We start from the raw sequence: 55,893 nt of genomic DNA on the forward strand, positions 1-55,893 counted from the left end.
AAGGGCGGAACCACCGCCATCGTGGGCCCCTCCGGTTCGGGCAAGACCACCCTCCTGCGCCTGATCGCCGGGTTCGAACACCCGGACACCGGGACCATTTCGCTCAACGGCACCACCGTGGCCGGTGACGGTGCCTGGCTTCCGGCGCACAAGCGGCAGATCGGGTACGTGGCCCAGGACGGCGCCCTGTTCCCGCACCTTACCGTGGGCCAGAACGTTGCCTTCGGCCTCAACGCAGCCAGGCTCGAGGGCGGCCGCCGCGCCGTCACCGCCCGCGTGGCGGAGCTGCTGGAAATGGTGTCGCTGGATGCTTCCATGGCCAAGCGCCGGCCGCACCAGCTCTCCGGCGGCCAGCAGCAGCGGGTTGCCCTGGCCCGGGCGCTGGCCCGTGAACCGGAGCTGATGCTCCTTGACGAGCCGTTCTCCGCCCTGGACGCGGGGCTGCGCGTGGCCACCCGCCGCGCCGTGGCCAAGGTCCTGGCCGAGGCCGGCGTCACCACCATCCTGGTCACCCACGACCAGGCCGAGGCACTCTCCTTCGCGGACCAGGTGGCCGTGATGCGCGGCGGCAAACTGGCCCAGATCGGCAATCCCTTTGTGGTGTACACCCGCCCCGCGGACCGGGCCACCGCCGAGTTCCTGGGCGACGCTGTCATCCTGGACGCGTGGCTGGAAGGAACGCTGGCCACCTGCTCGCTCGGCGCGATCCCCGTGCGGCGGCCCCCGGCCCAAGGACGCGTGCAGCTGATGCTGCGGCCCGAGCAGATCCGCATCGCCGAGGACGGCCCCATCCGCGGCGTGGTGGTGGACACGGACTACTTCGGCCCCGAAACCACCGTGCGGCTGAAGCTGAACGTGCCAAAGGAAGTGGCGGAGCACGCCGACCACCGCTACCCGGGCGGCGGCGAAGTGATCACCATCCGGCACTGGAACGCCTCGATCGCCCGTCCGGGCATGGAGCTGTGCCTGCGGGTGGTGGGCGAAGCCGTCGCGTTCCCCATGGACGAGTAGTCCTCCCCAGCCACACGTGTCACAGAAAAAACACCGGGCGGAAACACTGCGGCAACCTGTCCACGGCAAGCTGGGCTTACGGGGATACAACAGCAGGAGGCAGCCCATCATGGAGGCACAAGGACTTGGCACCGCCCAGCTCCGCATCGGGGACCAGATCGAGGCGTGGCACCGGGGCAGGCTTTTCCACAAAGGCCGGGTGACCGACGTCGTCCCGGCCCTGGAACTCTTCTGGATCCTGGACGCCCGGACCGGCACGCGCAAGCTGCTGGACCCGGAGGCCCTGGAGATCCGCCACGTGGACCCTCCGGTCACGCTGGAGGTTTCAGCCAAACCCCAGCCTCCGGCCAAGCCCCTCGCCACCGCCTAGCGCGGGAGCGTCAGGTGCGCTCCTGGTAGACGTCCGGGACGCCGTCGTGGTCAGAGTCCACCTGCTCCAACTCTTCAGCGATCCGGTACTGGCGGTTGCGGGTGCGCAGGACAGCCGTTGCCAGCAGCGCGGCGATCAGTGAGGCGGCCAGGATACCCACCTTGGCATGGTCGTCGTGGAGGCTGCCGTGGCCGAAGCTGAGCTCTGCCACCAGCAGGGAGACGGTGAATCCGATCCCGGCCAGCAGCGCAACGCCGAACACGTCGATCCACTTGAAGGAGCTGTCCAGGGAGGCCCTGGTGGCTTTGGTCAGGATCCAGGTGGTGCCCATGATGCCGATCGGCTTGCCCAGGACCAGGCCCAGGATGATGCCCAGCGCCACGGGATCGGACAGTGCTGACCCCAGGCCCTCCCAGCCGCCCACGGTCACGCCGGCGGAAAAGAACGCGAAGATGGGAACGGCCACGCCGGCGGAGATGGGCCGGAACCGGTGCTCGAAAATCTCGGCAAGCCCGGGGCCGGCTTCGGGGCCGCCGGAGGCCTGCGACCGGATCACGGGAACGGCGAAACCCAGGAGTACGCCGGCAACGGTGGCGTGGATGCCCGACGCGTGCACCAGGGCCCAGGTCACGCCACCCAGCGGCAGCAGGATCAGCCAGGCAGCGGCTGCGTGGCGGCCGAAGAACCGGCGGTACTTCTGGGCCAGGAAGGCGTAGATGGCCAGCGGGATGAGCGCCAGGAGCAGCGGGGTGGCCTGGATATCGCTGGAGTAGAAGAACGCGATGATGGTGATGGCGATGAGGTCATCCACCACGGCCAGCGTCAGCAGGAAGATCCGCAGGGCGCTGGGCAGGTGCGAGCCGATGATGGCCAGGACGGCAACGGCAAAAGCAATGTCCGTTGCCGTGGGAATGGCCCAGCCGCGGAGCGTTTCCGGACTGGAAAGATTGACGACGGCGTAGATCGCCGCCGGGACGGCCACGCCTCCCACGGCGGCCGCCACCGGAACTATCGACTTGCTGATTTGGCGCAGGTCACCGGCCACGAATTCGCGCTTGAGCTCCAACCCCACCAGGAAGAAGAAGATGGCCAAGAGGCCGTCCGCCGCCCACGCCCCGAAGCTGAGTTCCAGGTGCCACGGTGCGTAGCCCACCTTCAGGTCCCGGAGGGCAAAGTAGCTGTCCGACGCCGGGGAGTTGGCCCAGATGAGCGCGATAACGGCAGCAGCCACCAGGAGGGCGCCGCCCACCGTCTCCTTGCGGAGGATCTCACCGATCCGCAGTGCTTCGGCGTAACTGCCGCGGGAAAAGACGGTGGAGCCAAAGAACGTGTTCCGGCGTGGGGTGGGCGGGGTCGTGTTCATGCGGGCGTCCTTAAATCCGGGTTCGACAAATCCATGCCGACCAGACTTCCCGGCGCACCTTTCGTCCATTCTACGGGGCGTGGCAGCTGGCCCCTAAATAGCGACTCCGGCAGAAATATCAGGTTTTTGTGGGGCAGTTCACAGAAAGACCCATCCTCGAACACCTGTGGCACCGAACCATTAATGTCCCTCATCCGGGGCAAACCGTCACACGCATGAGGAGAATGCTTTCCGATGAACAAGACACTTCGATTCCTCGCAGTTCCCACCCTGGCCCTGGGTGCCCTTGCCCTCTCCGGTGGCCCCGCCTCCGCAGCTGACCACACCTACCAGTCCACCTTGTCCCAGATCAACGGCAGCTCGGCCTCAGGCACCATCACCGTGGATGTCACCGGCAACCAGGCCCACGCCGTCCTTAAGGTCTCCGGGCTGGCACCGACCTTCAACAACGCCCCTTACCCGCACGTGCAGCACATCCACGGCGGCGCCCAGGGTACGTGCCCTGCACCGTCGGCCGACAAGGACGGCGACGGGGTCGTCTCCACCACCGAAGGCGCGCCGAGCTACGGCGGGATCGTGACCACCCTCTCCACCAGCGGCGACACCAGCCCCGCCGCGGGCCTTGACCTAAAGCTCGCCGGCCAGGGAGCCAGCTATACCGTTGACCGCACGTTCGACCTCAACGCCGAGACCAAGGCCGCGCTGGAAGCCGGCACCGCGGTGGTGGTTGTCCACGGGCTGGATCCCGCCACCCTCAGCCCCGCCGGGCAGGCCGCCAAGTCCGACCTCGTTCCGAGCCTCCCACTCGCCGCCACCTCTCCCGCCCTGTGCGGCACCCTGAAGGCCGGCCAGATGAAGATGCCGGCGGGCGGCGCCGATACGGGTGTAGCCCAGCAGGCGGGCGGCGTTGATGCCGGCACCCTCGCCCTGGGCGGCGGCCTGGTCCTGGCAGCAGCTGCCGGCGGGGCCTACGTGGTCCGCCGCCGCGGTTCCGGTTCAGCAGCCTAAGTCCGGCCGGCTGGACCACGCTGTGTTCTTCCTGAATTCCGGCAGCCGTGGGAGCCTCAGGGCTCCGGCGGCTGCCGGGCTTCTCTTCCTGCTCACCTTGGCAGGCTGCGGCACCGTGCCCGGAACGTCCGACGCCGGCCCTGCCCCTTCGACGCCCACCCCTCCCTCCAGCGTCACGGCTCCGTCCGTGTCCGGCGCTTCGCCGCCGTCGTCTGCACCCGGCGGCCCGCCGGCAGAGGCCGCACCTGCCGCCGTCGGACATTCCCTGCCGCGGTCCGAACCCGTGGTCCTGGACATTCCGTCGATTGGCCTCCGCACCGATTTGCTCAGCCTGGGCCTGCGCACAAACGGGTCTCTGGAGGTACCGGAGGACACTGGCAATGGTGCCCCCGCCGGCTGGTACAACGGCTCGCCAACTCCGGGAGAGCGCGGCCCGTCGGTGATTCTCGGTCACGTCAATGCCCTGGGCGGCCACAAGGGTGTCTTCGCCGACCTCCGCAAACTCGCGCCGGGATCCGACGTCAATGTCGCGCGGGCCGATGGCAGCACGGCCACCTTCACAGTGGAACGCGGCGCCCTCTACAGCAAGGACAGTTTCCCCACGGTAGAGGTTTATGGAAATACGGCAGGCCCGGAACTGAGGCTCATCACGTGCGACGGCTATGACCCCGCCACCGGCCTCTTCGATGACAACTACGTTATTTTCGCCAAGCTCAAAGCCTGAACGGACAGCTCACAACCGGCCGCCACAACATGACGGCAAGGATGGATAAGTCATGAAGAACCGCGTTCCCCTGCTGGTGCCACTGGCGCTGTCCCTGCTGCTCTCGGGTTGTGCCGCAGCGGCGGGATCAACAGGGCCGTCGGCGCCGGCTGAGTCTCCTGCCCCAGCGGGACCGGCCGCGGGCGGGCATGCTTACCACCACGGCAGCGCTACTGCCTCCCCTCCAGCAAGCACCGCAGGTCCCAGCGAAGCCGCCAAGATGGTGTGTGGCGACCAGCCGATGGACAGGCTCACCACCATCCTGTCGCTTAGCCAGAATCCGCATACCGTCAGCAGCTGGGCCAACAGCACCTTCACGTGCACCTATCACCTGCCTGAGGGCGCCCTGATAATTTCGGTGCAGGAAGCTCCTGACCAGGCGAAGGCACAGACATATTTTGATGCCATGCAGGCACTGGCCACTGATGCCACCCTCATTGAGGGGCTGGCCAACCTGGGTTTCCCCGCTTATGAGACCGCAGGATCCGCGGTCTTCCAAAAGGACAATTTTGTGCTGCAGGTGGACGCGTCCGCGCTTCCGGCCGCAGTGGGCCCACATGCCATTAGCCCCAACGAGTTGGCCTATCAGCTGTCCACCACCATCCTGGCGTGTTGGGTGGAGCACCACTAACCGGCCCGGCGGCCTCCGGCATGGGCCGTCCGGCTGTGCAGCTGGATGGCCCGCACGGCACGGTCCAGGTAGGTACGCGCCTCCGGGGAATTGGCAAGCTTCACCAGTTCCGCCGCCACCACCACCAGTTTGACGTTCCGGTGGCTGCTGGTGCTCACCAGCATCTGGAACGCGTCATCGGAGCCAAGCTTCAGCTGGCCCATAAGGATCCCTCGGGCCTGGTCAATCACTGTGCGGGTTGCCGTGGCGCCCGCCACCGCCTCCTTCGCTGTTTCTTCGGTTTCGCGCTGCAGCGTCCGGCTGAGGTCCACCGTCACGCCTTCGAGCGCCACCACCGTCCCGTCCGGGCCGAGGAAAGCCTCGCCGGAGGTCAGCACGCGACGGGTCCTGCCGTGCGCGTCGACCAGCCGGTGGTACATGCAGAAGAACCCGCCGGTGGTGGACACCTGCGTCACAATTTCCTCGCACCGCCCCCGGTCATCGGGATGCTTATGGGCGAAGAGCAGTTCCATCGTGGGCACGACCTCGCCACGGCGGTAACCGTGCAGCCGGTACATCCCGTCCGACCATTGGAAGGTTGGGCCTGCCGGTCCGATGTCCACCCTGAAGGTGCCGGCGTCACTTTCGCTGTCCCCGAGGGCACTCGAATACGTGTACAGGTCGCTGAGCTCCGTCACAGGTCCACCTCCCGCGGATACGCCAACCCCCAGCGGGCCTGCTCTGTCCTCGCTCCTTCCAGTATGGTCGCCCGCGACAACAGAAGGTAGTGCGGGAGGTCCTATGGAAGTCCCGGTGAAAATACACTATGGCGCTTGACTCGCATACCCCAGGGGGGTATATTGGCGGTGTTGTCAGTGAAGTGGTATGTCCCGGCCGGTGCCTGCACCGGCTTTTCACAGCCGTTCAACCCCAGCGCCCCTTGATTCCCTCAACGGATTGGAACTGACATGAACACCGGGAACCGTCCCCAGCTCCCCCTCGCATCCTCCGGCTGCAGCTGCTGCGCCCCCGCCGGCGCTGCGCAGCCGTCCAGCACCCTGCCCGCATCTGCCGCGAATGACTCCCCTGCCGGCGTCGTCAATGCCCCCGCCGATTCGTCCGCCCAACGGAACTACGCGGTGGCTGGCATGACCTGCGGGCACTGCGTCCGGTCCGTCGAAACCGCAGTGTCTGCCCTTCCGGGCGTGACCTCGGCCTCGGTGGACCTGGTGCCCGGCGGCAGCTCGCGGCTGGCCGTCACCGGCTCGGCGCATGCCGCCGACATCCGCCAGGCCGTAACTGACGCCGGTTACACCCTGGCCTGAGACAGGCCGCGCTTTGGGCGCGGCCCCTACATTTTCCGCAGCCCCGGTATTGACGGGCAGCGACTGCCTCCGAAGGAGGAGTAATGCACGACCATCACGACATGCATAATGAGGGCGTTCCGGACTACCACCAGCCGCCCAGCGGCACGCTTACCGAGCCGCCGGCCCACGGTGCCGCATATCCACAACACGCCGGACACGCAGAGCACGGCATCCAGGGCGACGACGACCACACCGTCCACACCCACGGCCAGCACGCCGGGCACAGCACTGCCATGTTCAAGAACAGGTTCTGGCTGACCCTGGCCTTGGCCGTTCCGGTGGTCTACTTCAGCCCCATGATGGGCCACCTCCTGGGCTACATGCCGCCGGAGTTCACCGGTTCCGCCTGGATTCCGCCGGTCCTGGGCACCGTCATCTTCTTCTACGGCGGCCAGCCGTTCCTCAAGGGCGGCCTGCAGGAGCTGAAAGACCGCACGCCGGGAATGATGCTGCTGATCGCCATGGCCATCACCGTGGCGTTCGCCGCGTCCTGGGTCACCAGCCTGGGGATCGGCGGCTTCGACCTGGACTTCTGGTGGGAGCTGGCGCTGCTGGTGGCCATCATGCTGCTGGGCCACTGGATTGAGATGCGTGCGCTCGGGTCCGCGCAGGGCGCGCTCGATGCCCTGGCCGCGCTGCTGCCGGACGAGGCTGAACGCATCACGGACAACGGCACCGAAACCGTTCCCGTGTCTGAACTCAGCCCCGGGGACCTGGTCCTGGTCCGCCCCGGCGCCCGCATGCCGGCCGACGGCAGCGTGGTGGAGGGGCAGGCCGAATTCGACGAGTCCATGATCACCGGCGAATCCAAGACCGTGGCCCGCGGCGCAGGGGACACGGTGGTGGCAGGAACGGTGGCCACGGACAGCAGCGTCCGCGTCCGGGTCACCGCCGTTGGGGACCAGACCGCACTGGCCGGGATCCAGCGCCTGGTGGAGGAAGCACAGGCCTCGTCCTCACGCGCCCAGGCCCTGGCAGACCGCGCCGCCGCGTTCCTCTTCTACTTTGCCGCCGGCGCCGGCGTCCTGACCTTCATCGCCTGGACGCTGCTGGGAAGCGTCCCTGACGCCGTCACCCGCACCGTCACCGTGCTGGTGATCGCCTGCCCCCACGCCCTTGGGCTGGCCATCCCACTGGTGATCGCCATTTCCACGGAACAGGCCGCCCGTGCCGGGGTGCTGATCAAGAACCGGATGGCCCTGGAGCGCATGCGCACCATCGACGTGGTCCTGTTCGACAAGACCGGCACGCTGACCACCGGCGAACCGGAACTAAAGGACGTTGCCGTAGCTGACGGAGCGGACGCCGACGCCGTACTCGCACTCGCCGCCGCGGTGGAGTCCGACAGCGAGCACCCTGTCGCCAGGGCCATCGTGCGGGCCGCCAGGGCACGGAACCTGGCACTGCCTGAAGCCACCGGCTTCGCCTCGCTGACGGGCCGCGGCGTGCGGGCCAGCGTGGACGGCCGTACGGTGCACGTGGGCGGGCCGGCGCTCCTGCGCGAACTCGGCGTCGTCGAACCTGACTCTTTGGCCGCCAGTACGCGCACATGGATGGACCGCGGCGCCGCCGTGCTGCACGTGGTCGACGGCGGCACTGTCCTGGGTGCCGTGAGCATGGAGGATGCGGTGCGGCCGGAGTCACGGCAGGCCGTCTCGGCCCTGCAGCGGCGCGGCATCAAGGTGGCCATGGTCACCGGGGACGCGCACCAGGTGGCGCAGGCCGTGGCCGCGGACCTGGACATCGATGAGGTGTTCGCCGAGGTCCTGCCCGCCGACAAGGACAAGAAGGTGGCGGAGCTGCAGTCCCGCGGGCTGAAGGTGGCCATGGTGGGCGACGGCGTCAACGACTCCCCTGCCCTGGCAAGGGCCGAGGTGGGCATCGCCATCGGCGCCGGAACCGACGTCGCGGTGGAATCCGCCGGTGTGGTGCTGGCCGGAAACGATCCGCGTGCCGTCCTGTCCATGCTGGACCTGTCCCGCGCCAGCTACCGGAAGATGTGGCAGAACCTGGTGTGGGCCACCGGCTACAACGTCCTGTCCGTGCCACTGGCCGCCGGCGTGCTGGCCTTCGCCGGGGTGGTCCTCTCCCCCGCGGCCGGTGCGGTGCTGATGTCCGCCTCCACCGTGGTGGTGGCCCTGAACGCCCAGCTCCTCCGCCGCCTGAAACTGAACCCGTCCGAGGCACGTTGAGCACTGCAGACCGATTGGAAGGAGGGACCGCCATGACCACCCGAGCCGTGGCGTCCCTCTTCCGCCGAGCCTGGCTGTTCGCCGCCGCCCTTGCCGTCATCGCAGGGCTGCTGGGCATGCACGTGCTGACTTCCGGGCACGCCTCGCACGGTGCCGTATCGCAGGGCGAAATGGCCCCGGGCCCGATGCCGCATTCGGCAGCTGCCGGGCATACCGTCGTCGCGCATTCTGCCGGTCCTGATCATGCCGGCCACACGCCGGCCGCCTCCGCCGCGGACATGCAGGAGCTTGCCTCTTCGGCCTGCGGTGGTTCCTGCCCGGGGGCACAGGAATCGGGGGCGCCCTGCGTCCCATCGGCGCCCAGCGGCCCTGTCACCCTTTCCCCGCCACAGGCAACCCTGGCCGTCCTGCCGCTGCTGCCGTCAGCCAGCAGGCCCGGCGCGGCTTACGACTACCTGCCGCCCAGCCCCACGCCCTGCGACCTGTCCATCAGCCGGACGTAAAGCGGACTGCGCCTCCCATCACGGCCCAGTTCCACTACATCCCTGAAGGACAACCATGAACACCACTTTCAAGACCCTTTCCATTGCTGCTGCCCTGGCAGCTTCTCTCGGCCTCGCCGGGTGCGCCGCCAACGCCGGCTCCGGCAGCAGCATGCCCATGGACCACGGCAGCTCCGGCGCCATGTCCAGCAGCATGCCCAGCGCCGGCAACCTGCCCAGCGCAGGTGACGACCATAACCAGGCGGACATCATGTTTGCCCAGATGATGATCCCCCACCACTCGCAGGCGGTGGAGATGAGCGACATCGTCCTGGCCAAGTCCGATGTGCCGGCGGAGGTGACCGCGCTGGCCACCAGGATCAAGGGGGCACAGGCACCGGAGATCAAGCAGATGACCGGCTGGCTGTCGGGCTGGGGCGCGCCCACCGCCATGAGTGACCACTCCGGTCACGGCATGACCGGGATGGTGGACGATGCCGGCATCGACAAGCTCAAGTCAGCCAGCGGGACCGAGGCCGCGAAGCTGTTCCTGGAGCAGATGATCGGCCACCACGAGGGCGCCATCAACATGGCACAGCAGGAGATCAGTGCCGGCAAGTCCCCGGAAGCGGTGAAGCTGGGCCATGACATCGTGGACGCCCAGCAGGCGGAGATCACCCAGATGAAGCAGCTGCTGGCTGCGCTGTAGCCGCACGTCCGCGGACCAGCGAATATGGACGGCGCGGCGGCGGTCCCCGGGAGACCGCCGCCGCGCCGTTGCGTGTTAAGTTGAAAGGCACGGGCCCGAGCGGGTCCGGCACCAGCTGGGAAAAGAGAACATCTCCTTGGACACTTCCGCGCCAGTACGAATCCTGACTGTCTGTACCGGGAACATCTGCCGGTCGCCCGTGGCCGAGAGGCTGCTGCAGGCGGGGCTGGACCAGGTGGTACCGGGTGGTTTCCAGGTGGCCAGTGCAGGAACCCGGGCGCTGGTGGGCGAGCCCATGCAGCCCATTTCGGCGGACATCGTGCGGACCTTTGGCGGGGACCCGGAAGGGTTCGCGGCGCGGCAGCTCACGCCGAAGATCCTGCGTGGCGTGGACCTGGTGCTCACCATGACCTCAGGGCACCGCGGAGAGGTCCTCCAGCTGGACGCTTCCCTGCTTAAGCGGACGTTCACCATCCGCGAGTTTGCCCGCATGGTCGACGTCCTCGACCAGCGGGCGGCTGCCGGGGACAGCCAGCGGGCGGCTGCTGCAGGCAGCCAGCCCGCCGCCGTCGTATCCTCCGCCGACGCGTCTTCCCGGGACGCCGCGTCCGGCACGCAAGGGTCCGACGCCGATGGTGGGCTCGCTGCCAACGCCGCCTTGTGGCGGGGGTTGCCGGCGCGGGCCGCCGGGGTGCGTCACCTCTCGCTCCCGGCGGACGCGTCGGATAACGACATCGTGGACCCGTACCGCCGTGCGCCGGAGGTCTACCGGGAGATGGAAGACCAGCTGGCCCCCGCGATCATCTCCATCCTGCGCCACGCCCGCCTCAACTTCCCGGCCGGCGGGCAATAATCCCTGCAGCGGAAGGGCCTTACCGCAACTCCATGGCGACCAGGGGAGGCCTTTCCCAGGTGACAGTTTGGATACTCCTGTAGCCAATTGGGGCCTGGGGGACGGACACTGATCCCACCAGTCACAATGAGGTGGAGGCGTCATGAGCATCCCAGGCGGTTCTGATCCATCCGGGCCCGGCGGCGCCGGAAACCCCAACCCCCGGCAGCCGGGCCCAGCCGGTACCCACCGTCCTGCCTGGATCGTTGCCCTTGGCCGTCGCCGCTGGATCGCAGCCCTGCTGGCGCTGGTGCTGGTGGTGGCCGCGGGCATCGCGGTCTTCAGCCTGAACCGGGCTTACCAGGAAGCGCAGCCTGCAGCCACCCAGACCCAGTCGCCCAGCGCGACCCCCACGCCGACGCCGACTCCCACGGCGTCCGAAACTCCCCCGCCGGCGCCTGCTCCACCGCCGCCACCTGCGCCGATCCCGGACCTGCCCGCGGCCCCAATGAACATCCTGGTCATCGGCAGCGACACCCGCGATGTCCCGGCCCGCGAGGCCGCAGCCCATACGGCAGCCACCGGTGAACCCCAGGACCAGCGGGCGGACACGCTCATGGTGGTCCACGTTCCTGCCGACCGGCGGAGCCTCTACCTCATCTCCATCAACCGCGACAACTGGGTGGACATCCCCGGGTTCGGCAGCGCCAAGATCAACGCCGCGCTGCAGTACGGCGGCATTGACATGCAGACGGCCACGGTCCAGCAGCTGCTGGGAATCACCATCGACCACACGCTGATGCTCGATTTTGGCGGGTTCAAGATCCTGGTGGACGGTCTGGGCGGGATCGACGTCAATGTCCCGATCGCCTTCCAGTCCACCATCGACACCCAGCATGTCTTCAGCGCCGGCGTGAACCACCTCGATGGCCAGGCTGCGCTGGAGTTCTCCCGCGAGCGCCATGCCTTCACAGACGGCGACTTCCAGCGTGTCCGTGACCAGCAGATCATGCTCCGCGCCATCCTGGGCCGCCTCACCGCGGGCGGTGCCCTCAATGACGTGAATGCGGTGCGGTCGCTGGTCGATTTTGCCTCCTGCTGCCTCACGGTGGACAGGGGCTTCGATCCCATTCAGGCCGCAATGCTGGCCTACAGCCTGCGGAACCTCGATGTGAACGCCATCGGCACCATGACGCTTCCGACGACGGGCTCCGGCTTCGTGGCCGGGCAGTCCGTGCTGTTCCCGGACTACGGGGGCATCGCGGCGGTGGGCGCGGCCCTGCGGGAGGGCCGGATCGCGGACTTCGCGAAGCCGTAGCCGGGCGGGGCGCCCATATAAGATTTCGCGGCGCAAATTGCTTTCCGCGGCCCACATGTCAGGGGCCGCAGGGAACGTGCGGGGCGCGGGTATATTTGCGCGTCGTACACCCCGGGTTCACCCGGCCGCCGGAATTTGTGTGCCGGCCCGGGAAAGCCTGAGGACATGACTGAGTCCTCCCAGGCAGGGGTTTCCCGCCGCACCATCGTCAAGAGTTCCGTCCTCGCCGCCGCGCTGGCATCCGTGCCTGCCGCCAACGCTTCGGCAGCGACCCAATCTCCCGCGGCGTCGCGCTGGTCCGCAACCGGCTCACCCTGCCCAGCGGCATCGCCACCGGCGACGTCACCTCCGATTCCGCCGTCCTCTGGTCCCGCGCCTCGGGCGCCGGGCGGATGACGGCGGTCCTCCGGGCAGTGGACGACGGCCAGGTCCTGCGCGGGCGCGGCGCCTTCGAGCGGGTCCTCCGTGGGCCCCGGGCCACCCAGGCCTCGGACTTCACCGCCAAGATCCACGCCGGGAACCTGCCCTCCAACACCCGCTTCGCGCTGGAAATCGGCTTCGAGGACGACGGCGGCGTGGCGAGACGGTCAGCGGCAGCTTCCGCACGGCGCCGGACGCCGGGACGGTCAACGGCAGGGGCCGCACCGGCGGGACCAGCAACGGAGGCGAGGTCCCGGCGTCGTCAGCGCAAAGCTTTGTGTGGACCGGTGACACCGCCGGTCAGGGGTGGGGCATCAACGAGGAGATTGGCGGCATGCGCGGCTACCGTGCCATGCACCAGACCCGCCCGGACTTCTTCATCCACTCCGGCGACACCATCTACGCCGACGGCCCTATCGCCGAAACCGTGGTGGAAAAGGACGGGCAGGTGTGGCGGAACCTGGTCACGGAAGAGGTGTCCAAGGTTGCCGAGACGCTCACCGAGTTCCGCGGCCGGCACCGCTACAACTCCCGGGACGCCAACATGCGGGCCCTGTTCGCGGACGTGCCGGTGATCGCGCAGTGGGATGACCACGAGACGCACAACAACTGGTACCCCGGCCAGATCCTGGATGACTCCCGCTACACGGTGCGGGACGTTAACACCCTCGCCGCCCGCGGCCGGCAGGCCTGGCAGGAGAACATGCCCATCGCGGACAGCTCGGCCATTTGGCGTCCGGGAACATTCGACGACGCACGTACCAGTAGCCCGCATCTACCGGAAGATCTCCCGCGGCCCGCAGCTGGACATCTTCTGCCTGGACATGCGCACCTACAAGTCCCCCAACACCGACGGCAAAGAACCCTACGCCACCGCCATCCTGGGCCAGGAGCAGGTGGACTGGCTGGTCAGCGAGGTCAGCAAGTCCAAGGCCACCTGGAAGGTGATCGCCAACGACCTCCCGCTGGGCGTCGTGGTGCCGGACGGCCCGGTGAACGAGGAGAGCCTGTCCAACCGCGACGCCGGCGCCCCCTTGGGCCGTGAACTGGAGCTCGCCGGGGTGCTGAGTGCCTTCAAGCGCAACGGCGTGAAGAACACGGTGTGGCTCACTGCTGACGTGCACTACTGCGCCGCCCACCACTACTCCCCCGAACGGGCTGCCTTCACGGACTTCGACCCGTTCTGGGAGTTCGTGGCCGGTCCCATCGCGGCGGGATCGTTCGGCCCCAATGCGATGGACGGCACGTTCGGCCCCGAGGTGGTGTTCTCCAAGACCGGGCGCTTCGCCGGCGAGTCCCCCCGCGACGGCGGGAACCAGTTCTTCGGGCACGTCCAGCTGGGTGAGGACAACAGCTTCACGGTGAGCCTCCGCAACGCCAACGGCGGCACGGTGTTCACCAAGGTCCTGACGCCCGAGCACTGACTTCGGTTCCATCCCCTGCTGTTGCGATGGCGGCGGCGGCCCGCGCACCCACGGTGCCCTGCCGCCGTCGTCCGTTATTTTCTGCCGCCCCCTGGGTACGCCGTTGGTAGTGTTCCTGCATTCGGCACGGCATGTGGCGGTGTTATTTGCTCGGCGAGGACGGGGTGGTTTTGTGAACGGCGGATCTTCGAACGACGACGGCCTGACGGAGGCGGTCCAGGAGGCCGGGGCGGTGGAGCTGCTGCTGATCCGGCATGGCGAGAGCGAAGGCAACGTTGCGGCCACCGAGGCGCGTGAGGCCGGCGTGGAGGTCATCCAGGTTCCCGCCCGGGACGCGGACGTGGACCTCTCCGGAACGGGCAGGGACCAGGCCAAGGCGCTGGGCACCGCGCTGGCGCGGATTGCCGGGGAGTTCCGCCCGGACGCAGTGGTTTCCTCCCCCTATGCGCGCGCCCGGCAGACGGCTGAGATTGCGGTGGAAACCGCCGGCTGGCCGCTGGAGGTGCGCATTGATGAGCGGCTCCGCGACCGCGAGCTCGGCATCCTGGACCGGCTCACCCGCCTGGGCGTCGAGAACCGCTACCCCGAGGAATCCGAGCGCCGGGAATGGCTGGGCAAGCTGTACTACCGGCCGCCGGGAGGGGAATCCTGGGCCGACGTGGCGCTGCGGCTGCGGTCGGTGCTGGCGGAACTTAACAACCTGGGCACCGGCCACCGCGTGATGCTGGTGTGCCACGACGCCGTGATCATGCTGTTCCGGTACGTGCTCGAAGGACTCAGCGAAAAGGAACTCCTGGACCTCGCGGCCACAGAAGCCATCCTCAACGCCTCGATCACCCGGTTCGTCCGGCCCTCCGGGGTGGGGCCGTGGACGCTGGAAAGCTTCAACGTGGCCGACCACCTGGCGGAGCAGGGCGTTGCTGTCACCGAGCACGCGGGAGACACCAGTGTCCGGCCGCGGTGACCCCTCCGGCGCCACCTTGGTAGCGCCGTCACTCCTGCGCGAATGGCCGCTGCCGGCGCCGGGCGCGGACAAGTATTCACGCGGGTCGGTGCTGGTGGTGGGCGGGGCCCGGGCCACTCCCGGCGCTGCACTGCTGGCCGGGGTTTCGGCCCTGCGCGCGGGGGCCGGGAAGCTCACACTGGCGGTGGCGGAATCGGTGGCCGTGCAGCTGGGGGTTGCTTTGCCGGAGTGCGGCGCCATTGGCCTGCCGGAAACCCCGGGGGGATCCGTCAAACCGGAGCTGGCGCCAATAGCCTCCTACCTGGACCGGGCGGACGCCCTGCTGGTGGGGCCCGGACTGGATGATCCGGACCTGGCCGGCGAACTGCTCGAGGCGCTGCTGGAACACGAGGCAAGCCGTGACGGCAGCTCCGATCCTGACGGCACTGAAGGACCCGCCATCGTCCTCGATGCCTACGCACTGGCCGCCCTGGTGCACCTCGAGGACCAGCTGGACCCCTGGCGCGGCCGGCTGATCCTCACCCCGAACCCCACGGAAGCGGGGATCCTGCTGGGACGGGATGTGGAGGACCTCGAAAAAGACCTCCCGGAGATCTCCGCGAAGTTCGGCGCCGTGGTCAGCTGCCAGGGGCTCATCACCCAGCCGCCCGGGCTGGAGCCGGACGAGCCCGAACTGTGGAAAATCACCACGGGGTACGGCGGCCTGGGCACCTCCGGCAGCGGCGACGTCCTGGCCGGAGCGATTGCCGGGCTCCGGGCCCGCGGAACCACCGGCGCCCAGGCGGCCTGCTGGGGCACCCACCTGCACGCGGCGGCGGCTGACCGGCTGGCGAGCAGGCTGGGGCCGCTGGGATTCCTGGCCCGCGAACTCGCCGAGGAACTGCCCGCCCTGATGCTGGAACTCAGTGTCTGACGCAAGGCCCCGGCGGCGGGACCCGGACGCGTGGATGGCCCCCGGCCGAAGCCGGGGGCCACCGTGGCGGGAGGTTAAGGCCTACGCTGCCGATGCGCTGTCTGGCGCTGTGGCGTGCACAGAATGGCGATTCGCCCCGAAAAGGCAGCCAACAGATGTGCCCGTCTCCCGGTCCTGTGTGAAACTAAGCGGCGATTTCCTGCTTTGCCCCCTTCGTTTCGATCTCGATCTTGCGCGGCTTGGCCTTTTCGGCGACCGGAATGCGCAGCGTCAGGACTCCTGCGTCGTAGCTGGCCTTGACATGTTCGGTGTCCAGGGTGTCGCCAAGGATCAGCTGGCGGCTGAAGACGCCGCGCGGCCGTTCAGAGGCGACCAGTTCGGTGTCCTTGCCCGCCGGGTCCGGGCGTTCGGCCCGCACCGTCAGGACATTCCGTTCAACGTCCAGGTCCACCGAGTCCACCGAAACGCCGGGCAAATCGAAGGCCACGACGAATTCCTGGTCCTCACGCCATGCATCCATCGGCATCGCCGCCGGGCGTGCAGCCGTGCCGAGGACCTGCTGGGCCAGCCTGTCCAGCTCGCGGAACGGATCGGTTCGCATCAACATGGCTCTCCCTCCTCGTAAGAGATGGTCCAACACAGTTTCCGTATCAGCCGATCTGTAGTGGCTGATATAGATTTTGTAGCACTGCAGCAGCAAGTCTGCAAGGGCTTGCGGCAGCGGATTCCGGTGGATTTCCTGCCCCTGCCCGGGCACGGAAAAAGGGCCTTCCACCTGCGCACGCGCAGCCGGCAGAAGGCCCCTTTTAAAGTTCGCGGTCAGTCCCTGGTGGGGTCCGGACGGAGCGGAGCAGGGCCTGGATCCGGGACGGGCAACGGGCCCGGGGGCGCCGGCGCAGGGAACGGATTCGGGGACGGCGGGCCGGGCGGCCGTGGCTGGGTGGGGTCCGGGGACGTGGGCTCCGGGCCGGGGTCCGGCGGAAACGGCTCAGGTTCGTGCACTGGCGGGATGGTCATGAACTTCCCCTCTCACACTGGGCGGATGTGCCTTGGACTGACCAGACTACGCTTGCCGTCCGCCCGCAACCACCCTCTCCCTCCCCCGGGTTGCTCCATCAGGTTTGGTCCCTAAACACCGGTTTTAGGAGCCATAAGTGATGGAGCATTCCGACGGCGGGAGGTTACCAAGGTGGGCCGCGTTCAGCCGGGTGCGGCACCGACCAGCCGAAGCCAGGCACGCAGCTGGACCGGGTCCGTCTCGCCGCAGCGGAATCCCACGTACCCGTCGGGGCGGACCGCAACCACACCCTGCCCGGGGTGGCTGGTGAGCCGGTGGACGTGGAGCAGCGGGCCCTGCCCCTCCGCCGGCAGGAGGGTGCGGAGGGCAGCCGAAGCGACCGGTTCGGCGTCGCGCTCCAGTAAAAGGTGGATACCCGGCACGGAGGTCAGTTCGTGAAGGCGGACCAGCTTACCGTCGACCGAAACCGACGCATCCGGCAACCGTGCTCCCGGCCTCGGCCACGCTTTGGCCGGAGGCGTGCCGTCACGGGAAATGACGCTGTTCCGGTAGTGCACGAACGGCTGAGCCAGCAGCCTGATGCCCTTGGACGTGAGCCACCGCTGCCGGAGCAACATCGGCAGGGCCGGAGCAAGGAGGGGAAGGACGTTCCGGGCAAGGCGGGCGGCGGGATGCGGTGAGGCTTCTCCAAAAAAGATGACATGCGTCAGTGCCAGCACCCGCCGGGCGGCAAGCCGCCGCTCCTGCCCATAGGTTTCCAGCAGTTCCGGGAGCGGCCTGCCTGCCGTCGAGGCGAAACCGAGCTTCCAGCCCAGATTAAGGGCGTCGAGGATGCCGTTGTTCATGCCCTGGCCGCCTGCCGGGGAATGGGCGTGCGCGGCATCACCGGCCAGGAAAATGGGATCATTGCCGAACGTACTGGCAATCCTGTGCTGCAGCGGTATCTGCGCCGACCAGCGCACCTCGCGGACTGCGGCGCCGAGCCCCGACTCCCGGACCAGGCGCGCCACCTCCTCCGCCGGGACGGGCGGACCCAGCTGGCCGAAGCGCGCATCGGGTGAGGGCACTGCCGGGCGGGTGGCCAGCATCCGCCAGGTGGCCCCCTCACCCAGGGCGAAGAGGAAGACCAGCCCCGCCTGCCCCACGGCGACGTGCAGCAGCCCGGAGTCCAGGGAACCATCCAGTTCCAGGTCGGCCATCACCGCTTCCACCCCATACGGGCCGCCGCGCCACTGAGCGCCGAGGAGGCCCCTGACCGTACTCGACTGCCCGTCACAGCCCGCGAGAAACCGGCTGCGATGCACTCCGCGGCCGCCGTGAACGTCCTGCAGATCGGCGTGTACGGGTCCTTCCGAAAGCGCCGGCACTCCGCCGCTTTCCGCTGTGAGGCCGTGGAAGAGTCCGCGGAATTCGACGCCCCAGTCCACAGGCACGCCCCTGGCGTGGAGGGCCTGCCAGAGAACGTCCTCGACGTCGGCCTGGCGGACCAGGGTCAGGTGCGGGAAGGCGGTGTCCGGGAGGTCGGCGTGGCCGAGCCGTGCCTCGACTGTACGGCGGCCCAGGTGGATGCGTGCTTCGGGGGTGGTGTCCGCGCGGTTCAGCAGTTCCTCGGTCACCCCGAGCGGGCGCAGGCCCTCAAGGGCCCGGGCATGCAGCATCATGGCCCGGGACGGGCGGACCCGGTGTTCACGCCGGTCCACCACCCGGACGGTGGCGCCGTGCGCATGGGCCTGAAGGGCCGTGGCGAGCCCCGCGGGCCCCGCGCCCACCACTAGGACGTCGGTGTCCGCCGTCGGACTTTTCCCGCCCGCCATGCCCGCGCCCTCATCATTCCTGCCCGTCATGCCTCGGCAAGGAGCCGCCACCAGGCGTGGTCGGACGACGATGCCGCCAGCATCCGGGCGGGGTCAGCGAGCACCTCGTCCCGGCGCAGCCCGGGAAGGACCTTGTAGCTGATGGAGCCGGGAACACTGACCAGTTCCAGGATCCGCCAGAGGGCCGCAGCATACTTGCGGGCCTGCTCGGCGCCGTCCCACTCGTACAACCCGCGGTAGGCGCCGAACGTGTCGTGGGCGCACCAGAGCTTGGAGACAAAGCCCGGGAACCCCACGAACAACGGTGTATTCAGCAGGCTTTCCACCTCGAACAGGCGGTGCGCCCGCCCCCGCACCCACCTGAGCGTGAACGCCACCACCAGCACGCAGGGCTCGCTTGGCTGGCGGTCGACGGCGGTCTCCCGGTAGACGCGCGATGTGCTTCCGTCCGCGAAGCGCAGCACCCGGCCCACATGGTCTTTGGGAAGATGCACCCGCCGCCGGGCGAGCATAATGCATGACGTTCCCACACCGCGGGTAACGGCAAGCCATGCGGTGGGCCGGGGAGCAGGTCCGGTTTCGGGGGTCATCGTGTTCTCCTCTCCCTGCGCACCTCAGCGCCCTTCCAGCCTGCCCGGCACTGCTGAGGGGTCCCAGAGTCTTTCGCCCTCCTTTCCGCTCGCCGCCTCTCCCCCGTCAGCGAACGTCCTGCCGACTTGCCGGAGGGGTCTATATATTGAATCCATGACCTCCACTTCCCTGCAGGATTCCACCGGTACTGCGATCCCGGCGCCCCCGGTTGCCAAGAAGATCCCCACCGAGCGCACCCACCACGGGGAGACGTTCGTGGACAACTACGAGTGGCTGCGGGACAAGGAGTCGCCGGAGGTGGTGGAGCACCTCCGGGCCGAAAACACCTACCAGGAAGCCGTCACGGCGCACCAGGAACCGCTCCGCGAGGCGATCTTCCAGGAGATCAAGGGCCGCACCCAGGAAACCGACCTTTCCGTCCCGCACCGCAAGGACGGCTGGTGGTACTTCAGCCGCTCCGCGGAGGGCAAGGAATACGGCATCCACTGCCGGGTGAAGGCACAGGACACCGGGGACAAGGTGGCCGACTGGACTCCGCCGGCAGTGGAGGCGGGGGTAGGGATTCCCGGCGAAGAGATCCTCCTCGATGGGAACGTGGAGGCCGAGGGCAAGCCGTTCTTCTCGGTGGGCGGCACCGCCGTCACCGTTGACGGAAACCTGTACGCCTACGCGGTGGACAACGCCGGCGACGAACGGTTCACGCTGCGGATCAAGGACCTGCGCACCGGCGAACTCCTGCCGGATGTCATCGAGAACATCTTCTACGGGGTTGCCTTCTCCCCGGACGGCACCCGCCTGTTTTACACCGTGGTGGACGAGTCCTGGCGCCCCTACCAGGTGAAGGCGCACGTCCTGGGCACCCCGGTGTCCGAGGACGTGGTGGTGTACCAGGAGGACGACGCCGCCATGTGGCTGGGCTTCGAGCTGTCCGCGGACCGGCGCTACCTGGTGCTGGGGATCGGATGCTCGGAGTACAGCGAAACCAGGCTGCTGCGTTTCGACGACCCCACCGCCACCGTCACCACCGTGATTTCCCGCAACGAGCGCGTCCTGTACGAGGCCGAGCCTTTCCTGCTCGACGGGCAGGAACGGATCCTGCTCACGCACAACCGCGGCGCCATCAACTCCATGGTCTCCCTGGCCGACCCGGCCGAGCTGGAAAAGCCGCTGGCCGAACAGGCCTGGCAGACCGTCGTCGGGCATTCCGACGACGTCCGCGTCAACGGCGCGGGCGTCACCGCCACGCACCTGATCGTGTCCATCCGCAAGGACACCATCGAACGCGTCCAGGTGATGGGGCTGACCGGACTGGGCACGGCCGCCCAGCAGGACCCCGTGGAACCGGCCTTCGACGAGGAGTTGTACACCGCCGGCGTGGGCGGCTCAGACTACGAGGCGCCCGTGATCCGGCTGGGCTACACGTCCTACTTCACGCCGTCGCGCATCTACGACTTCGTGCTGCCCACCCCGGAGCAGCCCGCCGGCGAGCTGCTGCTCCGCAAGGAAAGCCCGGTGCTGGGCGGCTACGACGGCAGCGACTATGTGGCAACGCGTGAGTGGGCGACGGCGGGGGACGGCACGCGCATCCCGCTGTCCGTCCTGCGGCACAAGTCCGTCAAGCAGGATTCGACGGCGGCGGGCTTGGTGTACGGGTACGGCTCCTACGAGATGAGCATGGATCCCGGCTTCGGCATCGCACGGCTGTCACTGCTGGACCGCGGCGTGGTGTTCGTGATCGCCCACATCCGCGGCGGCGGGGAACTGGGCCGGCACTGGTACGAGGACGGGAAGAAACTCACCAAGAAGAACACCTTCACCGACTTCGTGGACGCCACCGACTGGCTGGCAAACTCCGGCTGGGTGGACCCTGCCCGGATCGCGGCACTCGGCGGCTCGGCGGGCGGCCTGCTGATGGGCGCCGTCGCCAACATGGCACCTGAGAAGTATGCGGCCATCGTGGCGCAGGTGCCGTTCGTGGATCCGCTCACCAGCATCCTGGATCCAGACCTGCCGCTGTCCGCGCTGGAGTGGGAGGAATGGGGCAACCCCATTACGGATCCGCAAGCCTATGCCTACATGAAGTCCTACTCGCCCTACGAGAACGTGCGGGAGGTGGCCTATCCCAGGATCGCCGCGGTGACGTCCTTCAACGACACCCGCGTCCTTTACGTGGAGCTTACCAAATGGGTGCAGGAGCTGCGGAACAAGACCACGGGGTCCGAGCCGGTTGTCATGAAGATCGAGATGGACGGCGGCCACGGCGGTGCGTCCGGCCGGTACGTGCAGTGGCGTGAACGTGCCTGGGACTACGCGTTCATCGCCGATGCCCTGGGCGCCACCGACCTCCTCCCCGGCGCCGGCCTGAAGTAGCCGTATCCGGAAAAAGCTAACCATGCTTACCATTGGGGGGCACTTGTTTTCCGGCAAGGGATACCAGAGGAGCAGGCATGTCATTGAGCAAGGGAACGCACGTGGAGTGGAACACTTCACAGGGCAAGACGCACGGCAAAATTGTCGAAAAGAAAACCAGCGACTTCGAGCTCGACGGCAACACGCACCGCGCCAGCGAGGATGAGCCGCAGTACGTAGTCGAATCGGACAAGACGGGCGCCCGGGCAGCGCACAAGGCATCTGCGCTGACCGAGAAGAAGTAGTCCCGTGGCTGACCAGCACGAGGTAGTGATCATTGGCGGCGGCAACGCCGGCATTTCCCTGGCGGCCCGCCTGCAGCGCTACGGCGTCAAGGACGTGGCCGTGATCGAACCCCGGGACCACCACCTCTACCAGCCGCTGTTCTCGCACATCGCCGGCGGCCGGGCGCGGGCCCAGGAGGCCATCCGGCCGCAGCAATCCGTCATCCCCCAGGGCGTCACCTGGATCCGGGATGCCGCCGTGGGGGTAGACGCGCGGGCCAACACCGTCAGCCTGGAATCAGGCGCCCTGGTGGCTTACGGGCAACTGGTGGTGTGCCCGGGGCTGCAGTACGACTGGGACGCGGTGCCGGGACTGGCCGAGGCCGTGCATTCACCGTACGGCGCATCCCATTACGAGTTCGATCTGGCCCCCAAAGCCTGGACGCTGCTCAGCGCCATGACCTCCGGGACGGCTGTCTTCACCATGCCGGCCGGACCCATCAAATGCGGCGGCGCCGCCCAGAAACCCATGTACCTGGCCTGCGACTACTGGCGGGAACAGGGGGTCCTGGACAAGATCAGGGTGGTGATGGTGCAGCCCTATCCCACCGTGTTCGGGGTGCCGGAGGTGGACCGGGAACTGGACCGCAAGATCGCCGAGTACGGAATCGAACTGCGAACCAACAGTGAGCTGGTGGCGGTAAGCCCTGCCGGCCGCCGCGCCACCATCCGGGACCATGCCGCGCACACCACGGAGGACCTGACGTACGACGTCCTCAACGCCGTCCCGCCGCAGTCGGCCCCGGGCTGGCTCAAGGCCACGGACCTGCCGGCTCCCGGGGACGCGGGCGGCTTCGTGGAGGTGGACCGGCAGACGCTGCGGCACCTCCGGTACCCCAATGTGTGGTCCCTGGGCGACGCCGCGGGTACCACCAATTCCAAGTCCGGCGGGGCGCTGCGCAAGCAGACCAAGGTGGTGGCGAAGAACCTGGTGGCGGCCCGCAAGGGCAAACCGCTGCGTGCCAAGTACAACGGTTATTCGGTATGCCCGTTCACGGTGTCGCGGGACACCGTGGTGTTCGCCGAATTCGATGACCGCTACCGGCCCATGCCCACCATCCCGCGCGTGCCCACCTGGAACGAAAGCAGGCTGTCCTGGGTGGTGGACCGGGACCTGTTCCCGAAGATCTACTGGAACCTGATCCTCAAGGGCCGCGCGTAGGGGCTAGCTGCGGGAACCGGTCCGCCACTCGTCGGCAAGGATGGCGTAGACCAGCTCGGTGGCCCACTGTCCCTTGTAGTGCCATTTTGTCGATGTGCCGCGCCTCCAGCCGCATGCCCAGCCTGTCGCACAGCGACGCGGACGCGCCGTTGAGCTCGTCGAGCCGGGCCTCGATCCGGTGCAGGCCCAGTTCCTCGAAGCCCAGCCGCAGCACGGCGTTGGCCGCCTCGGTGCCGTAGCCCCTGCCGCGCGCCGCCGGGGCAAGCGTCCATCCCACCTCGCCCTGTCCACGTCCCGGGAGCCATTTGAGCACCACCTCGCCCAGCAGGCCCGGCTCGTCAGCTGCCTCGATGGCGAGGGCCACCCAGTCGCCTTCCTTTTCGAAGGCAAAGTTGGCGTACCGGCCCACCCGCTCCATCGATTGGGTGTATGTTTTGGCCGGGCCGGGCAGGAACCGGGCGGTCTCCGGCAGCGAGTGGTAGGCATGGAAGGCGTCCAGGTCGCCGCCATCGAACCGGCGCAGGACCAGGCGCCCGGTGCGGATCGGCAGGGAAATCGCGGGCATGGGCGTCAGCGGCTGGAAGAGACGACGGCGGCAGTGGCCTCCGCGATGGCGCGCTCCTCGTCAGTGGGAACCACCAGGACGGGAATGGCGGAGGACGGCGTGGAAATGACGCGCGGTTCCTTTGAACGCTGGGCGTTCAGGCCGCCGTCGAGCTCTATACCCAGGGCGCCCAGGTGGTCAGCCACGAGCGCGCGGAACTGCTGGGAGTTCTCGCCGATCCCGGCGGTGAACACCAGCGCCTTGGCCCCGCCGACGGCCACGTGGTAGCCGCCGATGTACTTGGCAAGCCGGTAGGACGCGACGGCGAGCGCCATCGAGGCGCGTTCATCGCCGGCCTCCGAGGCCTCCACCACGGAGCGCATGTCGTTGTTCCCGGCCAGGCCCTTCAGCCCCGATTCCCGGTTCAGCATGGTGTCGATGTCCTCCGGCCTCCACCCTGCCCGGCCCAGGAACACCAGGATGGAGGGGTCCAGGTCGCCGGAGCGGGTGCCCATCACCAGGCCCTCGAGCGGAGTGAAGCCCATGGAGGTGTCCACGGAGTGTCCGCCGCGGATGGCGGTGACGGAGGCGCCGTTGCCCAGGTGGGCGATGACGGCGTCGAACTCTTCGATGGGGAGGTCCAGCAGCGCCGCTGACCGTCGCGCCACGTACTCGTGCGAGGTGCCGTGGAAACCGTACCGGCGGATGCCGTGGTTGGTGTAGAGCTCGTCCGGAACGGCGTAGCGCCAGGCGTGCTCGGGCAGGGTGCGGTGGAAGGCGGTGTCGAAGACGGCCACCTGCGGCATCTTGGGCCACTTTTTAGTGATGGCGCGGATGCCCAGGACGTTGGCGGGGTTGTGCAGCGGCGCCAGGGGGTTGAGCCGTTCAATGGCGCGGGTGATTTCGTTGTCCACCAGCACGGGCTCGGAAAAGCGTTCTCCGCCGTGGACCACCCGGTGCCCCACCGCGCCGAGCTCCAGGTCGCCCAGTTCCTGGTGGATGGCCGCATCAACCTGCTCCAGGGCCTCGGCATGGTCCCGCGGGCCTTCGATCTGGCCGTCGCCGCCCCCGCCGTTGCCCATGCCGATCTTCTCGATCAGTCCCTCGGTGAGCACCGTCCCGGCGGCCACGTCCCGGACCTGGTACTTCAGCGACGACGAACCGGAGTTGATGACGAGCACGAGCATGCGGGGCCTCCTCAGCCTGGCGTCTGCAGTTCAACCCCCACTATAGGTGGCGCGGCTAACGGCCAGTCAGCAGCAGCGTGTTGCCGTCCTCGGTGACAGGTACGCCATTGGAATCCATACCACCCACGCGCAGCGCGACGGCAAGCCCCATGGAACAGCGTGAAATCCTCGTCTTCACCATCTCCGGCGGGAAGATCAGGGAAGCCTTGGAACTTGCTGAGGACAGCACTGAGCTGGCGCACTTTTGGTCCTGACCTGCGGCGCTGATAACGCTTTCGTCACAGGGTTTCGGGCGGCTTGCCAAAAATATCATCAGCATGCTTACTATAGATGCAGTCGATCGGAAACGGCTGCGAACGGAAAATCGAGAAGGGTGCGCTCAGCGAACGGGGCGCACCTTTTTCATGACCGTGGGGTTCCTTGCGGAGAGGCGCAGCCTGTGCATAGAGTCGGCAAACAAGGCTGGACCACGCCGAGAGGACAATTCCATGACGAACGAGCCCAATTCGATCGACGAGAACGACCCCACCAACACGGGATCCAGCAGCACCGCCCCGCTCGACGCGCAACCCGACTCGGGCAGCAAGAATGATCCCACGGGCGTGGAGGGCGCCAACCCGGCCCTGGACGATACCGGCCACCTCAAGGCCGGCGAAACCGGGGAAGCCCCTGAGGCTCCCGAAGACCGGGAAGGACTGGACCTCACGCCGCAGGGCCTTTCGGACGAGCCGGTCAAGCAGGAAGACCCGGACAGCTTGGCCAAGCCGGACAACAGCTGACAGAGCCACACGCAAAAGGACGACGCCGGCACCCACCAGGGTGCCGGCGTCGTCCTTTGCCACTAAAGGGCCAAGCGGGCGCCCTGCCTCTGCCCTAGCTCCTGACCCTGGCTCGCAAGGTAGTCGAAAAGCTGGCGGAGGCCGAACGTCCAGGCCGGGAGTTCCTCGCACGGACCCACCCGGTTGACCAGGGCACCGAGGTGGCGGCTGCGGATGCTCACCAGGTCGCCGTGCTTGTGGGTGAATCCCTGGCCCGGTTCGTCCCGGTCCTGCGTGGGCGCAAAGAGGGTCCCCGTGAACAGCGCGAAACCGTCCGGATACTGGTGGTGCTTTCCGTAGGTGGCGGCCACGAGTTCCTCGAAGGGCCTGCTGATCCGGGACACAGTGTTCCGGCCCTCCAGCAGGTAGCCGTCCGCACCGTCCACGCGGAGCAGGATCTCCTCATCACGCAGCGTGTCCAGGGTGAAGGCACCGTCGAACAGCCTGATGAACGGCCCCAGCGCGCTGGAGGCGTTGTTGTCCTTGGCCTTGCCCAGCAGCAGGGCGCTCCTGCCTTCCACGTCGCGCAGGTTGACGTCGTTGCCCAGCGTCGCGCCCATCACGCGGCCGCCGGACGTGGCGATCAGCACCAGCTCCGGCTCCGGGTTGTTCCAGGACGAGAAGGCAGGAATGCCGATGTCCGCGCCCAGGCCCACCGATGACAGGACGGGCGCCTTGGTGAAGACCTCCGGGTCCGGCCCGATCCCCACCTCCAGGTACTGCGACCACAGCCCTTCGGCGATGAGGACCCGCTTGGCTTCGGCCGCCTCCGCCGATCCGGGCCTCAGGTCGGCGAGGCTTCCGCCCAGGGCACGGCCCACCAGCTCCCGCACTTCCGCAGCCCGTGCGGCGTCGCCCGCGCAGCGCTCCTCGATGACCCGTTCGATCATGCTGTCCACAAACGTGACGCCGCAGGCCTTGATGACCTGGAGGTCAATGGGTGCCAGGAGCCTGGTTTCGGTGGCGTCCACCGTCCTGCCGTCCCCGGCCAGGGAGGCATTGACGACGTCGGCCGTCGCCCAGCGGGGCTCGGCCAGGTCGGGATCCAGCAGGGCCGCGCGGACGGCTGCGGGCGGGTCCGGCAGTTCCAGCAAGCCGGAGACCGTGGCGGCCAGGCGGTGCAGGTCGAAGATGGTGCCCCCGCTGACGGCCACCACGCGCGGGCCGCCCGTTTCACCATCCCAGACCCGGCCAATGAGCAGCGCGTCGTCGGCATCCTCGGGAAGGACAGAACGTACAGCCCCGGGCGTCGTACTCACTGCTGCACCCCCGTCCCGGCCCCGTCACGGGAAGCGTCCGACTCAGGGTGCCGCCAGACGCCGTCGACCCTTTGCGGGACCCGCCACGGATTGCTGTCCTGCAGGGGTTCGGGCAGCCGCGTTGCGGGGAACGACTGGTATGCCACCGGGCGGAGGAAGCGCCGGATGGCCGCCGTCCCCACGGACGTGGTGTTCGAGGTGGTGGCCGGGTAGGGGCCGCCGTGGTGCTGGGCGTAACTGACGGTGACACCGGTGGGCCAGCCGTTCCAGAGCACCCGCCCGCTGATGTCCGCCAGCCGGGCAGCGAGTTCGGAGACGTCGTCGTCCTCCTCTGCCTGCAGCGTAGTGGTCAGCTGCCCTTCGAGCAGCGCCGCCAGCTCCGGCAGCTCCGCCTGGTCCTGGTACTCCACCACCAGGCTGGCGGGGCCGAACATTTCCTGCCGCAGCAGGCCGGGGTTCTTTCGGACCTCCTCCGCCGTGGTGCGCAGGACGGTGGGCGCGGGTTCGTCCGCAAAGTCCCCTTCCAGCAGGAGTCCCACTCCCCCGCTGTCCCGGAGCGTGGTGACGGCGTCGGTGTAGCCGGCATGCAGGCGGTCGCTGAGGAGCCGGGCGGGAGCGAACCCTGCCAGCGCATCAAGCAGCTGGCTGCGGAGTACCTCCGTGTCCCCAGCGGGGACGAACAGCAGCCCCGGCTTGGTGCAGAACTGGCCCATGCCCAGGGTGAAGGAACCGGCATAGCCCTTGATGATCTCTGCCTGCCGGGCTGACCACGCGCCGGGCGCCACGAAGACGGCGTTGATGCCGCCCAGTTCGCCGAAGAAGGGGATGGGTTCGGGGCGTGCCGCAATCCGGGTGAGCAGGGCACGGCCGCCGGCAGTAGAGCCGGTGAAGCCGATGGCCTTGACCAGGGGATGGTCAACAAGGGCCTCCCCCGCCTGGCGGCCGGTCACCATTGAGAAGAGGCCGTGCGGCGCTCCGGCGTCCTCCAGGGCATCGATTACTACCTGTGCGGTGCGGGCGGCAAGTTCGCGGTGGGCGTCATGGGCCTTGTGCACCACGGAGCAGCCCGCCGCCAGGGCCGAGGCACTGTCACCGCCCATCACGCTGAACGCAAAGGGGAAATTGGAGGCACCAAAAACCCCCACGACGCCGAGGGGCACGTTGTACCGCCGGAGGTCCGGCCGCGGCCCCATGCCCCAGGCCGGGTCGTCGTGGTCGATGGTGGCGTCGAAGTGCTCGCCGCGGCGGATCTCGTCCGCGAACAGCCGCAGCTGGAAGACGGTGCGCTTGAGCTCCCCCTCCAGTCGCGGGGTACCCAAGTGGGTTTCACGGACGGCCGTTTCCACCAGCCCGGATGCGTCCTGCTCCAGGCCGGCGGCGATGGCTTCGAGCCAGCCGGCCCGGGTGTTGGGGTCTACGATCCGGCCCTTTTCAAAGGCGGACGCTGCGGCCTGGACGGCGGCGTTTACTCCTGCGGTCATCGGCCGTCTCCGGCAGGGGCCAGGGCTGCGCCGGTGACGGCGGCGCGGTTGCCCACTTCCTGCCATCCGGCGCCGTTGGGGAATTCCCACCGGGTGCGGGAGGCACTGAGCATCTCAGCGCCGGTGCCGGGTAGTTCCGGTGCAGCATAACGGCCGTTCGTGATCCTGACCGGCTCGGCGAAGTGCTCGTGCAGGTGGTCAACGAACTCGACCATGCGGTTTTCCTGGCTGCGGCCCACCACGGCGTAGTCGAAGAAGGAGAAGTGCTGGACCAGCTCGCACAGCCCCACGCCGCCGGCGTGCGGGCAGACGGGCACCCCGAATTTGGCTGCCAGCAGCAGGATGGCGATGTTCTCATTGACGCCGGTCACCCGGGTTGAATCGAGTTGCAGCACGTCGATGGCGCCGGTCTGGAGCAGCTGCTTGAAGACGATGCGGCTCTGCACTGCTTCACCGGTGGCCACCCGGACCGGGGCAACGCCCCTGCGGATTTCGGCGTGGCCCAGGACGTCGTCGGTGCTGGTGGGTTCCTCGATCCAGTAGGGGCTGAATTCTGACAGCTGGTTGACCCACCCGATCGCCTCGGACACCTCCCACCGCTGGTTGGCATCAATGGCAATGGGGAGGTCGCCCACGGCCTCGCGGGCCAGGGCCATGCGCCGGCGGTCGTCGTTGATGTCCCCGCCCACCTTGAGCTTGATCATGGAGAACCCGTCGGCCGCGGCCTCCTTGCTGAGCCGGACCAGTTTCTCGTCGCTGTAGCCCAGCCACCCCGGGGAGGTGGTGTAGGCGGGGAAGCCGTCAGCCTTGAGTTCGGCGATGCGTTGCTCCTTGCCGTCCTGGCCGGCACGGAGGATCTCAAGTGCCTCCTCCGGGCTGAGGGCATCGCGGATATGGGTGAAGTCCACCACGCTGACCAGTTCCTCGGGTGTCATCTCGCTGAGGAGGAGCCAGAGGGGCTTGTTTTCCCGGCGGGCACGGATGTCCCACAGTGCGCTGACCAGGGCGCCGCAGGCCATTTGCGTCACGCCTTTTTCGGGGCCCAGCCAGCGGAGCTGGGAGTCGTGGATGAGGAGCCTGGAGGCCGCGCCCAGGTCACCGACGAGTTCGTCGATGTCGCGGCCCAACAGCAGGCGGGCATAGGCGTCGATGGCTGCAGTGAGGATTTCGTTGCCGCGGCCGCAGCTGAAAATGAAGCCGTGGCCCTCGTCGCCCGCATCTGTGCGGATGACCACATAGGCGGCCGAGTAATCAGGGTCTACGTTGACCGCGTCTGAACCGTCGAGCTCAAGGGACGTGGGGAAGCGGACGTCCTGGGTGTTGATGGACGTGATGGAAGGCATGGATCTCAACTTTCGGAGCGGAACTGGAGAAGGGAAAGATTCGATTCCTATACGAATTTCTAAAATCATATAGGAGACGTGACGTACGTCAACCCATGACCGGCCAGCATGCCCCACCAAACGCAGCAGCCCCGGCCGTCCAGGGCCGGGGCTGTTCGTCGAGAGCTAGGTGATGATGTGCTTGCGCGGCGGTCCACTGTCCTCCAGCGGGGCAAGTTCCACCTCAAAGGCCTGCGCAAAGCGGTCAAACGAATTACGGATATGCGTCGTCATGGCCGCCTCCGCCCCCTCCGGATCACAGGCCTCGATAGCCTCCCTGACCGCAGTATGCTCAGCCACCGTAATGGCCCCGTCCACATCCGCCGGGTAGAGCCGGAAGGTGTGCAGGTGGCAGTGGGTCTGGGCAAAGGCATGCCGGACCACGGGGTTTCCCGAGGCGGCAAGGATGGTGTCATGGAAACGGGTGTCATGGGCCACCAGATCCTGCCGCAGGTCCTTGCTCCGCTTCATGGCGCTCCGGAAGCTGCCCAGTTCCTTCTCCAGCGCGCCGGCCGGATTGGCGAGGCGGTCAACAGCGGCCGCGCGGGCCGCCCAGGGTTCCACGAGGAGCCGGAATTCAAACAGCGAGCGCAGTTCCGGCAGGTCCAGCAGCGGGGTGGTGCTGTATCCCCGGCCGGGGTTGTAGACCACCAGGTTGTCGCCTTCGAGCCGTTGAAGGACCTCGCGGACGGGCGTCTGCGACACTCCGAGGCTGCGGGCGACCGCGTCAATGTTGATCCGGGTGCCGGGCGCTATCTCGCCCTCCAGGATTGAGGCACGCATCGACGAATAGACATCGGGCACGGCGGCCTTGCCGCGGGAGGTTTCGGATGGTTGACGTGGGGGCACGCGGTTACCTCTTGCACTGGGTTGGACTTGCTGCGGAGCTTGGACATGGCCTTTTCAGCCGGGAGTCGCTTGGGGGAATCATAAGCCACACCCCGCCACAGCCTTCATGGAAGGGCTTTTTTGGAGAGGCACTTGATCCCGATCACATTATCTATATGATTAATCCAATTCCTATACGATTTGGCGCTGACACCTTCCGCGTCTTCCCCTCCCGCCCGTGCGCCCCGCACCCGAAGCCATGTATATGTCGAAGGAGACCGCATGACTACGCTCGGAAGTAAGACCTCCATTGCCAATTCATCCCCCCAGCCCCGCCTCATGACCCGCAAGCGCTGGGTGATCATCTGGCTTGCCTTCATCGGCCTCAGCATCAACTACCTTGACCGGTCCAGCCTCAGCGTCGCCCTGCCCTTCATGGGCAAGGACTTTGAACTCAGCGCAACCCAGCAGGGGCTCATTTTTGCCGCCTTCTTCTGGGCCTACGACTTCTTCCAACTCGCTGCCGGCTGGTACGTGGACAAGGTAGGCCCCCGCCGTTCGTTCTCCCTGGCCGCCATCTGGTGGTCCGTCTTCACCATGGTGACGGCGGCAGCCTCCAGCTTCTGGTCCCTGTTCGCCGCCCGCTTCCTCCTGGGCGTCGGCGAAAGCCCTGCCCCCAGCACCGCCGCCAAGGTGGTGGCCACCTGGTTCCCCGTCCGGGAACGCGCCTTCGCCACCAGCATCTGGGACTCCGGCTCCCGCGTCGGAGCGGTGATCGCGCTGCCCATCGTCACCCTGGTGGTCGCCTTTACCTCCTGGCACGCCGTCTTCATCATCATCGGTGTCCTTGGAATCATCTGGGCCGCCGTCTGGTGGAAGTACTACCGCAACCCGGAGGAGCACGCCGGGGCAAACGCCGCGGAGGTCAGCTACATCCAGGAAGGCGGCGCCCGCGGCGCGGCAAGCGATGACGAAGGCGCAGCCAAACTCCCCTGGCGTTCGCTCTTCAAGTACCGCACCATCCTCAGCATGATGTTCGGCTTCTTCTGCCTGAACTCCGCCATCTACTTCTTCATCACGTTCTTCCCCAGCTACCTGGTCAAGGAACGCGGCTTCGACCTCCTGAAGCTCGGCTTCTTCGGCGCGATCCCCGGCATCTGCGCGGTCCTGTTCGGCTGGCTCGGCGGCTACCTGGCCGACCGCGCCGTCCGCGCAGGATCCCCGGTCAGCAAGGTCCGCAAGACGGCCATCGCCGGCGGCCTGGCCGGCGGCTCGGTCATCATGTTCGCCGCACTGGTTCCGGAAGCATGGATGGCCCTGGCCCTGCTGTCCGTCGCCTACTCCAGCCTCACCGTGGCCGCCACGGGCATCTGGTCGCTGCCGGCCGACGTCGCCCCGAGCTCACGCCACGTGGGCTCCATCGGCGGGCTGCAGAACTTTGCCTCCAACCTGGGGCATCTTCACGCCCATCCTGATCGGCGTCCTGGTGGACCAGACCGGATCATTCGTGGCGCCGCTCGCCGTCATCGGCGCGATCTCCCTCATCGGAGCGGCCAACTACCTGTTCGTCATCGGCAAGATCGAGCCGCTGAAGGTCAAGGCAGCCGCCTAGGTCCCTTCAGCACCCAGACAAAAGTACGACGCCGCACTTTGCATAGTGCCGGCTGTCGTACTTTTCTGCATGGTCCCCTACGAGGCCGGTGCCTGCGCCGGGACCTTCGCCTGCGATGGAGGCTATGTGTGCGCTGGTGTCTGCGCCTGGATCGCCGTAATGGCCACCGTGTTCACAATGTCCTCCACGGTGCAGCCGCGGGAAAGGTCATTGACCGGCTTCCGCAACCCCTGCAGGACCGGTCCCACCGCCACCGCCCCGGAGCTCTGCTGCACTGCCTTGTAGGTGTTGTTGCCCGTATTCAGGTCCGGGAAGATGAACACCGTGGCCTGCCCGGCCACGGAGGAACCGGGCATCTTGGATGCGGCGATCGAGGCATCCACGGCGGCGTCGTACTGGATGGGGCCTTCCACGGCGAGGTCCGGGCGGCGCTCGCGGACCAGTTCGGTGGCCTGCCGCACCTCGTCCACCGCCTCGCCCGCGCCGGAGCCGCCAGTGGAGTAGGACAGCATCGCCACCCGCGGTTCCACCCCGAACTGCGCGGCGGTCTCGGCCGAGGCCAGGGCAATATCGGCCAGCTGCTCCACGTTGGGATCCGGATTGACTGCACAGTCCCCGTAAACCAGCACCCGGTCCGGCATCAGCATCAGGAACACCGAGGACACGATCTTCACGCCCTCACGGGTCTTCACGAACTCCAGCGCCGGCCGGATGGTGTGCGCGGTGGTGTGGGCGGCACCGGACACCATCCCGTCCACCACACCCAGCTGGACCATCATGGTGCCGAAGTAGCTCACGTCCTGCATGATCTCCAGGGCCTTGGGCAGGTCCACGCCCTTGTGTGCCCTCAGCTCCGCGTACTTCTCGGCGAACTTCAGCCGCAGGTCCGAGGTGGCTGGGTCGATGACATTAATGCCGGACAGGTCGATGCCGTTGGCCGCGGCGAGTTCCCGCACGTCGGACTCCGGGCCCAGGAGCGTCAGGTCGCAGACGTCGCGGCGGTGCAGGATCTCGGCGGCCCGCAGAATCCTCACGTCGGTCCCCTCGGGGAGCACCACGTGGCGGCGCTGCGCCCGGGCCCGCTCGATCAGGTCGTGCAGGAACCGCAGCGGCGTCATCCGTTCCGCCCGCGGCAAATGCAGCCGCTCCACCAGCTCGGCCTCGTCCACCCGGCGGGACCAGAGGCCCAGCGCGGAGGCCACCTTGCGCCGGTGCCCCGACCAGATTTCGCTGCGCACCTCGGACACCCGGCGGGCCGTCTGGTACGTGTCCTCGTCCGCGGCAAAGACGGGGAACGGCGCCTGCGCCAGGAGCGGGTAGATGTTGGCATCCGGGGCCAGGCCACCGGTGAGGATGAGCGCCGACGCCACCGGAAATTCGGGCGAGAAGGACGAGGCCAGGCAGGCCACCATCACGTCTGCCCGGTCCCCCGGCACGATCACCAGGGCGCCCTCGTCCAGCACGTTCAGGAAGTTGCCCACGTTCATCGCGGCAACCTTGATGTCCCTGACGTCACGTTCCATGTCAGGCGTTCCCGCGATCTGGCGGACGCCCAGCGCCGCAGCCACTTCCCCGGTGGTGGGGCGGGCGATCTCCTCCAGCTCCGGCAGGATGTACACCGGGCGGCCGGAAGCGCCGGGCTTCAGGGCAGCCGCGATGGCGTCCAGGTCGTCGGCGCTGGCCCTGTTCACCATGATGGCCAGCAGCGCACACCGTTCGGCGGCGAGCTCCTTGCGGGCAACTTCGACGGCGGCAGCGGTTTCCGGGACGGTCCGCCCCTTGGCACCCACCACGGCCACCACGGGCGTGGCGAGGTTGTTGGCCAGCCGGGCGTTCAGGTCGAACTCGACGGCGGAATCCTGGCCCACCAGGTCAGTGCCCTCCACGATCACCACGTCGCAATGGCGCGCGATGTCGGCAAAAATCTCCACGCACCGGGCATCAATTTCCGCCCGGTTTCCCTCCGCGAGCAGGGTGCGGACCTCGTCGTAGGTCAGGCCGCCGCGGCAGCGCTCGTCATCCAGGGCGAACCGGGCCTTCATCAGCGCCACCATCGGGTCGTCGGCTGCCGAGGGGCCATGGACCACCGGCTTGAAGAAGCCGATCCTGTCCGCGTGCCGGTGCAGGGTGTCCGCCAGGCCGAGTGCCACAAGGGACTTGCCCGAGCCGGGGGTGGTTGCGCTGACGTAGATGCCTTTGGCCATGGTCCGCCCTTTGCTGTTCTTGCTGGTGCCGGTCCCCCCATCCTTGCACTTCGAGGCCGCGCGCGGGGCGCCTGACCCAGCGTCGACTGCTCCGTAACTGCCGTTTTGGGCGCTGAAAACGGCAGTTACCCAGCAATCGGTGAAGGGGCGCCCAGCCGCGCAAGGTGTGTCCCGGCGTCGTGCCTTATCCCGCCTCCCCTTGACACCGGACCCCCTCATGGGATTACCTAATGAACATTCGGTAAATAAAGCTGGAGGCAATGACGCATGGCTGAAACTGCACTTTCCGGGGCCACCCACCCCATCCTGGAAAACGACTACGCCTCCGAATGGATGGGAATTGAGGTCCTGGCCCTCAGCGACGGCCACGCCACCATCCGGATGACGCTCCGGCAGGAAATGCTCAACGGCTTCGGCATGGCCCACGGCGGAATGATCTTCGCCTTCGGCGACACCGCCTTCGCCCTGGCGTGCAACCCCATCCACCCTGCACCCGGCGAGGAAGGCACCATCACCGTCGCTTCCGGCGTCGACATCAACTTCCTCAAGCCCGCCTTCCGGGGCCAGGTGCTCACCGCAGTGGCCGACCGCCGCTCCAGCGCCGGCCGCAGCGGACTCTACGACATCCAGATCTTCGCCGCCGACGCCGCTGCGCCGGCTGCCGAAGGCCAGCCCAGTTCCAGCACCCCGGGCGAGCTCATCGCCGAGTTCCGCGGACGCAGCCGCACCATCCCCAAGAAGTAGGAAAATCATGACCCTGCATGCCCCCGAAACCCCCGCCGCTGCCGGCATCGACCCTGGCCTGGACCGCGAGGAGACCATCTCCCGCGACGAGCTCGAAGCCCTCCAGCTCAGCCGGCTGCAACACACCGTTGCCTACGCCTACGAGCGGGTCCCGCTGTACAAGCGCAAGTTCGACGAGGCCGGCATCCACCCCACCGACCTGCGCGAACTCGAGGACCTGGGCAACTTCCCCTTCACCACCAAGGAGGACCTGCGCCAGGAGTACCCGTTCGGCATGTTCGCGGTGCCGCAAAGAGAAGTGGCCCGGATCCACGCCAGCTCCGGCACCACTGGTAAGCCCACCGTCGTCGGCTACACCAAGCAGGACCTGGCCGACTGGGCCAAGCTGGTGGCCCGCAGCTTCCGCGCCTCCGGCATCCGCCCCGGCATGAAGGTCCACAACGCCTACGGCTACGGCCTGTTCACCGGCGGCCTGGGCGCGCACGCCGGCGCCGAGGCCCTGGGCTGCACCGTGATCCCCATGTCCGGCGGCCAGACCGAACGCCAGATCCAGCTGATCCAGGACTTCAAGCCGGACGCCATCCTCGCCACGCCCACCTACCTGCTCACCATCGCCGACGCCATGGCGAACATGGGCATCGACCCCGCCTCCACCTCGCTGAAGTTCGCCGTGCTGGGCGCCGAGCCGTGGACCCAGGAGATGCGGCACGAGCTCGAGGTCATGATGAACATCAAAGCGTGCGACATCTACGGCCTGTCCGAGGTCATGGGCCCGGGCGTCGCCGGCGAGGCCGTGGAGACCCAGGACGGCAGCCACATCTGGGAGGACCACTTCCGCCCCGAAATCATCGACGCCTTCAACCCGGCCCCGGGCAAGGAGAACGTCCTGCGCGACGGCGAACACGGCGAGCTGGTCTTCACGTCCCTGACCAAGGAAGCGCTGCCGATCATCCGCTACCGCACCAAGGACCTCACCCGCCTGCTGCCCGGCAGCGCCCGCCCGGCGCACCGCCGGATGGGGCGCATCACCGGCCGCAGCGACGACATGATCATCCTGCGCGGCGTGAACCTGTTCCCGTCCCAGATCGAGGAAATCGCCCTCCGCATCCCCGAGCTGAGCCCGCACTTCCAGCTCGAACTGACCCGGCCGGAAGGCCAGCGGATGGACCAGCTGACCGTCCGGATCGAGCGCCGGGACGCGGTCACCGTTGAGCAGAGCACGACGGCGGCACGCACCTTGAAGGAGCAGATCAAGATCCATGTGGGTTCTTCGTGCACCGTGAACGTGGTGGAGCCGGGCTCGCTGGAGCGGTCCAACGGCAAACTGCGCCGCATCTACGACATGCGGCCGAAGGCGTAACGGAAGATGCTGCCGGGCACAGCCGATGCCGGCCGGGTTGCTGCCCGGCCGGCGCCGGCTCCCGGACCGACCGACCGTTCGTGAGAAACTAGCCACTATGCCCAGCACCACCGAAACATCCAGCCCCACCGGCCCAGCAAACGGAACAGCAAAGCGCGGCCGCCCCGGCTACGACCAGCAGTCCGTGCTGCGCATCGCCGTCGACGTCTTCAACCGCCATGGCTACGACGCCACCTCGATGGGGATCCTGGCGGACAACCTGGGCATCTCCAAATCCGCCATCTACCACCACGTGCCGTCCAAGGGCGACCTCCTCAAACTTGCCCTTGACCACGCCCTGGGCGGCCTCGAGGCCATCCTTGAACGGCCGGAGGCCACTTCCGGGGCTGCCGATGCCCGGCTGGAGTTCGTGCTCCGGCAGACGGTGGCCGTGCTGGTGGACCGTCTGCCGTTCGTCACCCTGCTGCTGCGGCTGCGGGGCAACACGGAAATTGAGCGGGATGCGCTGGAACGCCGCCGGACCTTCGACCACAAGGTGGCTGTGCTGATTTCGGCTGCCCGCGATGAGGGCTCGCTCCGCCAGGACATCGATCCCCGAACCGTCAGCCGCCTCCTGTTCGGCATGATCAACTCGATCGTGGAGTGGTACAAGCCGGGCGGCTCCCTCTCCCCGCAGCGGCTTGCCGACGACGTCATCACCATGGCGTTCGACGGCCTCCATGCGGACGTGTAGGCCGCGCATCCACTGGTCCACGGGCAACTAATAAGCGTGCTTGGTATTTGGCGGGCTCCCCGGCTACGGTGGTAGAAAGCCATCGTCCGCAGGGAGGTCCTGAATGAGCCAGGCCAATGATCCACGGCGTTCATGCCGGCCCCGGACAGTACTCGCGGGCGGACTCCTGACCGCAGCCCTGGCACTCAGCGGCTGCACGGGTTCGCCTGCTCCCCCAACCCCTGGCACCTCCTCCCCTGGCCAGGCATCGCCGTCGGCCCCCGCCTCCGGGACTTCCGCTTCGGCAGCGCCAACCGCCGGCGCAGGCCCGGACTCCGGAACCGCAGCCGACAACCTGCCGCAGCTCGTGGAAAACCTCTCCCCATCCGTGGTCACCATCTTCACCCAGGGCGGCCTGGGCAGCGGCGTTGTCTACTCCGCCGACGGACTGATCCTCACCAACGAGCATGTGATCCGGGGCGCAACCACCGTGGAGGTCGGATTTGCCGACGGGCAGCGCGTCGAAGGGACAGTCAAGGCAAGCGACGCCGTGACGGACCTGGCCCTGGTGCAGGCCAAGCGCACCGGCCTGCCGAAACCCACGTACCAGAGCACCTTGCCCAAGGTAGGCGAAGGCGCACTGGTCCTGGGTTCCCCGCTCGGATTCGAGAACACCGCCACCGCAGGCATCATTTCCGGGCTTCACCGCTCCATTCCAGGCTCCGCATCCAACAGCCTCTCCCTGGTGGACCTCATCCAGACAGATGCACCTATCAGCCCCGGCAACTCCGGCGGTGCCGTGATCAACATGCGCGGCGAGGTAATCGGCATCAGCGAGGCGTACATCCCGCCGTCAGCCGGTGCGGTCTCCCTTGGTTTCGCCATCCCGGCCGCCACGGCAGTGGACGTGGCGGAGGAGCTGCTGGCCAGCGGCACCGCCAAGCACGCCTACCTGGGCCTTACCCCGGGCGAACTGACCGCCCAGATCGCCGCCCAGCTGGGCATCCAGGGAGGATCCGGAGTAGTGGTCCTCGCCGCGGACACGGACGGCCCGGCAGGGAAGGCAGGAATCCGCCCCGGGGACGTCCTGCAGTCCATGGAGGGCGTTGAGCTCACCACGCCCGAAAAGCTCCTGGCGGAATTGCGCAAGCGCAACCCCGGCGACACCGTAGGCTTCAAGGTCAAGCGGGGGGACCAAAGCCTGGACATCAAGGTGGACCTCACCGACCGTCCCGCCACTACAACCACCCGATAGGAAGGAAGAAACATGAGCCACCCCAAGGAAGAACCTGACGCAGGATTCATCGTCCCGGACCCGTCCAAGCTCCGTGAGGACATTCCCGGCGACGCCGGCGACGAGGCCAACGTGATCCGCTTCAGCGAGGAGCAGGCCCTGATCGAGGAACAGTCGCACGGCATCCGCCCCGACACCTACAGCGTTCCGGCAGGCGGCCCGACCATGGACGAGGCCCGCGGCAACATGGACCTCTCCGACCGCAGCGAAGAAGGCCGCGGCACCGGACGCGAGGATGACAGCAGCGACGACGGCCTGCACGGCGGTGCCGAAAGCTGACGCCGGCACAACACTGAAGCAGCAGGGGCACCCCGTCCGGGGTGCCCCTGCTGCTTTCGTTTATGTGGGCCGCTGCCGCGCCTAGACCTCGTACTCGAGCTTGCCGCCCAGGTTTTGGTGGACGCACAGGATGTTGTGCTCGGTGTCCATGAACCACGCGCACTTTTCCGAGCCGGTAGTGCAGATATGGTTCTCCGTCTTGAGGTTGGGCAGGTCGTAGTCCTGGAAAACGACTCCCCTTGCCTCCATGTCACGGACGGTTGCCTCGATATCGGCGACCTCAAAGCTCAGCGCGGTATGGTAGGAGTGCCTGCCGTCCGAGACCGGCATCAGCTGCAGCAGCGGGCCGCCGTCGGCGCCGAGCAGTTCGCTTCCGTCCTCCGTTTTTCCACGGTGCGGGAGTCCCAGCTTTTCCGTGTAAAAACTGCGGGCGCGGGCTGCATCATCAACCGGCAGGATGGTTGTGGCTGCGTTCATTCTCAGGGTCATTGGGCCACCTCCTACGGGCAGAACCTTACGCCCGGCAGGCCCAAAAAGGACCGCCCCCAAACGCCCCATCACTTCCCGCCCACCACACCCAAACGCCCCATCACTTTCCTGAAAGAAGTGATGGGGCGTTTGGGAAAACCGGCAGTAAGTGATGGGGCGTTGGGTTACTTTTCGACCAGGGTGAGGACGTCGTAGGTGGCCACGATCTCGTCGTTCTGGTTGGTGAGCACAGCGTCCCAGGCCACCTCACCGTATTCGTCGGTTTGACGTGGGGTGATCTTCTTGGCGGTGAGGGTCACCCGGATGGAATCGCCGGCGGCCACGGGGGTGAGGAAGCGTGCGTTCTCCAGGCCGTAGTTGGCCAGGACTGGGCCCGGCGCAGGCTCCACGAAGAGTCCGGCAGCCCAGCTCAGCAGCAGGTAGCCGTGCGCCACGATGCCCGGGAAGAACGGGTTGGCTTCCGCCGCTTCCTGGTTGGTGTGGGCGTAGAACGTGTCCCCGGTGGAGTGGGCGAACGCGCTGATGTCCTCCAGTGTGACCTGCCGCAGGTCCGAGCGGACGGCGTCGCCGATCCGCAGGGTGGACAGGTTCTTCCGGAACGGATGCGCGCCCTCGGTCTCCACCGTGAAGTTGCGGTCAGCCCCGGTGTGCCACACACCGGTAACCGCGGTCAGCATGTTGGGCGAGCCCTGGATGGCGGTCCGCTGCATGTGGTGCAGCACGGACCGGATGCCGCCCAGTTCCTCGCCGCCGCCCGCGCGTCCCGGACCGCCGTGGACAAGGTGGGGAACGGGTGAGCCGTGGCCGGTGGAGGACCGGGCGTCCTCGCGGTTCAGCATCAGGACGCGGCCATGGTGGGCCGCGATGCCGGTGACCAGCTCGCGGGCCGCCTCAGGATCGTTGGTGCACACGGATGCCACCAGCGAACCACCGCCGCGGGCGGCGAGGCGTACGGCGTCCGCCAGGTCCTTGTAGCCGATGACGGAGGATACCGGCCCGAAGGCTTCGAGCGAGTGGATGGCTTCAGCTTCGGGGTTGTCCCAGTTCAGGACCACGGGAGCCATGAAGGCCCCACCGTCCACTACCCCGGTGGTTCCGTCGGCGGAGGTGACCGACGGCGAATCGAGCGTTCCGTACGCAAGCTCGCCGCCGGCGTCGAGCATTGACTGCACGGCAGCGCGGACGTCCTCCAGCTGCTCCACCGACGCAAGGGCGCCCATGGTGACGCCTTCCCCGCGGGGGTCCCCCAGGACCACGCGCTCGGCGATCCGCTTGCCAATGGCTGCCGACACGGCGGGCACCAGCTCCTGCGGCACGATGGCCCGGCGGATGGCGGTGCATTTCTGGCCGGCCTTGACGGTCATCTCGGTGACCACGGACTTGACGAAAGCTTCGAATTCCGGGGTGCCCTCTACGGCATCCGGACCAAGGATGGCGGCGTTCAGGGAGTCGGTCTCGGACGTGAACCGGACGCCGCCCTCCACCACATTCGGGTGGGCCTTCAGGGACCTGGCGGTGGAGGCGGACCCGGTAAACGCCACCAGGTCGCGGTAGTCCAGCACGTCCAGCAGCCCGCGGACCGAGCCGGAGATGAGCTGCAGCGACCCCTTGGGCAGGATGTTCGACTCCACGATGGCCTTGACCACTGCGGCCGCAACATAACCCGTGGGAGTGGCCGGCTTGACGATGGTGGGGACGCCGGCCAGGAAGGCGGGAGCGAACTTCTCGAGCATCCCCCAGACCGGGAAGTTGAAGGCGTTGATCTGCACGGCGACGCCGGGGATGCGGGTGTAGATGTGTTCGCCGGCGAAGGATCCGTCCTTGGACAGCACCTCCATGGGACCGTCCACCACCACCTGGGAGTTGGGCAGCTCACGCCGACCCTTGGAACCGAAGGTGAAGAGGACGCCGATGCCGCCGTCGATGTCCACCATGGAATCGATCTTGGTGGCGCCGGTCTGGTAGGAGAAGCCATAGAAGTGGTCGCGGCGGGCGTTGAGGTACTGCGCCAGCTCCTTGAGCTTGAGGGCGCGCTGGTGGAAGGTCAGCTGGCCCAGTCCGGCCTGGCCGGTGGTGCGGCCGTACTCCACGACGGCGGCGAGGTCCAGCCCCTCCGTGCTCACCTTGGCCAGGACCTCCCCGGTGCTCGCATCCCTGACGGGGACCGCGGAAGCCGAGGAACCGGCGTCGGGCGTCCACCATGCGTCCATGACGAAGCTGGGCACTGTCTCCACGGTGTCGACCGTGGCCTGGGGAGCTGTGGCTGTGGTGGTCATCGTTGACGGTCCTTCCAACAAGGGGGCAGGCAAACAGGCTTACCATTACTGACCGTCCGTTCGGTAATATATTCACCATACATGAAGTGCCGTGCTGCACACTAGAAGGCCAGGACCGAATTGGCCACTCAAAGGAGAACCCATGAACGCCCCGTCACCCCAGGATGCTTCCGACAGCCAGCACCAGCTCTGGAAAATCACCCTCGGCGAGCTGGACGAGAAAATGGGCGTGAAAATCCTGGAGGAGTCCGTGGAGCGCGTGGTGGCCACCATGCCCGTGGAAGGCAACCGGCAGTCGTTTGGGCTGCTGCACGGCGGCGCCTCACTGGCCGTGGGCGAGGCGGTAGGGTCCTGGGCGGCCGTCATCCACGCGAGCACCATGGGCAAGACGGCGGTAGGCGTTGACGTTTCCGCCACGCACCACCGTTCCGCACGCGAGGGCCAGGTGACCATTACCGCTACGCCCATCCACCTGGGCGGGACGCTGACCACGCACGAGGTGCTCATCACCAATGAAGCCGGTCAGCGGCTGTGCACCCTGCGCATCACCAACCTCCTGATGAAGCGAAAAAACTGAAGAAATTTCGCGGGCAGTGCATCCATGGGCGGCGTTCGGAAGGTAATAAGCGTGTCAGCATCACCAGCCCGGCTACCGGGCATCCCCCAAGGAGTTCGAAATGCGCAAAATAACCTATGCCGCTGGAGCACTTTCCCTTGCTGCTTCACTGGCCTTCGCCGCTCCCGCCCAGGCCGGCAACTGGCACCACGATGACGACCCCGCACTGCTGTCCGTCCTGCACGGGGTACCCGGCCTGACCGTGGATGTCTGGGTGAACGGCGAGCTCACCCTTGATGACTTCACGCCCGGCACCCTGGCCGGACCGCTGGAACTGGCCGCGGCGATTACCAGATCGCCATCACCGCTTCGGACGCCACCAGCGCCGAAAACCCGGTGATCGGCCCGGTCGATGTGCAGCTCGACGAGGGCCGCAACTACACGGCAGTGGCGCACCTTGACGCCGCGGAGCCCCCACGGCGACCCTGTTCACCAACGACACCAAGGCCCCCGGCAATGACACGAAGGGCAAGCTGACAGTCCGGCACGTGGCCGCAGCGCCCGCGGTGGACGTGCTGGCCGCGGAACGGCCGTGATTGAAGGCCTCAGCAACCCGGACGAGGCAACTTTGAAGCTGAAGGCCGGCACGGTTTCGGCCTCGGTGGCCGCGGCAGGGACCACCGACCCCGTGATCGGCCCTGCCGACATCACCGTCGAAGCCGGGAAGAACACCATCGTCTACGCCTGGGGAAGCCTGGCGGACGGCACGCTGGACGTTGCGGTCCAGGTGGTTGACGGCAAGGAGAGGTGCGGCGGACGCCACTGAGGCTAACGCAACCGGGAGGCGCTAAGCGCCGTTCCCCCGGGATCGCTACGGACCGGACTCTGTATGTGTGGGCCGGTCCGTAGCGGCTACCGCGAAGGCCGCCGGTTCCGCCGGCGTACAAGCACCGTCAGCAGAATCCCGACGGCGAGGACGCCCGCGGCAGCAGCCGCTGCGGGGATGAGTCCGGCTGATCCCGTGTAGGCCAGCCCGCCGCCGGCGCGATCACCGTTTCCGCCCGTGTTGGCAAGGTTCGCAGGAGCGCTGGGAGCCGGGCTGGATGCCGGCGGACGGACGACGGCGGGAGTCGTCGAAGGCGGGGCAGGCGACGGGTCCGCGGGGGCCGGGACGGTCGCAGCCGGGGCGGTCGGCGCAGGAGTGGCCGGGGCGGGGTTGCCAGGTGCCGGGCTTGCCGGTGGCTCAGTCGGTGCGGGGCTTGCCGGTGGCTCAGTCGGTGCCGGGCTTGCCGGCGGGGCGGGCGATGCCGCTCCGGCGGACGCAAACTCAAAGCTGTTGGCACCCGACCGGCTGTACCCGTTCACGGTTTCTGCCGTGAAGCGCAGCGTGCCCGTACCCTGCGGAGCTGTGAAACTCCATGTCCCGTCGTTGTGCACGGGCACCTCTAACGGATCCTTTCCTTGGAACGTGACCCGGACCGTGGATCCGGCGGCGACCGCAGATGCAGGAGCCGCGGGAACCTGGCCGCTGATTACCTGCCCCGGCTGGTAGGCCTTCCCGGTTGCGGGGGCTGTGACGGCAGGCTTGTTGAGGAACAGTTCCAGTTGGTAGCCGGGCAGCACGGCAAGGGCATCCTCCAGGGTGGCTGCAATGGCCCGTGTCTGGACGCCGTTCTGGCTTTCGGCGCCCGTGTGCGTACCCACGGCAAAGTTGCCGCTGATCCACGGGCCGCCGGAGTCGCCGCCCGCCGACGTGACCGTCGATGAATCAAAGGCGCGGACCGGCCGGAGGTCGTTGTCGTAGTTGGGCGGAACACTCTTTTCGCCCGGCATCATCCAGATGCCCACCGCATCGACCGTGCCGCATTTCCAGCCGGACGTCCGTCCGGACCTGCAGACGTCCTGGCCCTGGAAGGGCGCTACGGTTCCCACGATCCTGACAGGATCCGGCGTCCTGGAGGTGCCCCAGGTACTGGTGGCAGGCTCAGGGTTCACTGAAGGCGCGATGTCCTGGATGACGGCAATGTCAGTCCCTGCTACGGATCCGTCCGCCGCTGCCGAGTTCCCGGGGCCGCCGAACTGGCTGAACCCGAAGCTGCCCAGGGGTGACAGCGGAGGCAACGGCTGAGGCGTCAGGGCGCCGGGTCCGCTTGCGGGCGCCCACCCGGGAGGTTCCACTGAGGCCTGCCGTGCCAATCCATCCCTGGCGCAGTGCCCGGCGGTGAGGACGAGCGGCAGCCCGGCCGGACTGAACGCGCTGAAACCGGCTGAACAGATGGCCGTGCTGTCCACGTAATATCCCTGCCCGCCGAGGAGGTCCCCCTCGGTCTTGAGGGAAGCACCCTGCTCCAGTTTCACGTTGGCGTACCGCGCAATGAACTGTGCCTGCGTCATTTTGCCGGTTCCCGACGGCTGGCCGCCGGCAGGAACCGGGTCCGGCTGGTTCCCCTGGGTCCCGGATTCTGCGGTGTTGACGGCCCCGGTCCTGATGACGAAGTGACCGTCCGTGTAGGTAACCGCCTGGAGGCCCTGGGTGCCAACGTCACGGACATAGTCCTTGTACAGCTGGTCGAGGTCTGCTGCGACCAGCCCGTTCGCCGGCGGAGGTGTTTCCTGCACCGCCGGGGAGGCGGTGGGGGCAGCCGGCGTGGGCGGGATTGTGACCGTCGGGGGAACCAGCACAAAGGCGGCTGGGCCGGAGCGGTTCAATTCGTTCACCGCGGCCCGAAGCTCCGGACCGTCGCCTTCCACCCTGATGGTGCCGGCTTTTAGGCTGATGCCAACGAAGCCAGGCAAGGCCCGAAGGGTGGGCGCGGCGCCGGCGGCCCGCCGGCCGAGCTCACCGGCCGCATTGAATTCGGCCACGCTGATGCCAAGATCCCGGTGGAGCGCTTCAGCAAGGCCTGCCTCGGAGGGCCCAGCCGCGTTGACGGGAGCAGCCGGGGCGCCGGAAACTGCCTCATCTTCAGTACCCGTACCGGCGGTGCCGGAGCCCTTGGGCGTAGGCGCCACCGTGGGGCTGTTTAGGGTGGCCGGGGCCGGAACAGCCACTGCGGGGGCGGCAGCCAACCCGAACGCCAGCACCACGCCGGCTATGGCTCCTGTGGCGGAGATTCTCTTCATGGGGGTTCGCCGTTCCACTCATCCACGCCTGCGTGCAGGCGCCCTGCGACTGCGGCCGCCGAGGTCAAGTGTCAGCAGCCACACCAGTAACTTAAGTCACAAGGGTATCTTTCGGGATGCCAAGGCGGAAACAGAATCCAACTCCGCCTCCCGCAACCCGTGCGCCAGGAGATAGTCGCGGGTTCGAAGGTCACGGACGAATAAAGCCACCGCGAGCCCGCGCCGCTCCAGCAGGGGCTCGAGCTCCGGCCCGGTCAGGTACCGCTCCCGGCTGTGGGGCGGACCGTGGGTGCGGTACCGCTCGTTGATCCCGCGGGCCGCCCGCCGGTAGCCCTCGGCAATGGCCTCGTCGGAGTCACCCGCCATGTCCTGGACCATGGCCGCGATCAAACCGCTCCGGTCACGGCCGGCGGCGCAGTGCAGCACCACATCCCCTTTGGGCGCGGCGAGGGCAATGGCCCGGAAGACGCCCACCAGTTTTTCCGGGAAAAGGCGCGCGTTCTCGAGGTAGTGGGCGGGATCGTTCAGGTAGGGGCCGGTGACGGCGGTAAACCGCGGATCCTCCGGTTCCTCCGTGGGTGCCTGCACCACGTCGATGCCCGCCCAGGCCGCGGCCGGCACATCGGGGTCATTGCTCCGGCGCCGCGCCTCAACTGCGTTGCGAAGATCGACTACGGTGCGGACGCCGTCGTCGAACGCCTCTTTCCACCCTGCTGCGGTCAGCCACTCGCGGCGCCCCATCCGGTAAATGCCGCCCGAAACGCGCCATGCGTTTACAGCGCCATCCCAGTCCACGGACGTGCCGTTCTTGCTCATCCGCACAGCTAACCACACGCCCCTGAATGCCGCACTGCACAGCAACGAACATTTGATCAGGGCACAAAGGCCTGCTGACCTGAGCGCAGGGTGGCAATACTGTGGCACCTACGTACCTGCTCGCGGTGTCCAATGAGGTCATTGTTCAAAGAGGTAATTGTTCAAAGGGGAAATTCATGGCAAGTCCAGCAGTACAGCGGCGCCGTCCGGCTTTCGCAGCCGCCCTCGCAACCCTGGCAATCACCGCCGGCATGGCCGCGGCCCCGGCCCAGGCCGTGGACAAAATCAGATACATAGCCCTCGGAGATTCCTATGCCGCCGGCCAAGGGGCCCTATCTGGACACCTGCTATCGCAGCGACAACGCCTATTCCGAGCTTGCAGACGTGGACAAAACCGTCCAGCTGGTGGTCAACGCTGCGTGCAGCGGGAAGACCACCTGGGATGTGGTGAACACCCAGCTTCGCCAGCTGAACAAGAGCACGGAACTGGTGACCATCACCGCGGGCGGTAACAACATCGGCTTCGGGGACATCATCAACTATTGCGGAGTCGTCCTGGCGCAACTCCCACCGGCTTCTGAATGTGGCAGTGCCCTCGGCCGAGCGGAAATACAGCTTCAGAGTGGCCAGCTAAAAAGTGACCTGCTTGCGATGATCCAGAGCGTGCGGGCCGCAGCGCCAAACGCCAAGATTGTGGTGACCGGCTATCCCTACCTCCTGGACCCAATCCCGGCAGGGATGACCGACCCGGCCGCGCAGTTCATCTACACGGCCACCGACTTGGCGAACCGGCTGGACGAGACGATCGACGCCGCGGCGAAGGATGCCGATGGCGCCGCTGCCGGGGACCCTAAAGTGCAATACGTCGATGTGCGGGCCGCCTTCCTCGGCCACGGCGCTTTGTCGCCAGACCCGTGGATCAACCTTGGCCCCGCGCCCGATGGCTTCCACCCGAACGCCGCGGGCTACCAGGCCTACTTCGCTGCGCTGAGCAGTTCGGGCGTCTACTCCGCTCCCTGAGCAGCACGGTCAGCGCCCAGGGTGCGCTCCGCACCTTGGGCGCGGCGGGCCAGCCGGTATTCCAGCCCGGCACGGACGGCCGGTCATTCATGCTGCAGGATGGAGAACACCACCGTGTCCCGGAGGTTTCCATCGCTGGTCCGTGAATGGCTGCGGAGCACGCCGTCCTGCTTGGCGCCCAACCGTGCAATGGCTTCCCGCGACTGGTGGTTCAGCCAGTGCGTGCGGAACTCCACGGCGGGACAGCCCAGCACCTCGAAGGCATGCCGGAGCAGCAGGAGCTTGGAGTCGGGGTTGGTCCCTGTCCCCTGCACCGAGGCCGCATTCCAGGTGGAACCGATTTCCACGCGGGGCGTGATGGCGTCGATGTTCATGTACGTGGTCATGCCGATGATGCGGCCCGGGCCACCTGTGCGTGGATCAATCAGCCGGGTGGTGAAGGGCAGCATGGATCCCTGTTCCTGCAGGGCGAGGCGGCGCCTGATCTCCGCGGCCGTGGCGTCCGGCGCGGGCACCGAGGTGTACCAGAGCTTCCAGAGTTCGCCGTCCCTGGCCGCGTCCAGCAGCCCGTCGTGGTGTTCTTCCGCGAGCGGCTCCAGGATTACACGGCGGCCGGTCAGGGTAAGGGGTTCAAGGAAAGTCACTGCACCAGCCTAGGCCCGCCGGCCGCGCGGGTTACGCTGGGGCAAGCACCAGGACGTCGAGCGAGGGAGTTATTATGTCAGGAACCAACCCGGATCCCGAGGACGACAAGATCACCGGACTGGAGCCTGGCGGCGGGGTTCCACCGGGCGAAACCCCGCCGGGGGAAGCCTCCACCGCCGGTCCGCAGGGCCACGAGGAGCACGGCACCAGGAGGGGCACCCAGTTCCTGTGGATCGGCATCATTGGCGTGGTGGTCCTGCTGTGCCTGTTGTACTTCATCGGCTACATCGTGGGCATCTTCGACTAGGCCCGCTTCCGGACGGCGGGCACCCTAGCTGGGCCAGTCGAAGAAGCCCTTGCCGGTTTTGCGTCCGAGTTCTCCGCGGGCCACCTTGTCCCTGAGGATCTGCGGGGGCGCGAACCGCTCGCCAAGGGTGGAGTGGAGGTACTCGGCGATTCCCAGGCGGACGTCGAGGCCCACGATGTCCGTGGTTTTGAGCGGCCCAGTGGGGTGCTTGTAGCCCAGAACCATCGCGTTGTCGATGTCCCCGGCGGAGGCGACGCCTTCCTCGACCATCCGCATGGCCTCCAGCGCGATGGCCACGCCCAGGCGTGAGGACGCGAAACCCGGGGCATCACTGACGACGACGGCGGTCTTGCCGAGTGCCTCCACCCAGGTTTTCGCCGCGGCAGCAAGTTCGGGAGACGTGCGCTCCCCCAGCACCACCTCGATGAGCGTGGATGCCGGCACAGGGTTGAAGAAGTGCAGGCCCAGGAAGTTCTCCGGCCGCTTTAGTTCGCGGGCCAGGCCGTTGACGGACAGCGATGACGTGTTGGACGCCATGAAGGCCTCCTCTGCAAGCCGTTCCTCAATGCCCCGCAACGCGGTGACTTTCAGGTCCCAGTCTTCGGGGACTGCTTCCACCACCAGCTGGCGGTCCTTGAACGCGTCGTAGTCGGTGCTGACGGTCAGCCGGGTCACCAGTTCTTCGAAGTTGGCATCCACGGCCCCGCGTTCAATGCTTTTTAAGGCTGCGGATTCCACCCGTTCCTGGGCAGCTTCGGCGGAGACGTCGTCGCGTTCCACCACCAGCACGTTGGCGCCCTTGATCAGGAAGGCGTGCGCGATGCCGGCGCCCATGCGGCCGCCGCCCAGCACGCCCACGTAAGGGGGAAGGCCGGGGGCTACTGATGAATTACTCATGGTCTACTTTCCGTCGGCGGGGTGGGCGGAGGCGGCGTTTGCCTTCTTCGCTGCATTGCGGTCCAAAAAGGCCTGCATCCGGTCGAATTTGGCCTGCGATTCGAAGAGGATGCCCTGGGCCAGCTGGTCGATCAGCGGGTGCGCTTCCGCGGGGGCGTGGAATACGGATTTGGTGATGCGGACGGCCAATGGGTCCTGCCGCCCGATCCTGTTGGCCAGGCTGTGGGCAGCGTCCAGGAGTTCTGCCGGATCGTGAATTTCCGTGATGAGGTTGGCCGCTTTGGCTTCATCGGCACCAAGGACCAGCCCGGCCAGCAGGATCTGCTTGGCCAGCGGCTCACCGACGAGTTCCCTGAGCCGCCAGCTGGCACCGGCCGCCGCCAGGATTCCCAGCCCTGTTTCCGGGTTGCCGATCCGTACGTTGGGGGTGCCGATGCGGAAGTCCGCGGCGTAGGCGAGTTCCGCGCCGCCGCCCAGGCAGTAGCCGTCCAGGGCGGCGATGACCGGCATGGGCAGCCTGGCGATCCGGACGAAGATGGTGGAGTTGATGCCCTGCAGGGCGTCATCGCGCCGGCGTTCGCGCAGCTGGGCAATATCGGCACCGGAGGCGAAGACCCCGTCCACGCCGGCGATGATCAGTACCTTGGGGTTCTGTTCCAGGGCTGCGCAGACAGTGTGGAGTTCATCCACCATCTGCTGGTCGATCGCATTCTTCACCTGGGGCCGGTTGAGCAGCACCACCACCCGGTCCTCGCGCTCCTCCACCAGGAGCGCGGAGAAGCTTTCCGCCGCGAGGTCCACCGCGGACGTCATCAGATTTTCTCCAGCAGCATCGCGGTGCCCTGGCCGACGCCAACGCACATGGTGGCCAGGCCGAATTTTGCGTCTTCGCGTTCCATGCGTCCCAGCAGGGTGATGGCGAGCCGTGACCCACTGGAACCGAGCGGGTGCCCCAGGGCGATGGCGCCGCCGTCGCGGTTCACGATCTCCGGTTCCAGTCCGAGCCGGCGGATGCAGGCCAGGGACTGCGTGGCAAAGGCTTCATTAAGCTCGACGGCGGACAGGTCGCCAACGCTCAGGCCGCTCCGCTTGAGCACCTTCTGGGTGGCGGGGACCGGACCGATGCCCATGATTTCGGGCTCGCAGCCGGCAGAAGCGCCGTCGATGATGCGGGCACGGGGGATCAGTCCCAGCCGCTCAATGGCTGCTTCCGACGCGACGATAATGGCGGAGGCGCCGTCGTTCAGGGATGACGAGTTCCCGGCCGTCACCACGGACCCGCCGTGCGCCACGGGCTTGAGCCTGGCGAGAACGTCCATGCTGGTACCGGCGCGCGGGCCCTCGTCGGTGTCCACCACGGTCTCTGACTTGCGGGTCTTGACTGTGACGGGCACGATTTCGTCCTTGAACCGGCCGGCCTCGATGGCGTCCAGGGCGAGCTGGTGGGAACGGACGGCGAATGCATCAGCGTCTTCACGGGAGATGCCGTCCACCCGGGCCACTTCCTCCGCCGTTTCCGGCATGGAGTAGGTCATCTTGCCGTCCCGGGACAGGCCGCCGTGCTGGAAGTGGGGATTGGTGAAACGCCAGCCAATGGAGGTGTCGAAGATCTGGCCGGGCTTGGCGAACGCGCTGGTTGGCTTTTCCTGGACCCAGGGGGCGCGGCTCATGGACTCCACGCCGCCGGCGATGACGATGTCCGCGGCTCCGGCCTTGATCATGTGGCTGGCCTGGATGATGGCGCTGAGGCCGGAAGCGCAGAGCCGGTTCACCGTGATTCCCGGAATATGCAGCGGCAGCCCGGCCAGCAGGGTGGCCATCCGGGCCACGTTCCGGTTTTCCTCCCCCGCGCCGTTCGCGTTGCCCAGGATGACTTCGTCGATGCTCTCGGGATCCAGGCCTGCGCGTGCCACGGCTTCGCGGACCACCAGGGCCGCAAGATCATCCGGCCGGACGGAGGACAGAGCGCCCCCGTACCTGCCTACGGGCGTTCGGACCCCGCCAACAAGGAAAGCCTGCGGACCTGCGGTTGCAGCCATGGAAACACCCTTCACGCGATAAACAGCACTGTCATCGGCGGTAAGCGCAGCAGAATCCTCCACTTACCGACCGTTCGTTCTGTAAATGGTACACGGGCGGCCCCGGCCGCGCATCCGGTTACAGGACCCGCACCCCCATGTGTGCGGCGATCAGCGGCGCCAGGAGGCCCAACTGATACTCATCGATCACAAGCCCGGACATGCTGCCAAGGCCGCTGATCCTGCGGAAGTCCGTGCCCCTGAGGTCGAAGTCCTTCAGCCTGGCGCCCGTCAGATCCAGTGATCCAACGGTGCAGTTTTCCAGCCGCACGCGGGTTGCGCCGGCACCGCCCAGGTCCAGTTCGTTGATGATGCAGCCGCTGATGAGCACGTCCGCGAGTTTGGCGCCGCGGAGGTTGAGGTAGTCCAGCTTGCCGCCGTCGATCCGGACGGACTGCCAGCCGCTTTCATACAATTCGGCAGAGCCCAGGCGCGGGTTGTGAAGCTCCACGTCACGCCAGGTACTGCGGGCACCCTGGAAGACCGGCGCGTAGGCCTCCGCCAGGATGCAGTCGCGGAACGAGGTGCCGCGGAGCTGCGCCTCGTTGAAAGATGGAGCATCGAACCGGCACTCGGCAAATACGGCTTCACCCAGGTCAAGGCCATCCAGGGCGGCGCGGTTTAACCGCAGGTTTTCGTACCGGTCCCCGCGGCGGAACACCGGCTCCGGCAGTTCTTCAAGATCCTGCAGTTCCACCGCGGAAAGCCGGGGCGGGGCCACCTTGGCCCCCGCCGTGCCACGTCCTTTATCCATAGGCCGAGCCTAACGCCGGGCAGCCGGCAGGAGGCAACTGCAGCCCGGTACTTGAAATAGTAAGCAAGCTTTGTTTATGGTGAAAGAGCACGGTTGATCGACGGAAACGAAAGGAGGCCGGAACCATGGGCCTCGGAGACAAGATCAGTAACGCGGCAGAGGACCTTGGCGGCAAGGCCAAGGAAGCTGCAGGCAACGCGACCGACAACGACCGCCTGAAGGCAGAAGGCCAGGCCGACCAGGTCAAGGCAGACGCCAAGAAGGTGGGCGAAAGCGTGAAGGACGAGTTCAAGCGCAGCTAGTCCCTGCTGGTGCAGCCGCAGCGAACGGCGTGCTGCAACAGCCCAAAACGGCGGCGGATCCAATGGATCGGCCGCCGTTTCGCTGTCCACCCACCATCGATTGCTGAGTAGATGCCGTTTTGAGGCCTCAAAACGGCATCTACTCAGCAATCGATGGGGTTACCAGCCGCTGCGGGTTGGCGTGTGCCCCTTTCGGGAATCTTCGGGCATGGTCATCTCGGCCCGGACACCCAGCAGCCGGACAGCGTTGCCGGGTTCGATCTTTGAGACCAGGCCAAGCACCTCTGCCAGGACCACGGCGGGATCGGACGTCTCGGGGATTTTCCGCGCGTAAGTCCTCGTGGTGAACGGGGCGTAGCGGACCTTCAACGTCAGGCCGACCACCGGCCTGCCTTCAGCGGTGACATCGTCCATGACGTGCGCGGCCAGCTCCCGGACGGCGTCCTCAATCTGTGCCCGGTCGGTCAGGTCCCGCTGGAAAGTGGTCTCACGGCTGTGCCCGCGCGCCACCCACGGGGTGTCATCGACGGTCCGGGAACCGTCGCCCCGCCCCAGTTGCGCGTACCAGGGCCCCATTTTCGGACCGAATTCGGGAACCAGGTCATCGGGGTTCGCCGCTGCCAGTTCGGCAACGGTCGTGATCCCCAGGGTGGCGAGCCGGCGGGACACCGCCTTTCCCACGCCCCACAGGTCGATGGTGGGCCGCTCCCCCATGACCTCAAGCCAATTCCCTTGCGTGAGGCGGAAAACGCCCGCGGGTTTGCCGAACGTCGTCGCGACCTTGGCCCGGACCAGGGTGTCCCCGACGCCGACGCTGCAGTGCAGCTGGGTTTCCGCCAGGACTGCCTCCTGCAGCCGGCGGGCGAAGGCTTCGGGATCGGCCGTCTCAAGGCCGACGAATGCCTCGTCCCAGCCGAGCACCTGGACGGTGGTTCCGGGCTGGGCGCGCAGGACCGCCATCACCTTTTCGGATGCTTCAAGGTATGCCTCGTGGTCCACCGGCAGGATGACCGCATCGGGCACTTTCCGCGCGGCGATCCGCAGCGGCATTCCGGACCCCACGCCGTAGGCCCGTGCTTCGTAGGACGCCGTGGACACCACTGCCCGCTCCGTGGGGTCGCCGCGGCCGCCCACGATGACCGGCCTGCCTGCAAGTTCGGGACGGCGCAGTACCTCGACGGCGGCGATGAATTGGTCCAGGTCCACATGCAGCACCCACTGTTCGCTCACAAGCCCCAGTCTGCCCCGGCCATGCAGCGCGCACCACCCCGCCTCCCGCGGGCGAATACCGCGGGCGCGAAACGCGCGACATCCCATAGGCTCCCGGTTAGCCTTGGCCCATGACGAACGTTGATCTCAGCGCTGCGGGCACGGCTGCCGGCGGATCCCCTTCCCTGCACGGTTACCTTGCCGTACCTGTTGGACAGGGGCCGTTTCCCGGCGTCGTGATGATCCATGAAGCGTTCGGCCTGGACGACCAGACCCGGCGGCACGCGGACCGGCTGGCCCGGGCCGGTTACCTCACTCTGGCCGTGGACCTGTACAGCGACGGCGGCCCGCGGCGTTGCCTGGTGGGAACCATGCGGGCCATGGCGGCCCGCACGGGGCGTCCCTTCACCGACATCGCCACGGCCCGTACCTGGCTCGCGGAGTCTGAACTGTGCAACGGCAAAACCGGGGTGATCGGCTTCTGTATGGGCGGCGGGTTCGCGCTGCTGGTGGCGCGGGACGGGTTCGACGCCGCTTCCGTCAACTACGGCCGACTCCCGGGCAAGCAGCAGCAGGAACTGGAAGACGCACTGCGCGGCTCCTGCCCCATCGTGGCCAACTACGGTGGCGCGGACAGGTCCCTGAAGGGGGCCGCGTCGCGGCTCGAATCAGCACTGGACCACTTGGGCATCGAGCACAGCGTCAAAGAATTTCCCGGTGCCGGCCACTCCTTCCTCAATGATAAAGAAATGGGGCCGGTTCTCCTCAGGCCGCTGATGCGGGTCATGGGCGTGGGGCCGGACCCGGACTCCGCCCCCGAGGCCTGGCAGCGCATCCAGGACCACTTCGCCAGGTACCTGAAGGACTAAACAGCAGCTGATGGGCTGGGCCTGTCCCGGCACCCCGTGAAAACGCCGACGGCGGGCCACCCACTGAAGGGGCGGCCCGCCGTCGAACGTTGTCCGGAAAGCGCTAGCTGAAGAGCTCGCTCTTGGGCTGGTTGTTCTTGACCTTCTGCCAGCCAAGCCACAGGACCACGGCAAAGAACGGGATGGTGGCCAGCGTCCACAGGCCCAGGTAGAACACTTCGCCGTCCTTGCTGGTCATGGTGTCAAAACCGATGAGCACGGTGATGGCGAGCAGGGCGATGAGGCCGGCCCAGCTGGTCCAGGGTGAGCCCGGCATGGGCAGGCTGGAGACGTTGCCCTTCTTCTTCCGCAGCGCGATCTGGCTGGCGAAGATGGAGCCCCATGTGAAGATCACGCCAATGGAGGCGGTGTTCAGTGCGAGGTCGAAGGCGTGTGAGCCGCCCAGCCAGATGTTGAGGAGGATGCCCACCAAGTAGACGGCGCCGATGGCGAGGATCGCCGCGTAAGGCACGTGGCGGGTGGACATGCGGGTCAGCCACTGCGGCGCGTGGCCGTTGTTGGCCATGGTGCGGAAGATTCGGCCAATCGAGTAGAGGCCCGAATTGCAGGAGGACAAAGCGGCGGTGATCACGATCATGTTCATGACGTCGCCCATCCAGCCCAGGCCCATCTGGCCGAAGACCGTGACGAACGGGGAGGTGCCGGCTTTGTACTGGTCCGAGGGCAGCAGCATGGCGAGCAGGGTCACGGAGCCAACGTAGAACACGACGATACGGACCACGACGGCGCGGATCGCCTTGGGAACTTCGCGTTCCGGGTTCTGCATCTCGCCGGCGGTGATGCCCACCAGTTCGATGGCGTTGTAGGCGAAGATCACGGCGTTCAGCACCAGGATCATGACCAGGGCGCCCTTGGGGAACATGCCGCCGTCGGCCGCGAAGAGGTTGTTGACCGATGCGTGGCCGTCGCCCACCTTGGCGTTGGTGACCACCATGAAGGTGCCCACGGCCAGGAAGATGACGATGGCGGAGACCTTCAGGACGGAAGCCCAGAATTCGAATTCACCGAATGCCTTGACGCTGAACAGGTTCACGGCCACCAGGAGCACCAGGGCTGCGATGGCGGACAGTTCCACGGGGACGTTGGGGAAGAAGAACTGGAAGTACAGGCCGATCGCGATGAGCTCCGCGATGCCGGTCATGGCCCAGTTGATGAAGTACATCCACCCGGAGAGGAAGGCGCCCTTCTTGCCGAACATCTCGCCGGCGTAGCTGACGAACGAGCCGGAGGTCTGGCGGTACATGATGAGCTCGCCCAGGGCCCGCATGAGCAGGTAGGCGATGACGCCGGCGATGGCGTAGGAGAAGATCAGGGCGGGACCGGTGGAGGCGAGGCGGCCGCCGGCACCCATGAAGAGGCCGACGCCGATGGCGCCGCCCATGGCGATCATGGTGACGTGGCGTCGGCCCAACGTCTTTTTGTAGCCCTCGGCGCTGAGGGAAGGGTCGACGGCGGAGGATGGCGCCGTGCTGTTCTTTAGGTCTGTGGGGGTACTTTGAGGCACAACTGTTCCTTGTGGGTTGGGGGTTGGCCGCATCCGGTCTTCGTATGATCAAGCTCACAAAATTCGGCCTTTAGGCCTGAGGACCAACAGATGTGAGGGTGGATCGGTCGAACTGCCGAAGCTTCACGCGACCTGTACATCTTACAAGACCGTCTGGAGTGGTACGTGACGCGCACTACACCCCGCCGCCCGGCGATAGGCTGGGACCATGGCAACAGCCCACCGCTTACCGCCCGCTCCGCAGCCCCAGCTCTACCGTT

General features: G+C 67.3%; 52 protein-coding genes and 4 pseudogenes (2 of these 56 cut by a window edge). 32 read left to right on the forward strand and 24 right to left on the reverse strand.

Going from position 1 to position 55,893, the window contains the following annotated elements; genetic code table 11:
- Both NMQ03_RS16880 and NMQ03_RS16885 read left to right on the forward strand, forming a co-directional pair.
- A protein-coding gene (locus NMQ03_RS16880; RefSeq protein WP_255173140.1) for an ABC transporter ATP-binding protein crosses the window boundary here: on the forward strand, positions 1–1,011 show its 3' portion. It extends 147 nt beyond the left edge of the window; only the last 1,011 of its 1,158 coding nucleotides appear in the window; its start codon lies off the left edge, out of view; its stop codon occupies positions 1,009–1,011.
- A gap of 109 nt (positions 1,012–1,120) precedes the next feature.
- Positions 1,121–1,381, forward strand: a complete 261-nt coding sequence (locus NMQ03_RS16885; RefSeq protein ID WP_255173141.1) for a hypothetical protein — start codon at positions 1,121–1,123, stop codon at positions 1,379–1,381.
- A 10-nt stretch (positions 1,382–1,391) separates the two neighbouring features.
- Here the strand turns inward: NMQ03_RS16885 and nhaA are convergent, their stop codons facing one another.
- Positions 1,392–2,744 (reverse strand): Na+/H+ antiporter NhaA, encoded by a 1,353-nt coding sequence (nhaA, locus tag NMQ03_RS16890; protein WP_255173142.1) that lies wholly within the window; start codon positions 2,742–2,744, stop codon positions 1,392–1,394.
- Positions 2,745–2,978: 234 nt separating this feature from the next.
- Between nhaA and NMQ03_RS16895 the strand changes: the two genes are divergently transcribed.
- Genes NMQ03_RS16895 through NMQ03_RS16905 form a run of 3 tightly spaced genes read left to right on the forward strand, consistent with a single transcriptional unit; the run spans position 2,979 to position 5,146 of the window.
- Positions 2,979–3,752 (forward strand): CHRD domain-containing protein, encoded by a 774-nt coding sequence (locus tag NMQ03_RS16895; protein ID WP_255173143.1) that lies wholly within the window; start codon positions 2,979–2,981, stop codon positions 3,750–3,752.
- Positions 3,753–3,774: 22 nt separating this feature from the next.
- Positions 3,775–4,476 carry a class F sortase gene (locus tag NMQ03_RS16900; protein ID WP_255173144.1) on the forward strand — a complete coding sequence of 234 codons (702 nt, stop codon included), beginning with the start codon at positions 3,775–3,777 and terminating at the stop codon, positions 4,474–4,476.
- Between the two features lie 52 nt (positions 4,477–4,528).
- Positions 4,529–5,146 (forward strand): hypothetical protein, encoded by a 618-nt coding sequence (locus NMQ03_RS16905; protein WP_255173145.1) that lies wholly within the window; start codon positions 4,529–4,531, stop codon positions 5,144–5,146.
- Here the strand turns inward: NMQ03_RS16905 and NMQ03_RS16910 are convergent.
- The gene (locus tag NMQ03_RS16910) at positions 5,143–5,823 is read right to left on the reverse strand and encodes a PAS and ANTAR domain-containing protein (RefSeq protein WP_255173146.1); all 681 of its coding nucleotides are present in this window, start codon (positions 5,821–5,823) and stop codon (positions 5,143–5,145) included. The two genes, NMQ03_RS16905 and NMQ03_RS16910, sit on opposite strands and share 4 nt — an antisense overlap.
- Before the next feature lie 270 nt (positions 5,824–6,093).
- On the opposite strand from NMQ03_RS16910, the gene NMQ03_RS16915 reads away from it, so the two are divergent.
- From NMQ03_RS16915 to NMQ03_RS16955, 9 genes and pseudogenes are all read left to right on the forward strand, one after another.
- Positions 6,094–6,450 (forward strand): heavy-metal-associated domain-containing protein, encoded by a 357-nt coding sequence (locus NMQ03_RS16915; RefSeq protein ID WP_255173147.1) that lies wholly within the window; start codon positions 6,094–6,096, stop codon positions 6,448–6,450.
- A gap of 83 nt (positions 6,451–6,533) precedes the next feature.
- Positions 6,534–8,684, forward strand: a complete 2,151-nt coding sequence (locus NMQ03_RS16920) for a heavy metal translocating P-type ATPase (protein ID WP_255173148.1) — start codon at positions 6,534–6,536, stop codon at positions 8,682–8,684.
- Positions 8,685–8,716: 32 nt separating this feature from the next.
- The gene (locus tag NMQ03_RS16925; RefSeq protein ID WP_255173149.1) at positions 8,717–9,187 is read left to right on the forward strand and encodes a hypothetical protein; all 471 of its coding nucleotides are present in this window, start codon (positions 8,717–8,719) and stop codon (positions 9,185–9,187) included.
- Positions 9,188–9,242: 55 nt separating this feature from the next.
- Positions 9,243–9,875 (forward strand): DUF305 domain-containing protein, encoded by a 633-nt coding sequence (locus tag NMQ03_RS16930; RefSeq protein WP_255173150.1) that lies wholly within the window; start codon positions 9,243–9,245, stop codon positions 9,873–9,875.
- A gap of 136 nt (positions 9,876–10,011) precedes the next feature.
- Positions 10,012–10,728: a low molecular weight phosphatase family protein gene (locus NMQ03_RS16935; protein WP_255173151.1), complete on the forward strand. Its 717-nt coding sequence runs from the start codon at positions 10,012–10,014 to the stop codon at positions 10,726–10,728.
- Between the two features lie 142 nt (positions 10,729–10,870).
- A complete protein-coding gene (locus NMQ03_RS16940) occupies positions 10,871–12,025 on the forward strand; it encodes an LCP family protein (protein WP_255173152.1) in 1,155 nt (384 codons plus the stop codon).
- Between the two features lie 165 nt (positions 12,026–12,190).
- Positions 12,191–13,869 (forward strand): annotated as a pseudogene (locus tag NMQ03_RS16945) (alkaline phosphatase).
- A 172-nt stretch (positions 13,870–14,041) separates the two neighbouring features.
- Positions 14,042–14,833, forward strand: coding sequence for a histidine phosphatase family protein (locus NMQ03_RS16950; protein ID WP_255173153.1), 792 nt, complete (start codon positions 14,042–14,044; stop codon positions 14,831–14,833).
- Complete coding sequence (locus NMQ03_RS16955; RefSeq protein WP_255173154.1) at positions 14,817–15,746, forward strand: NAD(P)H-hydrate dehydratase; 930 nt, start codon at positions 14,817–14,819, stop codon at positions 15,744–15,746. The genes NMQ03_RS16950 and NMQ03_RS16955 overlap by 17 nt, the downstream gene beginning before the upstream one ends.
- A 184-nt stretch (positions 15,747–15,930) precedes the next feature.
- Here NMQ03_RS16955 and NMQ03_RS16960 read toward each other — a convergent pair whose 3' ends face one another.
- The 3 genes from NMQ03_RS16960 to NMQ03_RS16970 all read right to left on the reverse strand — a co-directional run bounded on the left by NMQ03_RS16960 (position 15,931) and on the right by NMQ03_RS16970 (position 19,168).
- Complete coding sequence (locus NMQ03_RS16960) at positions 15,931–16,353, reverse strand: Hsp20/alpha crystallin family protein (RefSeq protein ID WP_255173155.1); 423 nt, start codon at positions 16,351–16,353, stop codon at positions 15,931–15,933.
- Positions 16,354–16,946: 593 nt separating this feature from the next.
- Complete coding sequence (locus NMQ03_RS16965) at positions 16,947–18,608, reverse strand: FAD-dependent monooxygenase (RefSeq protein ID WP_255173156.1); 1,662 nt, start codon at positions 18,606–18,608, stop codon at positions 16,947–16,949.
- Positions 18,605–19,168 (reverse strand): hypothetical protein, encoded by a 564-nt coding sequence (locus NMQ03_RS16970; RefSeq protein WP_255173157.1) that lies wholly within the window; start codon positions 19,166–19,168, stop codon positions 18,605–18,607. Before NMQ03_RS16970 ends, NMQ03_RS16965 begins: the two co-directional genes overlap by 4 nt.
- Positions 19,169–19,322: 154 nt before the next feature.
- Between NMQ03_RS16970 and NMQ03_RS16975 the strand changes: the two genes are divergently transcribed.
- From NMQ03_RS16975 to NMQ03_RS16985, 3 genes are all read left to right on the forward strand, one after another.
- Positions 19,323–21,539, forward strand: coding sequence for a S9 family peptidase (locus NMQ03_RS16975; RefSeq protein ID WP_255173158.1), 2,217 nt, complete (start codon positions 19,323–19,325; stop codon positions 21,537–21,539).
- Positions 21,540–21,616: 77 nt separating this feature from the next.
- Positions 21,617–21,823, forward strand: coding sequence for a DUF2945 domain-containing protein (locus NMQ03_RS16980; protein WP_056392720.1), 207 nt, complete (start codon positions 21,617–21,619; stop codon positions 21,821–21,823).
- 4 nt (positions 21,824–21,827) lie between these two features.
- A complete protein-coding gene (locus NMQ03_RS16985) occupies positions 21,828–23,024 on the forward strand; it encodes an NAD(P)/FAD-dependent oxidoreductase (RefSeq protein ID WP_255173159.1) in 1,197 nt (398 codons plus the stop codon).
- A 3-nt stretch (positions 23,025–23,027) separates the two neighbouring features.
- Here NMQ03_RS16985 and NMQ03_RS16990 read toward each other — a convergent pair.
- From NMQ03_RS16990 to NMQ03_RS17000, 3 genes and pseudogenes are all read right to left on the reverse strand, one after another.
- Positions 23,028–23,589: pseudogene (locus NMQ03_RS16990) on the reverse strand (GNAT family N-acetyltransferase).
- A gap of 5 nt (positions 23,590–23,594) precedes the next feature.
- The gene (locus tag NMQ03_RS16995; protein WP_255173160.1) at positions 23,595–24,755 is read right to left on the reverse strand and encodes an acetate kinase; all 1,161 of its coding nucleotides are present in this window, start codon (positions 24,753–24,755) and stop codon (positions 23,595–23,597) included.
- Positions 24,756–24,810: 55 nt separating this feature from the next.
- Positions 24,811–25,074: a hypothetical protein gene (locus NMQ03_RS17000; protein ID WP_255173161.1), complete on the reverse strand. Its 264-nt coding sequence runs from the start codon at positions 25,072–25,074 to the stop codon at positions 24,811–24,813.
- A 169-nt stretch (positions 25,075–25,243) separates the two neighbouring features.
- On the opposite strand from NMQ03_RS17000, the gene NMQ03_RS17005 reads away from it, so the two are divergent.
- On the forward strand, positions 25,244–25,534 hold the full coding sequence (locus NMQ03_RS17005; RefSeq protein ID WP_255173162.1) for a hypothetical protein: 291 nt from the start codon (positions 25,244–25,246) through the stop codon (positions 25,532–25,534).
- 62 nt (positions 25,535–25,596) lie between these two features.
- On the opposite strand, the gene NMQ03_RS17010 is transcribed toward NMQ03_RS17005, so the two are convergent.
- The 4 genes from NMQ03_RS17010 to NMQ03_RS17025 form a co-directional block, all read right to left on the reverse strand.
- The gene (locus tag NMQ03_RS17010) at positions 25,597–26,832 is read right to left on the reverse strand and encodes a fumarylacetoacetate hydrolase family protein (protein WP_255173163.1); all 1,236 of its coding nucleotides are present in this window, start codon (positions 26,830–26,832) and stop codon (positions 25,597–25,599) included.
- Positions 26,829–28,313: an aldehyde dehydrogenase (NADP(+)) gene (locus NMQ03_RS17015; RefSeq protein ID WP_255173164.1), complete on the reverse strand. Its 1,485-nt coding sequence runs from the start codon at positions 28,311–28,313 to the stop codon at positions 26,829–26,831. The genes NMQ03_RS17010 and NMQ03_RS17015 overlap by 4 nt, the downstream gene beginning before the upstream one ends.
- Positions 28,310–29,656: an enolase C-terminal domain-like protein gene (locus NMQ03_RS17020; protein WP_255173165.1), complete on the reverse strand. Its 1,347-nt coding sequence runs from the start codon at positions 29,654–29,656 to the stop codon at positions 28,310–28,312. Before NMQ03_RS17020 ends, NMQ03_RS17015 begins: the two co-directional genes overlap by 4 nt.
- A 165-nt stretch (positions 29,657–29,821) precedes the next feature.
- The gene (locus NMQ03_RS17025) at positions 29,822–30,544 is read right to left on the reverse strand and encodes a GntR family transcriptional regulator (RefSeq protein ID WP_255173166.1); all 723 of its coding nucleotides are present in this window, start codon (positions 30,542–30,544) and stop codon (positions 29,822–29,824) included.
- A 414-nt stretch (positions 30,545–30,958) separates the two neighbouring features.
- On the opposite strand from NMQ03_RS17025, the pseudogene NMQ03_RS17030 reads away from it, so the two are divergent.
- Positions 30,959–31,918: pseudogene (locus tag NMQ03_RS17030) on the forward strand (MFS transporter); the annotation flags it as partial.
- Between the two features lie 43 nt (positions 31,919–31,961).
- Complete coding sequence (locus tag NMQ03_RS17035) at positions 31,962–32,135, forward strand: hypothetical protein (protein WP_255173167.1); 174 nt, start codon at positions 31,962–31,964, stop codon at positions 32,133–32,135.
- 122 nt (positions 32,136–32,257) lie between these two features.
- Here NMQ03_RS17035 and pta read toward each other — a convergent pair whose 3' ends face one another.
- On the reverse strand, positions 32,258–34,339 hold the full coding sequence (pta, locus tag NMQ03_RS17040) for a phosphate acetyltransferase (protein WP_255173168.1): 2,082 nt from the start codon (positions 34,337–34,339) through the stop codon (positions 32,258–32,260).
- A gap of 267 nt (positions 34,340–34,606) precedes the next feature.
- Between pta and NMQ03_RS17045 the strand changes: the two genes are divergently transcribed.
- The 5 genes from NMQ03_RS17045 to NMQ03_RS17065 all read left to right on the forward strand — a co-directional run bounded on the left by NMQ03_RS17045 (position 34,607) and on the right by NMQ03_RS17065 (position 38,728).
- Positions 34,607–35,083: a hotdog fold thioesterase gene (locus NMQ03_RS17045; protein ID WP_255173169.1), complete on the forward strand. Its 477-nt coding sequence runs from the start codon at positions 34,607–34,609 to the stop codon at positions 35,081–35,083.
- A gap of 7 nt (positions 35,084–35,090) precedes the next feature.
- A complete protein-coding gene (gene paaK / locus NMQ03_RS17050) occupies positions 35,091–36,443 on the forward strand; it encodes a phenylacetate--CoA ligase PaaK (RefSeq protein ID WP_255173170.1) in 1,353 nt (450 codons plus the stop codon).
- Positions 36,444–36,540: 97 nt separating this feature from the next.
- A complete protein-coding gene (locus tag NMQ03_RS17055; protein ID WP_255173171.1) occupies positions 36,541–37,176 on the forward strand; it encodes a TetR/AcrR family transcriptional regulator in 636 nt (211 codons plus the stop codon).
- A 103-nt stretch (positions 37,177–37,279) separates the two neighbouring features.
- Complete coding sequence (locus tag NMQ03_RS17060) at positions 37,280–38,410, forward strand: S1C family serine protease (protein ID WP_255173172.1); 1,131 nt, start codon at positions 37,280–37,282, stop codon at positions 38,408–38,410.
- Positions 38,411–38,422: 12 nt separating this feature from the next.
- Positions 38,423–38,728: a hypothetical protein gene (locus NMQ03_RS17065; protein ID WP_255173173.1), complete on the forward strand. Its 306-nt coding sequence runs from the start codon at positions 38,423–38,425 to the stop codon at positions 38,726–38,728.
- Between the two features lie 81 nt (positions 38,729–38,809).
- On the opposite strand, the gene NMQ03_RS17070 is transcribed toward NMQ03_RS17065, so the two are convergent.
- Together NMQ03_RS17070 and paaZ are read right to left on the reverse strand one after the other, a co-directional pair.
- Positions 38,810–39,205: a VOC family protein gene (locus NMQ03_RS17070; RefSeq protein ID WP_255173174.1), complete on the reverse strand. Its 396-nt coding sequence runs from the start codon at positions 39,203–39,205 to the stop codon at positions 38,810–38,812.
- A 176-nt stretch (positions 39,206–39,381) separates the two neighbouring features.
- Positions 39,382–41,493, reverse strand: coding sequence for a phenylacetic acid degradation bifunctional protein PaaZ (gene paaZ / locus NMQ03_RS17075; RefSeq protein ID WP_255173175.1), 2,112 nt, complete (start codon positions 41,491–41,493; stop codon positions 39,382–39,384).
- Positions 41,494–41,635: 142 nt separating this feature from the next.
- On the opposite strand from paaZ, the gene NMQ03_RS17080 reads away from it, so the two are divergent.
- Positions 41,636–42,070 (forward strand): PaaI family thioesterase, encoded by a 435-nt coding sequence (locus NMQ03_RS17080; RefSeq protein ID WP_255173176.1) that lies wholly within the window; start codon positions 41,636–41,638, stop codon positions 42,068–42,070.
- Between the two features lie 100 nt (positions 42,071–42,170).
- A pseudogene (locus NMQ03_RS17085) lies at positions 42,171–42,875 on the forward strand (DUF4397 domain-containing protein).
- Positions 42,876–42,961: 86 nt separating this feature from the next.
- Here NMQ03_RS17085 and NMQ03_RS17090 read toward each other — a convergent pair.
- Positions 42,962–45,172, reverse strand: coding sequence for a S1 family peptidase (locus tag NMQ03_RS17090; RefSeq protein WP_255173177.1), 2,211 nt, complete (start codon positions 45,170–45,172; stop codon positions 42,962–42,964).
- 96 nt (positions 45,173–45,268) lie between these two features.
- Entirely contained in the window at positions 45,269–45,988 is a 720-nt protein-coding gene (locus NMQ03_RS17095) for a tyrosine-protein phosphatase (protein ID WP_255173178.1), read from the reverse strand.
- Between the two features lie 312 nt (positions 45,989–46,300).
- On the opposite strand from NMQ03_RS17095, the gene NMQ03_RS17100 reads away from it, so the two are divergent.
- A complete protein-coding gene (locus NMQ03_RS17100) occupies positions 46,301–47,008 on the forward strand; it encodes an SGNH/GDSL hydrolase family protein (protein ID WP_255173179.1) in 708 nt (235 codons plus the stop codon).
- Between the two features lie 83 nt (positions 47,009–47,091).
- Here NMQ03_RS17100 and NMQ03_RS17105 read toward each other — a convergent pair whose 3' ends face one another.
- The gene (locus NMQ03_RS17105) at positions 47,092–47,652 is read right to left on the reverse strand and encodes a GNAT family N-acetyltransferase (protein ID WP_255173180.1); all 561 of its coding nucleotides are present in this window, start codon (positions 47,650–47,652) and stop codon (positions 47,092–47,094) included.
- 74 nt (positions 47,653–47,726) lie between these two features.
- On the opposite strand from NMQ03_RS17105, the gene NMQ03_RS17110 reads away from it, so the two are divergent.
- Positions 47,727–47,960: a DUF6480 family protein gene (locus NMQ03_RS17110; RefSeq protein WP_255173181.1), complete on the forward strand. Its 234-nt coding sequence runs from the start codon at positions 47,727–47,729 to the stop codon at positions 47,958–47,960.
- Between the two features lie 24 nt (positions 47,961–47,984).
- Here the strand turns inward: NMQ03_RS17110 and NMQ03_RS17115 are convergent, their stop codons facing one another.
- The 4 genes from NMQ03_RS17115 to NMQ03_RS17130 form a co-directional block, all read right to left on the reverse strand.
- Positions 47,985–48,857 carry a 3-hydroxyacyl-CoA dehydrogenase family protein gene (locus tag NMQ03_RS17115; RefSeq protein WP_255173182.1) on the reverse strand — a complete coding sequence of 291 codons (873 nt, stop codon included), beginning with the start codon at positions 48,855–48,857 and terminating at the stop codon, positions 47,985–47,987.
- Between the two features lie 3 nt (positions 48,858–48,860).
- Entirely contained in the window at positions 48,861–49,670 is an 810-nt protein-coding gene (locus NMQ03_RS17120) for an enoyl-CoA hydratase/isomerase family protein (protein WP_255173183.1), read from the reverse strand.
- On the reverse strand, positions 49,670–50,896 hold the full coding sequence (locus NMQ03_RS17125) for a thiolase family protein (RefSeq protein WP_255173184.1): 1,227 nt from the start codon (positions 50,894–50,896) through the stop codon (positions 49,670–49,672). The genes NMQ03_RS17120 and NMQ03_RS17125 overlap by 1 nt, the downstream gene beginning before the upstream one ends.
- Positions 50,897–51,014: 118 nt before the next feature.
- Complete coding sequence (locus tag NMQ03_RS17130; protein WP_255173185.1) at positions 51,015–51,689, reverse strand: pentapeptide repeat-containing protein; 675 nt, start codon at positions 51,687–51,689, stop codon at positions 51,015–51,017.
- Positions 51,690–51,814: 125 nt separating this feature from the next.
- On the opposite strand from NMQ03_RS17130, the gene NMQ03_RS17135 reads away from it, so the two are divergent.
- The gene (locus NMQ03_RS17135) at positions 51,815–51,991 is read left to right on the forward strand and encodes a CsbD family protein (RefSeq protein ID WP_255173186.1); all 177 of its coding nucleotides are present in this window, start codon (positions 51,815–51,817) and stop codon (positions 51,989–51,991) included.
- A 159-nt stretch (positions 51,992–52,150) separates the two neighbouring features.
- On the opposite strand, the gene NMQ03_RS17140 is transcribed toward NMQ03_RS17135, so the two are convergent.
- A complete protein-coding gene (locus tag NMQ03_RS17140; protein WP_255175648.1) occupies positions 52,151–53,206 on the reverse strand; it encodes a DNA polymerase IV in 1,056 nt (351 codons plus the stop codon).
- A 125-nt stretch (positions 53,207–53,331) separates the two neighbouring features.
- On the opposite strand from NMQ03_RS17140, the gene NMQ03_RS17145 reads away from it, so the two are divergent.
- Positions 53,332–54,069 (forward strand): dienelactone hydrolase family protein, encoded by a 738-nt coding sequence (locus NMQ03_RS17145; protein WP_255173187.1) that lies wholly within the window; start codon positions 53,332–53,334, stop codon positions 54,067–54,069.
- A 103-nt stretch (positions 54,070–54,172) separates the two neighbouring features.
- Here NMQ03_RS17145 and NMQ03_RS17150 read toward each other — a convergent pair whose 3' ends face one another.
- Positions 54,173–55,633: an amino acid permease gene (locus NMQ03_RS17150; RefSeq protein WP_255173188.1), complete on the reverse strand. Its 1,461-nt coding sequence runs from the start codon at positions 55,631–55,633 to the stop codon at positions 54,173–54,175.
- 208 nt (positions 55,634–55,841) lie between these two features.
- Between NMQ03_RS17150 and NMQ03_RS17155 the strand changes: the two genes are divergently transcribed.
- Positions 55,842–55,893, forward strand: partial view of a CPBP family intramembrane glutamic endopeptidase gene (locus NMQ03_RS17155; protein ID WP_255173189.1) — the start only. 710 nt of this gene lie beyond the right edge of the window; the window shows 52 of its 762 coding nt (coding positions 1–52); its start codon is at positions 55,842–55,844; its stop codon lies off the right edge, out of view.

Source organism: Arthrobacter sp. DNA4, from assembly GCF_024362385.1.
GTDB lineage: Bacteria > Actinomycetota > Actinomycetes > Actinomycetales > Micrococcaceae > Arthrobacter.

Coding starts and splice junctions, on each gene's coding strand:
- NMQ03_RS17100 (WP_255173179.1), top strand. CDS start 46,301: ATGCCGCCGGCCAAGGGGCCCTATCTGGACACCTGCTATCGCAGCGAC.
- NMQ03_RS16995 (WP_255173160.1), bottom strand. CDS start 24,755: ATGCTCGTGCTCGTCATCAACTCCGGTTCGTCGTCGCTGAAGTACCAG.
- NMQ03_RS17020 (WP_255173165.1), bottom strand. CDS start 29,656: ATGCCTTCCATCACGTCCATCAACACCCAGGACGTCCGCTTCCCCACG.
- NMQ03_RS16940 (WP_255173152.1), top strand. CDS start 10,871: ATGAGCATCCCAGGCGGTTCTGATCCATCCGGGCCCGGCGGCGCCGGA.
- NMQ03_RS17115 (WP_255173182.1), bottom strand. CDS start 48,857: ATGAGTAATTCATCAGTAGCCCCCGGCCTTCCCCCTTACGTGGGCGTG.
- NMQ03_RS17125 (WP_255173184.1), bottom strand. CDS start 50,896: ATGGCTGCAACCGCAGGTCCGCAGGCTTTCCTTGTTGGCGGGGTCCGA.
- NMQ03_RS16970 (WP_255173157.1), bottom strand. CDS start 19,168: ATGACCCCCGAAACCGGACCTGCTCCCCGGCCCACCGCATGGCTTGCC.
- NMQ03_RS17045 (WP_255173169.1), top strand. CDS start 34,607: ATGGCTGAAACTGCACTTTCCGGGGCCACCCACCCCATCCTGGAAAAC.
- NMQ03_RS17060 (WP_255173172.1), top strand. CDS start 37,280: ATGAGCCAGGCCAATGATCCACGGCGTTCATGCCGGCCCCGGACAGTA.
- NMQ03_RS17120 (WP_255173183.1), bottom strand. CDS start 49,670: ATGACGTCCGCGGTGGACCTCGCGGCGGAAAGCTTCTCCGCGCTCCTG.
- NMQ03_RS17145 (WP_255173187.1), top strand. CDS start 53,332: ATGACGAACGTTGATCTCAGCGCTGCGGGCACGGCTGCCGGCGGATCC.
- NMQ03_RS17005 (WP_255173162.1), top strand. CDS start 25,244: ATGACGAACGAGCCCAATTCGATCGACGAGAACGACCCCACCAACACG.
- NMQ03_RS16920 (WP_255173148.1), top strand. CDS start 6,534: ATGCACGACCATCACGACATGCATAATGAGGGCGTTCCGGACTACCAC.
- pta (WP_255173168.1), bottom strand. CDS start 34,339: ATGGCCAAAGGCATCTACGTCAGCGCAACCACCCCCGGCTCGGGCAAG.
- NMQ03_RS17135 (WP_255173186.1), top strand. CDS start 51,815: ATGGGCCTCGGAGACAAGATCAGTAACGCGGCAGAGGACCTTGGCGGC.
- NMQ03_RS17070 (WP_255173174.1), bottom strand. CDS start 39,205: ATGAACGCAGCCACAACCATCCTGCCGGTTGATGATGCAGCCCGCGCC.
- NMQ03_RS16980 (WP_056392720.1), top strand. CDS start 21,617: ATGTCATTGAGCAAGGGAACGCACGTGGAGTGGAACACTTCACAGGGC.
- NMQ03_RS16930 (WP_255173150.1), top strand. CDS start 9,243: ATGAACACCACTTTCAAGACCCTTTCCATTGCTGCTGCCCTGGCAGCT.
- NMQ03_RS16960 (WP_255173155.1), bottom strand. CDS start 16,353: ATGTTGATGCGAACCGATCCGTTCCGCGAGCTGGACAGGCTGGCCCAG.
- NMQ03_RS16905 (WP_255173145.1), top strand. CDS start 4,529: ATGAAGAACCGCGTTCCCCTGCTGGTGCCACTGGCGCTGTCCCTGCTG.
- NMQ03_RS16925 (WP_255173149.1), top strand. CDS start 8,717: ATGACCACCCGAGCCGTGGCGTCCCTCTTCCGCCGAGCCTGGCTGTTC.
- NMQ03_RS17015 (WP_255173164.1), bottom strand. CDS start 28,313: ATGACCGCAGGAGTAAACGCCGCCGTCCAGGCCGCAGCGTCCGCCTTT.
- NMQ03_RS17080 (WP_255173176.1), top strand. CDS start 41,636: ATGAACGCCCCGTCACCCCAGGATGCTTCCGACAGCCAGCACCAGCTC.
- NMQ03_RS17130 (WP_255173185.1), bottom strand. CDS start 51,689: ATGGATAAAGGACGTGGCACGGCGGGGGCCAAGGTGGCCCCGCCCCGG.
- NMQ03_RS17055 (WP_255173171.1), top strand. CDS start 36,541: ATGCCCAGCACCACCGAAACATCCAGCCCCACCGGCCCAGCAAACGGA.
- NMQ03_RS17000 (WP_255173161.1), bottom strand. CDS start 25,074: ATGCTGATGATATTTTTGGCAAGCCGCCCGAAACCCTGTGACGAAAGC.
- NMQ03_RS16885 (WP_255173141.1), top strand. CDS start 1,121: ATGGAGGCACAAGGACTTGGCACCGCCCAGCTCCGCATCGGGGACCAG.
- paaK (WP_255173170.1), top strand. CDS start 35,091: ATGACCCTGCATGCCCCCGAAACCCCCGCCGCTGCCGGCATCGACCCT.
- NMQ03_RS16965 (WP_255173156.1), bottom strand. CDS start 18,608: ATGACGGGCAGGAATGATGAGGGCGCGGGCATGGCGGGCGGGAAAAGT.
- NMQ03_RS17110 (WP_255173181.1), top strand. CDS start 47,727: ATGTCAGGAACCAACCCGGATCCCGAGGACGACAAGATCACCGGACTG.
- NMQ03_RS17090 (WP_255173177.1), bottom strand. CDS start 45,172: ATGAAGAGAATCTCCGCCACAGGAGCCATAGCCGGCGTGGTGCTGGCG.
- NMQ03_RS16895 (WP_255173143.1), top strand. CDS start 2,979: ATGAACAAGACACTTCGATTCCTCGCAGTTCCCACCCTGGCCCTGGGT.
- NMQ03_RS16975 (WP_255173158.1), top strand. CDS start 19,323: ATGACCTCCACTTCCCTGCAGGATTCCACCGGTACTGCGATCCCGGCG.
- NMQ03_RS17065 (WP_255173173.1), top strand. CDS start 38,423: ATGAGCCACCCCAAGGAAGAACCTGACGCAGGATTCATCGTCCCGGAC.
- NMQ03_RS17095 (WP_255173178.1), bottom strand. CDS start 45,988: ATGAGCAAGAACGGCACGTCCGTGGACTGGGATGGCGCTGTAAACGCA.
- nhaA (WP_255173142.1), bottom strand. CDS start 2,744: ATGAACACGACCCCGCCCACCCCACGCCGGAACACGTTCTTTGGCTCC.
- paaZ (WP_255173175.1), bottom strand. CDS start 41,493: ATGACCACCACAGCCACAGCTCCCCAGGCCACGGTCGACACCGTGGAG.
- NMQ03_RS16915 (WP_255173147.1), top strand. CDS start 6,094: ATGAACACCGGGAACCGTCCCCAGCTCCCCCTCGCATCCTCCGGCTGC.